The following is a 53,312-nucleotide window of genomic DNA, read 5'->3' as shown; positions in this document are numbered from 1 at the left end:
CTGATCGCCGAGTACGAGACACAGCTCGTCGACGAGTGGCAGGTCGATCCACGCGATCTTGTCTATGTTTCCGAATCGAACCCGCTGGATTGTTATCGGACCTTGAGTACCCTTACTAAACGCTACTCCAATGCAGTCGATCAGATATTCGAGCCATCGATCATCCTTTCCCCGGTGGGCAGTCGTGTGATGGCCGCGGGAGCCCTTATGGCTGCGATCGAGCACAATCTTCCCGTCCAGTATATCGAAACGGTGCGCTATGACTTCGATCCGGCAAGTCCAACCGTCGCGGCCACACCTGACATGCGTGTCCACCTGCTTTTGTCAGGGCCTGCTTACCGCGAGCTCGGCATTGTGCCCGCCGTGATGGGGATCGGGAAAAGCTCCGCTGACGCAGCGAGCGACACGCCGGGATGAGCCGGTTCGGTGAAAAGCTTGATACGCTGCTGCGGACCACCGAGTTGGTCGCCACCGCGGATGTACTTCTGCTCGCCGAGGCCCTTCGACAAGGGCAGCATCGCCCGGCGGTCGCGATCGGGTCTGGCGGCTCGGCGATCACTGCACAGTATTTTGCGCGATGTAGGGAAACGCTGTTCGAGGCAGCGACCCAAGTCGTGACACCAGCGGAGTTTGTGCTGGCAAACGATAGCCTGGAGCAGAGCGACGTTTGGTTATTCAGCGCCGGCGCCAACAACGCGGATAGCATTGCCAGCGCGGTTGCCGCGCGCGCGCGCGGCGCGGCGCAGATTCATCTTCTGACGCGAAACCCCTCTGGAACCGCGGCCCAACTGCTCGCAGCCGATCCGCGCAACACCGTAGTTGGTTTTCCGGTTGCCGATGCCAAGGATGGATTTCTCGCCACCCATTCACTTTTTGGCTCAGTACTCGCGCTCCTATTCGCCAGCGATTTGGTGTCGGTTGATCCGTTGGGCGAGGCACTCGGCGCAGCGGTAATCGGGCGGGTGCGCGAGTTGCTGCGCCCCTCCAACAGGCAAGCCGTCCAGGCGCAGTTCGCTGATTTACGTAGCGACGACTTGCTACTTCTGGTTGCCGATCCTCAGCTGCGAGCAATTGCTGAGCTGATTGAAACCTCCGTCTGGGAGGCCGCGCTGTGTCCAATCCAGCGTACCGACCTGCGTAACTTCGCTCACGGTCGCCACACTTGGATACATCACCGGGGTGAACGGACCATCATCCTTGGTCTTGTGAGCGAGGATGGAGCCGACATCTGGGAGCGCGCAGACACGTTCTTGCCGCCAGCACTGCGGCGTCATGTCTTTACCTTCGGCAATGCCGGTCGCATGCGTATGGCGGCAGGGATAATCCAAGGCTTGATAATCGTGGAGGCGATCGGTGTTGCGACCGGTATCGATCCAGGAAAGCCCGGCATTGGCGATTTCGGGCGAAAGCTCTACGAAGATGACGGGCTGCTTGCTCTCGCCCGCCAGTTCGGGCCAGCAGTCCGTCACAAACGGGCGGCCGCACTTGAGCACGACGATGTATCGGAAGAACGCTTCTGTATTCGGGCGGCCAGCGCCGAACGACGTGAAACCCTTGCGGCTGCCCAAATCGGCGCAATAGTTTTTGACTACGACGGCACGCTCATTTCCGATGATGAACGCTTTGGACATCCGCGTGCCGCGATAATCAGTGAGCTGGTACGACTCAATGCGCTTGGCGTAAAAATCGCTTTCGCTACAGGCCGTGGTGGGTCCGGCGGCAAGGCGCTGCGTGCCGTGCTTCCGGCGGAGATGCACGATCACGTGCTGATCGGCTACTATAACGGTGCTTATGTCAGGCAGCTCAGCGTTGACATCGAGGTTGATCGCCCCCCCTCGGATCCCGATTTGGCGCAAACCTTATCTTGGCTCGAATCGCGTCCCGATTTATTTTTGGGAGCGTTTGGGGGGCGGTTCAGCGACGTGCAGATTTCAGTCAAGCTCGACAACCTTGCTGATCGCCTAGCTTTTCCAGTGGCTCTGACTGACTGTCCGCCAATTGCGTCGGGAACCATTCGGTTCAGGCGCTCAGGGCACAGTATTGATTTCTTCGCCGCTAGCACCAGTAAACTCAGTGTAGTCGATCGCTTAAGGCAGACGTTGCCGGACGGCGCAGCGATTTTCTGCATCGGTGACAGCGGCGCTCGTGATGGTAACGATAATGAGTTGCTGTCACACGCTCATGGGATAAGCGTTGGAACGGTCTGCGACCGCCGAGACGGCTGCTGGACGCTATTCGGTAAGGAGCTTACGGGCCCGGAGGCGCTTATGCGCTTACTTCAGGCCGTGAAACGGGAGGACGACGGGCGCGTTCGAATGGACGTCTTGTCGCTGGGGCTCGACAGTTTTGCCGAAATGAGTACAAAAAGAGAACATAATGACCCTGCGGCGTGATATGATTGATGTTGTCGGTACCGGCTTTACGGTGCTTGATCGCTTGTATGCCGATGGCGATTTTACCGCCGAGGCACTAGGCGGATCGTGCGGCAACGTGCTCGTGTCGCTTGCGATGTTGCACCGTCAAGTCGCACCCGTGCTCGCGCTGGGTCTCGACGAGATCGGTGAGCAATTGCTGGCAGAGTTTGAGACAGCTGGCGCCGACACACGTTACATCCATCGACATGCTGGACGTCGCTCTCCGGTGTTGCGCCAAGAGCTCGACACCCGCTCAGGCCAGCACAGCTTTAGCTTCACCTGTCGCGATACGTTTGAGGAATATCCTCGCTATCAACCCATCGGACATGAGGAGCTGCAATCGGCAACGGCGGCGCTGGAAAATTGTGCGCTTTTCTACACTGATCGCTTGTCGCCGGCGATCCTGGGCGCCATGGCCCAAGCTAATAGCGGTGGGGCGATCATCTATTTTGAGCCATCAGAAATCGACCATTCACTTTTCGCCGATGCGCTCGCAATCACTAGTGTGCTTAAATACTCGTCGGATCGTTTAGGTCCTGAGCTTGACGATATGGTTGCGGCGAGTGGCGCCATAGCGATCGTTACCTATGGTGCGGATGGCCTCGAGCTCCGTCATGGGTATGAGCGGATCTGGAGCGCGGCCTACCCCGTTGAGCAAGTAATGGACACCTGCGGATCGGGAGACATGGTCAGCGTCGGTCTGATAGACTGGCTGTTGGCGCGCGCTTCGCCGCGCCTCTCAAGGCTGGGTATCCATGACTTGATGGGCGGTGTCGCTGCTGGCCAGCGGCTTGCTGCAGAGAACTGTGCATTTGCCGGCGCACGCGGCGTGTTTCAACAGCGCGACGTTGCCTATGTCCGCTCTATCTTGGCTCGTGCGCGTTGCGACTTTCCGGCCTAGGCTGCTGCCGCCACCAGTGCTTCGCTGCGCAGTTCTGCGCGTAACTCCATCAGCAGTAGGCCAAGCATATTTTTTCCGACACCGTTTACTTCGCCCCACAACCGATTGACCTCATTGTCGACGGTGGCGCTTTCTACTAAGCGAGCGTTGCCAGTTGAGAGCAGCAGATTGTGTAGGTCGGAGTGTTGCTCGAACTTAGCCCTCAGCACCCCGCGCATGCGGTCGAATTTACTGGTCGACCAGCCTGGCGCGACGTCCCAATAGTATAAACCATGGGCGGCCATCGCTAGCAAGGCCGGCGATGGTGCGGTCATCAACCAGTCGCGGACAGCTTTTTTTCGAGGCTTGCCCGCTTGATAGGCATGTTCGCTCGTCGCAAAGCGCTCGCCCTCGAACACGATTTCGCGCCGATAGAGATTGCTGAACGCGCCATACGGTTTCTCGCTGGCTCGGTAGAAGCGGATTTCGTTCGCCATAATATACCATCTTGCAAATTTGCATATTTAGCTACATGCAAATTTGCATGAGGGCAACTGAAAATGAGATCTCGATCCTGCGAGATAAGATTGTCGCGGCGCGCATTGCTTGCTCGCTAACAGACACGCAGATCGGTGCCGTCGTCGGCGTTCATGCCAGTCAAGTCGGCCGCATCACGCGCGGCGAGTTCCGACGGATTAGCGAAAGCGTTGTGCAAATCTGCAAGGTTCTAGGGATTGAGACGGAATCAGCCGCGTTAGAGCCCAACGCGGAAACGGCAGCTTGGACTAAGCTGCAGGCGAGCTTGCGCGGACTGTGGGATAGGACGCCCGAGGGCGCCGACAAGATCGTGCGCGTACTCGACACAATCGGTGCCCTTCGCGATCGCTGACGTCTGGTTACCCTTCGCCGCCGAAGCGAGTTAAGTCGCACGGTGCCCCTGCTGAGCTAGGCCAATAGAAAGCACTTGCTGAGAGTGCTCTTGCATCTGAACCCGAACCGATGGAATCTGCCCCGGCTCGCCTAAATCGGCGAGCCGGGGCGTGGAAACCCTGCAGTGAAAGCTCGGTCGTCTTTTCGGCCGGGTGGCATGCGCGCATGTCCAGCCGGCAACGGTAAAGGCGTATGCGCCTGTTCACTGCAGGTTTCCAACATCCGGCTATCGAGCCGTCGCCCCACTGGACAGGACGCGACGGAGGCTTGGATGGCTCTCTTCGAATTTGGCGCTGCGAAGCGGCGCAAGGCGTGTCTCAAGCGGATCGAGACTGCGCTCAAGCTCGCTCAACGCGAGCTCCATAACATTCGCTATCATCAGGGCCTGATCATGCGATTGATCGGTGGGTATGATGGCGACGGAGAAGACCAAGAATGGTTGACCAACGCCTTCAGCCGCGCGGGGAGCTATCTCGCTATCGCCAGCGAGAACGTCGTGGTTGGCTTAGACAAGTCGCCCTGGCCACCATTCCGACGGCTGGTTCCACCGCTTGATCCTCGTGACCGCGCGATCGGCAATTTCATCCAAGAGTTCCGCCGCTTTCACTATGGACCAGCGCCACGAGCTCAGGAGACAGACGATGCGAGTGACGAATCGCCGACGCGGGCTGGCGGTGTGCTTGTCTTGAATGGGGAGCGCGAATTGCTAGGCACCATGCCTGCGCGACCGGTCGGCGCCTACCTCGATGACTACGAGGGCTACACCTTCATACCGACGGCCGGACCACTCGATGCCGACCAGCGAGAATGGCTGACCCACGCGATCTGGGGTGCCGGCGTAAATCTCCCGACAGACCATCTTCCAGATGACGCAACGCTACTGAGCCACGCGAAGTTCGCTGCCACCAAGCTCGATAGGTCGGCGGGCGGCGCTGGTCGCGTGCCAGCATCGTTGTCGCGTAGCGTGCACGTTAACGAGCGGACGCGGCAGCTCGATGCCGCTGAATCGTGAAATGACGACGATCATCGGGCACGAAATCTATGCCTGCCCGGTGTGCGGCGGTCACGTCGAGCTGCAGATATACGGCTCCGCCAACTCATGGACGTACCCAGCTACGCAACCGCTGCACCTGTCTGATCCGCAGTCGATCCGGTGCGCGGACGGCCACGCCTTCAGGCCTGAAAGCGCCCGGCTGCTGTGTCGGCAGCGATATGGCGACGTTAAAGCATACGGGCTGCTGGCAACGTTGTTCAGATGGCTTCGTCGTCAACTGCGCTGAACTGTCCGCATAATGATGCACCATGCAACGGGCGAATAGGTAAGACCGCCTTACGTGGCTCCTGATCGGCGATCAGGCCGTTGCTAGAGCAAGTGGCGAGGGGTTTCCGACGAGCTGAGCCCACCTCTGCCCTCCGCGCGCGACGTACGCGTGCGTGAGCCATCGGTCATAATATGCGGGCGGCCCGCAGTCACCGATTGAGCTCGTGACGGACAACCGCCGCTGCACGTTTGATCAGATCGGGGTCAAGTTCGATCGCCGCGACGAGAATGCGTGTCGATCGGCTGGGCTGGGTCCGACCGGCCTCAAGGTCTCTCAGTGCGGCGACAGTGAAGCCGAACGCGGCGGCGAAGTGCGGGCGATAGGGGAAGCCCAGCCTGTCTCTGAGCCACCAAAGGCGGTCAGCAAACCTCATCGTTGGTTTCGGAATATCAGTGCTCACTGCTGGCGCCGATCGAGCCTGAGCTAAGCGTGCACGGCGCGTAGCGGCCAATGCCGAGCGGATGCCTGCGGTGGAGCTGGTCGCTGACGCTTTGCGGCAGCGGTTCGACTAGGCGTCGAGCGATCGATTGAGAAGCGAGCGATGGTGACCTCGCGCAGTGTGTGATCACCGAATCTCTCCTCTATCTATGTTCATGTTTAGTTGGTGAGGATGGAGTTCGAGACAGAGGGGAGCAGCCCCACCCAAAATTGGTGAGGTGCTCCCCCTGTCTCTTGGTTCTCGTCATGCTCAGCCGGAGCCGGACGGAGCCCAAAGACCCGCTGGCGGCTCGACGTAGCCCCAGCGATCGCCTGCTTCTTAACGGCCGATTTCGTCGCCGACCGGAGGTCTAAGGGCATCAGGCTTTAGGGTGCCCCTCGGGTGTATGACCTCGCCCCACAGTACCCGGATCTCATCAGCGCTGCCGTCATAGAACCGACCACTGATGAGCAGGTGGTATCTTCAATTAGATGTTTGGCACGGGCTCCGATGTCGATCGGACGCGCCGCGCGTTGAGCCACGCCTCGAGATCTTGGCGTGAGTAGCGCACGAGCTTACCAAGCTTAAGGAACGGCGGGCCCATTCCGGCCACGCGCCATTTCTCGAGCGTGCTCTCAGCGATACCGCACATGCGGGATGCTGAAGCCGTATCTAATGCTTCATCGATGCGAGCCATCGGTAAACCTCCGCTCGCCTGCCCCAATTGGACAGTGCGCGGTCACCTTGCCGAAGATCGATGCGGATGAAGTGGGGGGTAAAAACTAAACTTTGCGGAGGCCCGGAACCTCAGCGAGACCCGCGATCATTTCGTCTGCGGCCGTTTTTGCCTCTTTGATCGAGTAATCCCGGCTCGATTTGAGTAGGGCTAGCTCTGCGTCTATGCGCAGGCCCATGTCGGCTAGCCGCCCCAACCTGCCCGACTCAAGTCTCCAATCCCGGACAGTGTCAGGAGAGAAGCTGCCCTTCTTCCCGCCTGGAAGACTGTATTTTGTCAGGAGTCGCGCAACCTCCTTGTTGGCCGAACCTGGATCTACGCCGTTCATAATCAAGAAGCGGCAAGCTAAGACCGCTCCGTATTGAACCACCCACTGCGCGCTACCCCCTTTAGGCTTGCGGCCGACTTTGATCGGCCGAAGGATGCCGTCGTGAGCACCTTGGGCGAGGCGGTCGATCCCCATTACAATGGCGACAAGGGGATCAATCAGCGGAGCGAGTTCGGGCGAGTGGCGGAACGTCGTCGTGACGGCTCGAACAGCCATTTGCATTGCAAGCAACATATGAGCCTGGTTGCCTTCCGCCAATGCGTACTCAGCGGCGGCTGTCCGCAGGTCGGAGCTGAGGGCGGCCTGCTGATCCGCCGTTAGCGGCGAGGCGGACGGCTCCTCGTCGTCGCGCTGCGCAGAGGGCGGCGTTACTTCGTCTTCGCTATGTGCCATGCCTAACGCTTGCTCGATCGCTGCTTGCGCAATCGCACCACATTGTGGCCAGCGCCTGTCACGGCGAGGATCTCAAAGACGAGCCGCGACCATTTCTCCAGCGCATTCCGCTTTTCTGGCAGATAGTTGTGGCGCTGGTAGATGCCGATGATGCCGCTGCGCGAGCCGGATACATGGTTTAGCACCGCCTCTGTTACCTCAAGCCGTACGCCCAGGCGCTGCAGCCCCGTTGCCATTGTCCGGCGTAGGTCGTGAAGGCGCCAAGGCTTGAGCTTCACCGCATCAGGATCGCCGCCGGCCTTCTTTGCCGCCTCAACGAGCTTAGCGTGCACGCTGGCATCGAAGCGCTTCTTCAGTTTGCTGAACCCACTGAAAGCCGACTTACCGGTCGTCGTGAACACGAAATCAGCGCGCTTCTGCTCTCTCGCCTTTTCAGAATGCGCCCGCGAGATCGAGCGCAGTACGACCATTGCGCCATCGCTCAATGGCACGATGTTCGTTGCGCCATTTTTGGTACGTGCGCCTGGGACTGTCCAAGTACCAGCATTCAGATCAACCTCGTCCCACGTCATGTTCGCCACCTCGCGCAGCCGCTGGCCGGTCAGAGCAAGCAGGCGAACAAGTGAGCCGTATGGGTAGGGGTGATCTTCGCTCGCGTCCCAAATCGCGCGCAGTTCATCATCCGAAAGCACTCGATCGCGGCTGGGCTGGACATGCGGCGGCTTCAGGTTGCGGATAGGGCTATCCGAGATGTCATGGCGTGACGCCGCCCAGCCGAAGAGTGTCGACATGGTCCGGTAAACCTTGAGAGCAGCGGAATTGCTTCGCTCCTGCACCTTGTCGATCAGCGCCAACGCATCCGCCGGCGTGATCTGCGAGATCAGCTTGTCCTTGAAGAAGGGCTTCAGATCACGCTCGATGATCCCCTGGGTCTCGCGAGCGACATTAGGCTTCTGACGAACGCGGGCATATTTCGAAAGATAGCTGTCAGCATAGCTTGCAAAGTTGAGCCGCTCGTTGGCCACTTTTGCGTCGGCGGCATTGCGCTTTGCGGCGCGCTCCTGTTCCACCCGCACGCGCTGTGCCTCGAAAGGGTCGATGCCTTTTCGGACGTCTTCCAGGATGTCGTGTGCGCGCTCTCGAGCTCGTTCTGCCGTCCAAGGAGAGCCGTGACCGCCGATCGTAACCCGACGTGTCTGACCACCGCGACCGCCAATGCGGTATTGGACAATATAGCTTTTTGCGCCACCGGCTGTCGCCATAACGCCGAAACCTTTGAGGCGATCGTCCCACAGATAGGACCGCGTCGCGCCAGTCTGTGGCAGCGGCATCTCGTCTACAGCGCGCTTGGTGATTCTGACGGCGGGCATATGCATCCTGGATAAGCACCGGACAATCACGGCAGTAGCAGGATAAGCACACATGCGGCAACATGCGGAAAGATATGTACCTGATATTTAGCAAATTATATGCGCCGCCCCAGTGCGGTGCTTAGGTTTCCTAAACCGAAGGTCGGGCGTTCGAGTCGCCCCGGGGCCACCATTCTTCGGCAGCGATGCGCTATGGCGTCGCCGCTGTCACCTTCCACACCGTGTTCGACCCGTCGTCGGCGATGAACAGCGCCTTGCGCGTCGCATCATAGGTCACGCCCACCGGGCGCCCGCGCGCCTTGCCGTCGGCGATGAAGCCGGTGACGAAATCGCGGGGCTTGCCCACCGGCCGGCCGCCGGCGAACTGCACGAAGGTCACCTTGTAGCCGGCGAGGTCCTTGCGGTTCCAGCTGCCGTGCTCGCCGATGAAGGCGCCGCTCGCATAGGCGGGGCCGAAGCCGCCGCCGGTGACGAAGCTGAGGCCGAGCGGCGCGACGTGCGAGCCGAGCGCATAGTCGGGGGTCACTGCCTTGGCGACCAGCTCCGGCTTCTGCGGGCGGACGCGCGGATCGACGGTCTTGCCCCAATAGCTGTAGGGCCAGCCGTAGAAGGCGCCTTCGCGCACCTGGGTCAGATAGTCGGGGACGAGGTGGGCGCCGAGCTCGTCGCGCTCGTTGACCACCGACCACAGCTCGCTCGAGGTCGGCTCGATGGCGAGCGCGGTCGGGTTGCGGATGCCGGTGACGAAGGTGCGGCGCGCGCCAGTGGCGGCGTCGATCTCCCAGATCACCGCGCGCTCCTCCTCGATCTCCATGCCGCGTTCGCCGACGTTCGAGTTGGAGCCGATGCCGACATAGAGCTTGGTCCCGTCGGCGCTGGCGGTCAGCGCCTTGGTCCAGTGGTGGTTCACCGCCGAGGGGAGCTTGGTCACTTCCTCGCCGGCACCGGCGATGCGGGTCGCGCCGTCGGTGTAGGCGAAACGCAGCAGCGCATCCTGGTTGGCGACGTAGATCGCGCCGTTCACGAAGGCGAGGCCGTAGGGCGCGTTCAGATTCTCGATGAAGGGCGTGTTCAGCTCATAGGTGCCGTCGCCGTCGGCGTCGCGCAGCAGGGTGAGGCGGTCGCCGCCCTTCACGCCGGTCTTGCCCTTGCTCTTGATGTAGCCGGCGATGACGTCCTTCGGGCGCAGCTTCGGCGCGCCGCCGCCGAGGCCTTCGGCGACCAGCACGTCGCCGTTCGGTAGCACGAGGATCTGGCGCGGCACCTTCAGCCCGGTCGCGATGGCGCTGATCGTGAAGCCCGCCGGCACGGTCGGCTTCGCCTCGCCCCACGGCGTCGGCTTGGCGATCTTCATCGGCGGGAGCAGCGTCTCGCTGCGCTCGGGGATCGGCGGCTGCGCGCCGGTCTGATCGAGATTGCGGCCATCACCGCCGCAGGCGGCAAGCGCGAGCGCCAGCGCGAGCGGCGCGGCGGCGGAGCGAAGGGCGCCGGTCATCGCGCGATCTCCCGGTTCGAATGGGCCACCCAGGCGGCGGCGAGAATCAGCAGGGTCGATATCACCGAGAGGATCAGGCCCATCGTCCCGACCGAGCTCCAGCCGTCCTTGCTGTGCTGGAAGGCGTTGATCAGTCCGGCGATCCACGCCGCGGCGACCAGCACCAGATAGGCGATGGCGCGCGGGCGACGGCCGCGCAGCGCGTCGATCGCCGCCCACAGCAGCACCGGCCCACCGAAGAGCACCGCGAAGCTGATCAGCCACGACGCGAAATTCGTCCACTGCAGCTGCGCGCTGTTCAGATAGACGATGTCGAACAGCAGCGCCGCCGGGAAGAAGGCGAGCGGGAACGCCAGCAGGATGGCGTGCAATGAATGCAGGGGGCGGGGGTTCGGCATGGGCCTCATTCCGTAACGCCGCCGTATTGGGCGGCTGTGAAAGGTGAACGGCGCGCGCGCCAAATGTTTCCGGTGCGTCGCTCTCAGGTAAGCGCGGGCAGCCGGTCGAGGTACTTGTCCAGCGTCAGCGGATAGTCGCGCACCCGGATGCCGGTGGCGTTATAGAGGGCGTTCGCCACCGCCGCGCCGGGGCCGCAGATGCCGAGTTCGCCGACGCCCTTCGCCTTCATCGGCGACACCACCGGATCGAGCGTGTCGAGGAACAGGCAGTCCTGGTGCGGGATGTCGGCGTGGACGGGCACTTCGTAGCTGGCGAGGTCGTGGTTGACGAAGAAGCCGAAGCGGGTGTCGACGGCCAGCTCCTCCATCAGCGCCGCGCCCGCCGACATCACCATCGCGCCGATCACCTGGCTGCGCGCCGACAGCGGGTTGAGGATGCGGCCCGCGTCGCACACCGCCAGCATGCGGCGGATACGCGTCTCGCCGGTGTAGGCGTCGACCGCCACTTCGGCGAAATGCGCCGCATAGGTGCCGACGTTATAGTCTTTCTGAAATTTGCCGAATTCGATGGCGTCCTCCGCTGATAGGGCGCCGGCTTCCGCCAGCGAGATGCGCCGATTGCCGACCTGGATGTGCCCGTCGGCGAAGGTCGCGGTGTCGCCGTCGAAGCCGAGCTTCGCGCCGATCTGGCGGCGCAGCGCGACGCAGGCGGCATAGACGCCGGCGGTCGAACTGGCGGCGCCCCATTGGCCGCCCGATCCGGCGGCGGCGGGATGGTCTGAATCGCCGAGCGTCACCTTCACGCGGTTCAGCGGCACGCCCATCGTCTCGGCGGCGGTCTGCGCGATGATCGTGTAGCTGCCGGTGCCGATGTCGGTCATGTCGGTTTCGACGATGAGGCCGCCCTGGCCGTCGAGGCGGACTCGCGCGGCTGACTTCATCGTCGGTGCGCCACGGAAGCCGGCGGCGACGCCGTGGCCGATCAGCCAGCGGCCCTCGCGCACCTGCCCCGGCTTCGGGTTGCGCGCCGCCCAGCCGAACTTCGCAGCACCCTCGCGCAGGCAGCGGACGAGATGGCGGTCGGAGAATTTCTGCTTCGGGTTGCCGGGGACCTTCCCCGTGGGCTCGTTGCGGATGCGAAGCTCGATCGGGTCGAGGCCGCACTTCTCCGCCAGCTCGTCGAGCGCGACCTCGAGCGCCAGATGCCCCGATGCCTCGCCCGGCGCGCGCATGGCGTTGCCCTCGGGCAGGTCCATCACGGCGGTGTGGTTGGCGATCAGCCGGTTGGCGCCGGCGTAGAGCACCGGCGTCTGCATGGTGGCGTTCTCGGCATCCTCGCCGGCCTGATTGCCGGTCCAGTTCTCATGCCCGATCGCGGTGATGCGGCCGTTCTTGTCGGCGCCGAGGCGGATGCGCTGGATGGTGGCAGGACGGTGCGTGGTGTTGTTCGCCATCAGCGGCCGCTGCAGCGCGACCTTCACCGGGCGGCCCACCTGTTTGGCGCCGAGCGCCGCCAGCACCGCGTCGGCGCGGATGAACAATTTCCCGCCGAAGCCGCCGCCGACATAGGGGGAATCGAGGCGGACGTTCTTCGGGTCGAGGCCGAGGATCTGCGCGATGGCGCCCTTGCCCCAGGCGATCATCTGGTTCGAGGTCCAGATCGTCAGTCTGTCGCCGTTCCACGCCGCGATGCTGGCGTGCGGCTCCATCATCGCGTGGCTCTCGTCGGGGGTGGTGTATTTCTCGTCGACCTTCACCGCGGCGGCGGCGAAAGCGCCCTCGAAATCGCCGATCACCTTGCGGCCGGGCTCGCCATCGCGTCCCGGCACCAGCGGCGCCGACGGCGCGAGCTTTTCGAGGTCGAAGCGACCGGGCACCCGATCATAGCGGGTGCGGATCAGCGCGGCGGCGGCGCGCGCCTGCTCGAACGTCTCGGCAACCACGCAGGCCACGGCCTGATGATAATGGGTGATCGCGGCGCCGCCGAACAGCGGCACGGTGTTGTAGTCGCTCTTCGGCAACTGCTTCATGTCGGTGGTGGCGATGACCGCCAGCACGCCCGGCGCCGCGCGCGCCTCGGCGACGTCCATCGATACGATGCGGCCCTTGGCGATGGCCGAGCCGAGCACATAGCCATAGGCCTGGTTCGGTGCGACATCGTGCCGTTCATAGGCGTAGGGGGCCTTGCCCGTCGTCTTCAGGGGGCCATCGATGCGCGGCGTCGACTTGCCGACGATCTTGGCGTTGTCGAACAGATTGGGGCCGGCGGGGGCGTCGAACTTCATGGCTCAGCGCCCCTTCGCATCGGCCAGCACGCCGGCGAGCGTTCGCTCGGCGAGCAGCAGCTTGAACCTGTTGTCCTCGGTCGGGCGCGCGTCGGCAAAGATGCGCGCCGCGGCAGCCTTGGCACCTTGCGGCAGGCTGCTCTCGGCCGCCTCGACGCGCCACGGCTTCGGCGCCACGCCGCCGAACGCCACGCGCGCGCTGCCGTCCTTCTGGATAACGGCAGCGACCGAGACGAGGGCGAAGGCGTAGGAGGCGCGGTCGCGGACCTTGCGATAGACCTGCGTGCCGCCGGCAGGCTTCGGCAGGGTGACGTGCGTCACCAGCTCGCCGCGCTCCAGCACGTTGTCGCGCTCGGGCGCGGCTTCCGGCAGGCGGTGGAAGTCGGCGATGGGGATGCGTCGCTGGCTGCCGTCCGCCTTCACCGTCTCGACCGTCGCGTCGAGGACGCGCAAGCCCACCGCCATGTCGCCGGGGTAGGTCGCGATGCATTTGTCGCTGGGGCCGATCACCGCCAGTTGCCGTGAATAGCCGCCGATCGCGGCGCAGCCGCTGCCCGGCGCGCGTTTATTGCAGGGCTGGTTGGTGTCGTAGAAATAGGGGCAGCGGGTGCGCTGCATGAGGTTGCCGGCGGTGGTCGCCTTGTTGCGCAGCTGGCCGCTCGCCCCGGCGACGATGGCGCGGGTCAGCACGCCATAGTCGCGGCGAATGCGCTTGTCCGACGCCAGCGCGGTGTTGGTGACCAGCGCACCGATGCGCAGCCCGCCGTCGTCGCCGCGCTCGATCCTGTCGAGCTTCAGCTCCTGCACGTCGACGAGGTGCGTCGGCGTCTCGATCTCCAGCTTCATCAGGTCGAGCAGATTGGTGCCGCCCGCGAGGAATTTGGCTTGCGGGTTGCGGCCGACGATGGCGGCGGCGTCGGCGGGCGATTTGGCGCGCTCGTAGGTGAAGGCCTTCATGCGCGCTTCCCCGCAACCTCGGCCATCGCCTCGACGATGTTCGAATAGGCGCCGCAGCGGCAGATGTTGCCGCTCATCCGCTCGCGCATCTCAGGCGCGCTCATCGCCGGGGCCTTGCCGATGTCGTCCTGTACATGGCTCGGCACGCCGCGGCGGATTTCGTCGAGTACCGCCACCGCCGAACAGATCTGCCCGGGCGTGCAGTAGCCGCACTGGTAGCCGTCATGCGCGATGAAGGCGGCCTGCATCGGGTGCAGCTTCTCGGGGGTGCCGAGGCCTTCGATGGTGGTGACCTCGTCACCCTCATGCTGGACGGCGAGGCTGAGGCACGAGTTGATCCGCTCGCCGTTCACCATGACGGTGCAGGCGCCGCACTGGCCGTGGTCGCAGCCCTTCTTGGTGCCGGTGAGCTTCAGCTCCTCGCGCAGCAGGTCGAGGAGCGTGGTGCGCGTATCCAGCTCCACCCGCTGCGCCGCGCCATTGACCTTCAGCGACACCGCCATCTTCGGCGGCGCGGTCGGTGTGGCGAGCGGCGCCGCGTCGGCCGGATCGGCGAGAGAGGTTGCCGCCACGCCGGCGGCACCGCCGACAATCACATCGCGACGCGAAAGACTGAAATTCGAACTGTCGTGCATGCGGACGCTCCTCCACCCGACACAACGCGCCAGCGACGATCGTTGCTCCACCGTTATCAGCGCGACGAAGCGGCTCAGGCCGCCCCGTCGCGCAGGTCGTAAACAAGCTTAGATCGGCGGCGTTTCAGGTACGCCGCGGTCGGGCTGATCGTGGTCAGGCCCGACGGGCGGCACCTCGGGCGTCTCCTGCGCGGGGATTTCGTCGGGCGAGGGCCGCGCCGGGGTTTCGGGCGGCGATTGCGGGTCGATGCGATCGGGCGAGGGGTCGGGCTGGCTGGCCATGGGGCTTCTCCTAGTTGGAAGGGGGAACAGTTAGCGCGCGGCACGGGTTCCGAGATGACGAGCAGCGGAGGGACGATTGGCGACCGGCACGACATGGATGCCCTATTGCGGCGCGGCGCCCGGGCCGGCCGAGATGCTGTCGCGCTGGAATTTTGATCCGCTGCTGCTGGCGGCGCTGGCGGTATCGGTGCTCGCGTGGCGCTGGCGCTTCGGTCTTTCCAAGCCGGCCATCGCCGGTTTCGCGCTGATGGCGCTGCTGTTCGTCAGTCCGTTCTGCGCGCTCAGCTCGGCGTTGTTCGCCAGTCGGGTGGTGCATCATCTGCTGCTGACCGTCGCTGTCGCGCCCTTGCTCGCGGTCGCGTTGCCACGCTCGGCATCGCACCTCGCGCTGTGGACCGCCGGCCATGCGCTGATCTTCTGGGCGTGGCACGCGCCCGCCCTCTACGGCTGGGCGCTGTCGAACGATAGCGGCTACTGGCTGATGCAGTTGACCATCCTCGGCAGCGCGGTCGGCTTCTGGCGGGCGGCGCTTGCCGCGCCCGCGCCGGTCGGGGCGGCGGCGCTGTTCGCGACGATGGTGCAGATGGGGCTGCTCGGCGCGCTGCTCACCTTCGTGCCGCGCCCGCTCTATGACGCGCATCTGCTCGGGCCGCTGCTGTGGGGGCTGACCCCGCTCGAGGACCAGCAGGCGGCGGGGCTTATCATGTGGGTGGTCGGCGGCGCCGCCTATCTGATCGCCGCGCTGACCCTCGCCGGCCGCTGGCTCGGCGACGACCGGCGGGCGGCGGTATGATGGAGGGCGCATGATCGAGCGGCTGCGCGCCTGGGCGCGCGAGCATTCGGAGCGTGATCGCTACACGCCGGTCGGCATCGCCTTCCACTGGATCATGGCGGCGCTGGTGATCTTCCAGCTCGGCTGGGGCTGGTACATGGCGGTGGTACCATCGGGCGGCGACAAGCTGCACGCGTTCGAGGTGCACAGCGCGATCGGTTTGCCGATCCTCGTTCTCGGTACCGGCCGGCTGATCTGGCGAATGATCATCCCGGCGCCCGACAACAGCGAAGGCGTGCCGCGCTGGCAGATGCGGATGGCCCGGGCGACGCATTACGCCTTCTATATCTGCTTCTTCGGCCTGCCGCTGAGCGGCTGGGCGATGTGGTCGGCGGTGGTGACGCCGGGGCCGCTCTATCTGGCGGGGATCATCCCCTGGCCGCAGCTGCCGCTGCACACGCTGTCGACCGATATGCAGTGGCGCGTGCTCGGCGCGGCGGAGACGGTGCATCAGATTCTGGTGTGGACGCTCGCGATCCTCGTTCCCGCGCATGTCGGCGCGGCGCTGAAGCATCACTTCTGGGACAGGCACGACATCCTGCGCGGCATCATTCCCGAGGTGCCGGACGAGTCCCCGGAAGGGCCGAAGCGTGCGCCGCGACCGATCTGATCTCGGCCTCCGACAGTTTCGCCGCGATTCGTTGCATCAGATTGTCGGGGTCGTTGCGCCGCTCGCCCTGCTGCCACAGTCGCATCTGCTCGGCGAGGTAGAGTTCGGGCTGGCCGCCGAGCGCCGGATTGCCGGGACCGGCGCCTTCGCCCGAGCGGCCGTGACAGGTGGCGCAAGGCGCAAGGCCGCGCGCCGGATCGCCTTCGGTATAGAGCGCCGAGGCGGGCACCGGCGCCGGCACGGCCTCGAAGCGCATCGCGGCATAATAGGCCGACACCTGCTGGCGGCCTTCCGGTGTCAGCCGCTTGGCGATCTCCTGCATCGGCGCATGCCGCCTGCGCCCGAGCGTATAGTCGTCGAGCTGCCGGTTGAGGTAGCCGACATCGAGCGCTGCCAGCCGCGGCGCGCCGGCGCCGTCGCCGCGTCCGTCGAGGCCGTGGCAGGTGAAGCAGGCGTTGGCCGCGCCGGCATCGCCGCCCGACAGCGCGATCAGCTCGCCGGTCTTCGTGAACGGATCGCTCGCGGGCGCGCCGCCGCAGCCGGCGAGCAGCGTCAGCCACAGCAGAGCAGGAAAAGCGGAGCGCCCGGTCACGCGAGTGGAACAGTCGCCGCTTGCGGACGGTTCCGAAACGACGTGGGATCAAATACCTATCTTCTGCTGCCGCTGCTGTTGCTCGGCGCGTGCAAGCCGGCGCCCGACGAGCGGCATGTGCTGCCCGGCGCCGACGCGGCGGAAGGGCTGCGGCTGGCGAAGGCGGTCGGCTGCGGCGCCTGCCATGTGCTGCCCGGCCTCGACTGGCCACAGGGGCGCGCCGGTCCCGCGCTCGGCGGCTTCGCAAAGCAGGCGCTGATCGCGGGTAAGCTGCCCAACCGCCCGGAGGTTCTCGTTCCCTATATTCGCGACGCCCCGGCGCTGACGCCCGGAACCACCATGCCGGCGATGCCGCTCAGCGAGGAGGAGGCACGCCATGTCGCAGCCTATCTTTACAGCCTCGATGATTGACGGTTTCCGCGGCTGGCCGCCGCCCGTCCTGGACCCCGCCGGGCCGCATGCGGCGTCGGTGGCGGTGCTGTCGTGGGCGCTGATCGCGATGGCGGTGACGGTGTTCGCGATCGTCATGCTCGCGCTCTACATCGCGCTGTTTGGCAAGGAATCGACGAGGAAACGCCTCGGCGAGAACAAGGCGATCGTCGCGCTCGGTTTCATCTTCCCGGTGGTGGTGCTGACCGCGCTGCTGGTCTGGGGGCTGACGCTCACCTCGAAGCTGTCGAAGCCTGCTGACGGTGAACCTTTCCGTGTCGAGATCAGCGGTGAGATGTGGTGGTGGCGCGTCGCCTACAAGGATGCCGGCGGCCAGGTCTGGCTGCACGACGCCAACGAGCTTCACATCCCCGTCGGCCGCCCCGTCGAGATCGAGTTGCGCTCGGCGGACGTCATCCACAGCTTCTGGGTGCCGCGCCTGTCGGGCAAGCTCGACATGATCCCCGGCCGCCTCAATCGGCTGCGCCTGCAGGCTGACAGGGCGGGCGTCTATGGTGGGCAATGCGCCGAATATTGCGGCGGGCCTCACGCGCTGATGGGCTTCACCGTCGTCGCGCATGACCCCGCCGATTTCGCGCGCTGGGAAGCGATGCGGCGGATGCCGCCGGCGCGCGGTGCGGCGGGCACCGAACTGTTCGAGCGTGCCGGCTGCGCCGCCTGCCATCGCATCGCCGGCACCCCCGCCAACGGCCTCGCCGGGCCCGATCTCACCCATGTCGCGACGCGGCGGACGCTCGGCGCCGGCATCCTGCCCAACAATCGCGGCACGATGATCGGCTGGATCGCGGATTCGCAGGCGCTGAAGCCCGGCAACCGCATGCCGCCCTACAAGGTGCTGAGCGGCGCCGAGCTGCAACTTCTCGCCGATCACATGGGCTCGCCCAAGTGACCTCGGAGACCGGCTTCGACCCCAAGCTCTACGACCGTTTCCCGACGAAGGGTCCGCGGCCGACGGGCGAGAAGGAGGAGCTGGAGCGCATCTGGTGCGCGCCCAAGGGCTGGCAGTACCTCACCGTCGTCAACAACAACTATGTCGGCCTCTACTACGTCGCCGCGGCGTTCCTGTTCTTCCTGCTCGCCGGCAGCCTCGCGCTGTTCATGCGGGTGCAGTTGGCGTTGCCGCTGAACGGCGTGCTGCCACCGGAGACCTACAACCAGTTCTTCACCATGCACGGCACGGTGATGATGTTCCTGTTCGCGGTGCCGATGGTCGAGGCACTGGGGGTGCTGCTGCTGCCGCAGATGCTGGCGGCGCGCGACCTGCCGTTCCCGCGCCTCTCCGCCTATGCGTTCTGGGCCTATCTGATCGGTGGACTCTGTTTCTTCGCCTCGCTGTTCGTCGGCCTCGCGCCCGATGGCGGCTGGTTCATGTATCCGCCGCTGACCAGCACGGCTTTCTCGCCCGGCATCAATGCCGACTTCTGGCTCTTGGGCATCGGCTTCATCGAGATTTCCGCCATCGCCGGCGCCATCGAGATCATCGTCGGCGTGCTGCGCACCCGCGCGCCGAACATGACGCTCGACAAGATGCCGATCTTCGCCTGGGCGATGCTGGTGTTCGCGGTGATGATCATCATCGGCTTTCCCGCGGTGATCCTCGCCACCTTGCTGCTCGAGCTCGAACGCGCGCTCAACTGGCCCTTCTTCGACCCGACGCGCGGCGGCGATCCGGTGCTGTGGCAGCATCTGTTCTGGTTCTTCGGCCACCCGGAAGTCTACATCATCTTCCTGCCCGCTGCCGGCCTCGTCTCGATGATGGTGGCGACGCTCGCGAAAACGCGGCTGGTCGGCTACCGGCTGATCGTGCTGGCGCTGCTCGCGACGGGCTTCCTCAGCTTCGGCGTCTGGGCGCACCATATGTTCACCGTCGGCATACCCACCATTTCCGCCGGCTTCTTCTCGGCGGCGAGCATGGCGGTGAGCGTGCCGGCGGGCATCCAGGTGTTCTCCTGGATCGCAACGCTCGCCGCCGGGCGGCCGCAGCTCAACGCCCCGACTTTGTTCTTCGTCGGCGGCATCATCATCTTCGTGATCGGCGGGCTGACCGGGGTGATGCTGGCGCTGGTGCCGTTCGACTGGCAGGCGCACGACACCTATTTCATCGTCGCGCACCTCCATTATGTGCTGATCGGCGGCATGGTGTTCCCGCTGTTCGCGGTCTTCTACTACTGGACGCCGTCGATGAGCCGGAACGCGCTGTCGGAGCGCGTCGGGCGATGGGTGTTCGGGCTGATGTTCGTCGGCATGCATCTGGCGTTCCTGCCGATGCACCTGACCGGGCTGATGGGCATGCCGCGGCGGGTCTATACTTTCCTGCCGGGCCGCGATCTTGAGATCACCAATCTGATGTCGACGGTGGGCGCCTTCGTCTTCGCCGCCGGCGTGCTGCTGTTCGTCGTCGACGTCGCCCGCCGCTTCCGCTTCGCCAATGAGGACAATGCCGGCAACATCTACGGCGCCGGCACGCTCGAATGGCTGCCGACCGGCCTCTATTCGACACGCAGCATCCCGGTCGTGACAAGCCGCGAGCCGCTGTGGGACGACCCCAAGCTCGCCGAGGATGTCGAGGAAGGCCGCTACTTCCTCCCCGGCTCCGTCACCGGCCGCCGCGAGACCATCGTCACCAGCCCCTTACGTGCCGAGCCGCAGTATCTGCAGATCATGCCCGGCCCGTCGATGTGGCACGTCTGGGCGGCGGTCGGCACCGCGGGCTTCTTCCTGCTGCTGACCGTGCAGGCCTACACCGCGAGCATTGTCAGCGGCGTCCTCGGCCTCGCCGCGATGCTGCGCTGGCTGTGGGAAACCGACCGGCCCATCGAGGTCGACGACGCCGATATCGGCGCCGGCATCCGCGTACCGACCTATGCGACCGGCGCGCACACCCACGGCTGGTGGGCGATGGTCATCCTGCTGATCGTCATCGGCATGATCTTCGTGATGGCGCTGTTCAGCTATCTCTACCTCTACGGCATCAACCCCTCCTTCTGGATCGCGCCGCCGGACGCTTCATGGCTGGCGCCCGTGGCGGGCGGCGCCGCGATCGGCAGTGCGCTGGCGTGGGTTGCGCGCCACCACCTCGCGCATCCGAAGGCAGCCTTGTGGCCGGCGCCGACCTTGCTGGTGCTCGCCGCCGCCGTGCAGGCCGTCGCCTTCTGGGCCGACTGGCACAGCTGGCGCGGCGCAGGGCTGCGCCCCGAAATCAGCGGGCAGGGCGCGACCGTCTACGCGCTGATCGCCTTGCAGGGCATCCTCGTTTCGATCGGCGCGATGATGGCGCTCTACGTCGCCGCCCGGAACAGCCGCGGCCTCGTCACCCGTCCGGCCAACAACAGCTTCGACCTGACCGCGCTGTTCATCGCCTACACCGGCGCGCAAGGGTTCATCGGCGCGCTGGTCACCCGCCTGTTTCCGGGCGTCGGCTGATGCGCACCTGGCTGCTGGCGCTCGGCGGACTGCTCGTCTGGGCGGCGCATTTCTTCGCCCTCTACGCGTTCGGCAGCGTGTTCGAGACGACGATGCCGGCCCGCGCCGGCACCGGCATTGCGACCCTCGCCGCCATCGCTGCCAATCTCTGGCTGCTGCGCCTTGCCCGGCGACCCGTCGCGAACGATGGCCTCGCCCGCTGGATCGGCGGGCTGGCGATCGGCGGTGTCGCCGTGTCGCTCGTCGCCGTCATCTGGCAGGGGCTGGTCGCGGTTCTGGCGTAAACCCTATGCTGCGGCGCGCTCGGCGCGGCCGGCGCCGCGGCGTTTGGCGGCGTAGAGGGCGGTGTCGGCGCGTTCGAGCAGATATTCGAGGTCGCGCGAGGTGTCGGCGGTGGTGACCGTGCCGATGCAGGCCGAGATACGGATGTCGCGTCCGCCGAGCGGGAACGGCCTGTGGAGCGCCTGCAGCAGGCGCTGGACGGTCATCTCGGTTTCGTCGGCGTGGCGTAAGCCCCGCTGCAGGATGACGAACTCGTCGCCGCCCAGCCGCGCCGCGATGTCGCCGGGCAGCAGCGCCTCGCGGATCCGCTCGCTCACCGCCACCAGCAGCGCGTCGCCGACCGGATGGCCGAAGCGGTCGTTGACCGGCTTGAAGCCGTCGAGATCGAGATAGTGGACGGCGATCAGCTCACCCTTCGCCGGGCCGGCGAAATCGCCCTCGAACGCCTCGCGCAGCGCCAGGCGGTTGGGCAGCTCGGTCAGCTCGTCGCGCCGGGCGAGCGATTCGAAGGTGATGCGCTTGCCGATCTCCGCGATGGTCAGGCGATGGCGCTCGAGAACGCTGCGACAGCCGGCGGCGAGCAGCGCGCCGGTGATCGCCGCCATGCCGATATAGAGCGGCGCACCGCTCAGCGCCGCCACGATGATCGCCGGGGCCATCGCGATGATCATGCTCGGGATGGCGATGCCGGGGCGCAGGCCGATGCCGGCGGCGACGCCCGCGCAATAGCCGACGAGCAGGCAGGCGGTCAGCATGTGGATGTCCGCGCCCGGGCCGGCGAACAGCACGCCGCCATAGGCGCCGAGGCACAGGGCAAAGGACAGGTACGCCGCCATGAAGCGGTGTTCGAGCGTGCGGGCGCGCGGTGCGGTCAGCGCCGGTGAGAAAGTCTCGCCCCGGAACGCCGCGATCGTCGCCAGCCGCGCCACGCTCGCGACGATGCCGGCGATACCGACGCCGGTCGCCAGCGTGCTGCCGCCCTGCGACGCCACCAGCGCAACGCACAGCAGGAACACCAGCGACATCACCGCCGACGGCGTCAGCGTCGTGAACAGGCCACGGACCAGTTCGACGTAGATGGTCTGCTTCAGATGATCGGCGGGCTGCTGCAACGAATCTACACCTCTGCGCGCTACCTTGGCGCGCTTTGACCTGCGGTCAACGCCGTAGAATCCGCGATGGGTCCGGCGTATGCGGAGCCGATGATAGCTGACTTCAACTGGCGGGCGATGACGGCCGCGGACATTTCCGGCGTCGTGCCGGTCGCCGCCGCCGCCTTTCCCGATCATTTCGAGGATCGCGCCTGTTTCGAGGAGCGACTGGCGCTGTTTTCGCAAGGGGGCTTCGTGCTCGCCGATGGCGACGTGGTGAAGGGCTATCTGATCGCCTATCCGTGGCCGCACGGCAAAATCCCGCCGCTCAACAGCCGCCTCGGCGGCGTGCCCGACACGACCGAGACGCTGTACCTGCACGATCTCGCGCTGCATCCCGACGTACGTGGACAGGGGCATGCGCGGCCGATCGTCGAGCGGCTGGTGGAGAGCGCGCGTGCGTGGGGCGCGGAACGCATCGCGCTGGTGTCGGTCAATGGTACGCGCGCCTTCTGGCAGGGCTTCGGCTTCGAACCGGTCACCGACGATCCGGCGATCACGCAGAAGCTCGCCAGCTATGGCGACGGCGCGCTCTATATGGTTAAGGGCATCGCCAATGAACAAGCAGGAGTAGTGCGATGAGCAAGGCATCGACGGAAGCCACCTTCGAACGGCAGGTCGACGAACTGAGCGCCGATCTCGTCGAGGTGGTGCGCACCCACATCGCGCGCGGCACGCCGGTCGATGCGGTGCTGGAGGCGGTCGCCGCGGTGCTCGGCACCACCATCGCCAGCACGGTCACCAGCGTCGACGAGCTGGAACGCAGCCTCGAGATCGCGTCGCTGCGCGTCCAGCAAAGCAGCGACGACGCCTTCGTCCACAGCGCCAATAACGCGGTGAACTAGCGCGCCGCCGCCGCGCCCGTCTCAGCCCTTCGCCAGATAGTCGGCAAGCGCGTCGAGCATCGATTGCCAGCCGGCTTCGTGACCGTCGCGGTCGTCGGCGTCGAGGTAGATGCCCGCCTCGATCAGGGTGAGATGGCAGCCGCTCTCGGTCGCCTCGAAGGTCACGCAGACGCTGCCGGCGAAATCCAGCTGCCCTTCGTGCGACAGCGTCGTCGTATAGGCGAGGCGGCGGTCGGGCTCGATCGCGACATAGCGGTTGATGTTGACGTACGGGGCCTCGCCCTCGGGGCCGAAGCGCCATTCGTCGGCATGGCCGATCTCAAGCCGGAAGGCCGTGCAGGCCATCGTCCAGCCGGGCGGCGGTGCGCTCCAGATAAGCATCGCCTGCGGCGACGCCCAGGCCGCGAAGACCTGTGCGGGGGTGGCGGCATAGGGTTTGGCGATCTCGACGATTCCGGCGGTCGCGGGCATGGGGCAGGTCCTTCTACAATCTGTTGACGATGTAGAAACTGCTGCCTTCGCCCGGTCTTCGTAAGAGCGGTTCTGGACAGAAACGAGGCATTCGTGCCACTCCGCCTGCATGTCCGATGCGCCCGTCACCGTTGCCATCCTCGCGTTGCCCGATTCCGCGCCGCTCGCCATCCATGGGTTGTTCGAGGTGCTCGGCGCGGCGGGGCATCTGTGGACGGCGCTGACCGGCCAGCCATCGGGCGGGCGGCGCTTCCGGCCGCTGATCGTGGCGCGCAGCGGAGAGGCGTTTCGCAGTGGCGTCGGTCTGCCGATTTTGCCCGACCATGCGCTGGCCGACGCACCGCCCGCCGACGTCATCATCGTCGCCGATGTCGAACTGCCGCTGACCGGTGATCCCGCGACGCGCTGGGCGCCGGAGATCGAGTGGCTGAAGCGCCGTGTCGACGGCGCCGCGCTTATCGCCTCGACCTGCAGCGGCTCGCTGGTGCTGGCGGAGGCCGGGCTGCTCGACGGGCGAGACGCCGCCTCGCACTGGAGCGCGGCGGCGCTGTTCCGCGACCGCTACCCGCAGGTCCGCTACCGCGCCGACCGCATCCTCTGCGACAGCGGACTCGACGGGCGGCTCATCACCACCGGCGGGGCGTCGTCATGGCAGGACCTGGCGCTCTACCTGATCGGCCGCTTTTGCGGCGCGGAGGAGGCGGTGCGGGTGGGGCGCATCTTCCTGATCGGTGACCGCAGCGACGGGCAACTGCCCTTCGCCGCGATGACGCAGCCGCGGGCGCACCAGGACGCGACGATCCATGCCTGCCAGGCGTGGGCGGCGCTTCACTATGAGGTCGAGAATCCTGTCGCGGCGATGGTCGCCCAGTCGGGACTGCCCGAACGTACCTTCAAGCGCCGCTTCAAGCTGGCGACCGGCTACACCCCGCTCGACTATGTGCAGACCCTGCGGGTCGAGGAGGCGAAGCAGCTGCTCGAAAGCGGCGACGCGCCCGTCGACACGATCGCCGCCGAGGTGGGCTATGCCGATCCCGCCTTCTTCCGCCAGCTTTTCCGGCGCCGGGTGGGCATTTCGCCGGCCCGCTACCGGCAGAGGATGCGCCGCACCTAAGCCGTCCAGCCGCCCATGTCGGGTTCCTGCCCGACCAGCGCGAGGCCGTGGGCGATCGAGGTCAGCTCCTCGCCGCCGGCGACGCGCGCTTCGCCGAAGCGGTCGATGAAGATCTGTCGGACGGCGGGGACCAGCGAGGAGCCGCCGGTGAGGAACACGCGGTCGATGTCGGCGGGTGCGGTGTTCGCCGCGGCCAGCGCGCGGTCGGCGGCGGCACCGATTTCGGCGAGGTCGGGGGTGATCCAGTCTTCGAAGGCGGTGCGATCGACGGCTTCGTCGAGTTCGATGCCGCCGCCGCTGAACTGGAAGCGGGCCGTGTCGCTGCCCGACAGCTCACGCTTCAGCCGCCCGACCGCGTCGTACAGCGGGAAGCCCAGTTCAAGCTCGATCAGCCGGATCATCCGCTCGATGCCCGTCGGGTCCACCGCGCTCTTCGCCAGCTTGCGCAGCTCCTCGAGCGTGCGGCGGTTGCGCATCAGCGCGAGGCGGCTCCAGTCGGCGAAGTCTGCGAAATAGCCGCGCGGGATCTCCAGATGCTTGTCGAAAGAGCGGTAGAAGCCGCCCTTGCCGAGCAGCGGCAGCACCAGCCGGTCGACGATGCGATAGTCGAAGCGATCACCCGCGATGCCGACGCCGGCATGGCCGAGCGGCGTGCAGCGCGCACCCGTTCCCGGCGCATTCACGCGCACGACGGAGAAGTCGCTGGTGCCGCCGCCGAAGTCGGCGATCAGGATGGTGGCCGAATCCTCGACCTGTCGCGCGAAGCTGAACGCGGCGGCCAGCGGCTCATAGACATAGGCGATCTCGCGCGCGCCGAGCGTGGCGAAACCGCGGCCATAACGTTCGAGCGCCAGCGCCTCGTCGGGCCGCGACCCGGCGAACTGTACCGGGCGACCGATGACGATACGCTCGGGCATTTTCAGGCCGCCATGCGCGATCAGCTTGTCGAGGAAGTGGCTCAGCAACTCCTCGAAGCGCAGGCGCTTCTCGAAGACCGTCGCATGCTCGAAGGTCTTGCTCGCCGCCACCGACTTGAACGACTGGATGAAGCGGCTGTCCTGCGGGAAGGCGAGATATTCGTCGATCGCCCACGGCCCCGCCTCGTGCAGGATCTGCGCGCGCTTGCCGTCGTCGTCGGCCCAGAAGCACAGTGCCGAGCGGAAGGTGCGCGTGCCGTCGCCATGCGGAAAGCTCAGCACGTCGGCGGCGCCGGGGCCGCTGCCCAGCGCAACCACCGTGTTGGTGGTGCCGAAGTCGAGGCCCATCGCGGTACTGGTCATGTCGTCGGCCTCTGGCAGGAATCGCGGGGCCGGCGCGTGTAGACGAGGTTCGGCGAGAAGGCCAGTGGCTGATCAGCCGAAGCGGTAGGGATCGAAGTCGGCCGCCGCCGGGTCATCGTCGCCCGCCATCGCCTTCGCCAGCATCTCGGCGGCGAGGCCGGCGAAGGCGATGCCGTTGCCACCATAGCCGGCGGCGACCCAGACGTTGGGGTTGAGCGCCGACCGGCCGATCGCGGGCAGGCCGTCGGGCGAGGAACCGAAGGTCGCCGCCCATTTGCGGTCGATCTCGACCGTCGTGCTGAGCAGGGCTTCCAGCCTGGTAGCGATGGCGGCGGCGCTGTCGGGCAGGCAGCGGTCGCGGGCGCGTTTGTCGGTGGCGTCGATGTCGGCGCCGCCGGCGATCAGCCGGCCGTCGGCGCTCATGCGCGCGTAGAGATAGGGCGACGCCGCCTCCCAGACCATCAGGTTGCCGCGCCACGGCGGCGGCGTGCCCGGCCGGGTAGCGATGGCGAAGGTGGAGAGCAGCGAAAAGTCGGGCGGCAGGAACAGCCGCGCCGCCTCATAGCCGGTGGCGAGGATGACGCGGCGGGCGGTCATCGACCGACCGTCGGCGAGCTGCATGCTGACGGCTTCGTTGCTGGTGTCGAGGCTGACCACGTCGCAGGGCCACGTCAGCGTCGTGCCGCGCGCCAGCGCTCGGTCGAGCAGGCCGAGCGTCAGTTTGACCGGATCGAGTTCGTAACCGCCCTCCGACAGGATCGCGGCGCGCGGCGGCAGGCCGTGATCGGCGGCGACCTGCGCGGGCGGCAGAAAGTGCGAGGGCAGGCCGTGGCGCTGGTGCAGCACCGCCTCCGCTTCGAGCGCCTTGGCATCGAGCAGATCGCCTTCGAGGTAGAGCACCGACCGATCGATCCGCGCGCAGTCGATGCCGAGGTCGTCGATCCGCGCCGCGAACCCGCGCACCGCGTCGTGTACCCGCACCCAGCGACGCGCGGCCGCCTCCTCACCGATCCGCTCGGCGAGGTGCTGCAGCGGCACGTCCATCGCCCACATGATCTCGGCGGTCGACGCCGCCGTGCTGCCGTTCGCCGGCGGGCGGCGGTCGAGCAGCGCGATGCGGTTCCCCTCGGCACTCAGCCGCTCGGCGAGCGCGCAGCCCATGATGCCGGCGCCGATGATCGCGATATCGACAATGCCGGACGGCAGCGGGCCGCCATCGGGCGACAGCCAGTCCGCCTCGTTCCACGGCACCGTGCCGCTGCGCAGGTCGCGGGCTTCGGTCAGCATCTGTTCGGTTGATCCCTCCAGCCGGTCATTGGTCGCATTTCTCGGAACGTCGGTTGGAGGCGGAGGTTCTTGAGATATCGCAATTTGATCAAAGGAGTTCGTCATGGACGACGAGATGAAGAACCGCGCCAAGGGCGTCTACGACGAGACGATGGGCAAGGCGAAGCGCGCCGTCGGCGACGCGACGAACCGCCCCGACATCCGCGCCGAGGGCGACGCGCAGGAAGCGCTCGGCGACGCCGAGAAGGAAGCCGCCCGCCGCGAGGAAGCCCGCAAGGACGGCCTCCGCTAAGGCGATTGCCCGTATTGGCATGAGGGGTGGGAGCTTCGGCTCCCGCCCCTTTTTCATGCCTACCTCGCTGGTAATCGCGGCGGATCACGTCGCGGCGGTAGAAAGCGGCGAAACCGGGAGGAGTGTTTCGCATGCTGAAGTTCATCGGGGCGGCGCTGCTGCTCCTGCTCGCCGTCGACGTGCGCGCCGCCGATCATCAGGCCGCCGCCAATGCACTCGACGCGGCGATCGTCGCCAAGGACCGCGCGGCGCTCCGGCGGCTGATCGCCGAGGATTTCCTCTGGGTGCGCGGCCGTGGCGCAACCGGCGACAAGGCCGCGTTCATCGCCGCGCTGACCGCGCCCACCCTCAAGATCGAGCCGTTCCGCCCGTTCGACACCCGCTGGCTGCTGAGCGGCGACAGCGCGATGCTGACCGGCGCCAACGCAATGCGCGGCACCGAGGACGGCAAGCCCTTCACCGACCGCCACCGCTTCGCCGACTATTGGGTGCGGCGCGACGGGCGGTGGCAGCTCGTTTACATCCAGGTGACGCCGGTGGCGGAGTAGGGCCGCTACTCCTTGAAACAGGCCATGGCGGCGTCCTTGTCGTTACCGGCGGTCTCGACGCAGGCCTGGATTTCCGCAAGTTCGGCCTGCGCCGCGATCTGCGCCTGCTGCGATGCCGCCAGCCCTTTTTGCTGATCCGACAGGTCGATCCGCAGCCTGAAGATCTCCGCCGGAACCGAGATGATCGCCTTCAGGATCCGCACGGGCAGCCGGACAACCTCGAGCACCTCGCTCGGCCGGTTGGCGTTCCACGAGGTCAGCATGCCGTTGTCGAAGACGACATCGTCGACCGTCTTTACGAATGCCGAGGAGCGCATCGGGATGTAGGAGATCGGGCCGATCTGCGGCAGCATCGTCACCGTGGCGTCGATGGGAACGGTTTGATCGGTGCCTGTGCAGGCGATACCCGCCTTGCACTGGCGCAGCACGATCGTCTGGGGGAGCGCCGTTCGATAGAAAAGCGCCCCGTTGGTGCCCTGGTGCCGAAGCGCGTCGCCGAGCTTGTAAGTCTGTCCGCCGCCGCTCGGCCGGTTCGTGATGCGCTGGCGATCGACGATGGCGGTGTCGTCGTCGGTGAACTTGTACGTCTCCCCCGACATGTCGGGCACTTCCAGGTGAAACGGAAAACCGGCTTTGAAGAATTCCCCGTTCAGCCGGCCGACCTCGGCGGATTCGGCGGGATCGAGGCGGTAGGCGAATTTGGTCGGAAGCTTCCCGCATTCCTCCTGATTGGCAGCCTTCAGGTCGGTGTCGACGAAGCCCAGGGGATCGCCGGCGCTGCCGAAGCCGGCGATGGCGGAGGCGATCTCGACGAGGATGTCGCCGGTGCGATCGGCGGCGACGACGTTGGCGGTGGCCAGCAGGCCCGAACTGTTGACGGCCAGCTTGGTATCGTCGTCGCGAAGCGGGCTGTGCGTTGCATCGGCGACGAGGCGAAGCCGGGTATCGGCGACGGGCGCGAGAAGTTCGAGCGCGGCGGAATGCGAGAAGGCGCAACTCGTCCCCGGCGATCCTTCGAGGATGCGCAGGCCGGCTTCGCCGTTGGCGATCTCGGTCTCGATGCCGGCCTTCTTCTTCTTGGCGAGCTCCAGATCGCCATTCGCAATCGACAGCTCTTTATCGATCTCGGCCTTCGCTTCGGCGTTGCCTTGTACAGCCGGCGTTTTCAGTCGGTCATTTGCAGTCTTGATAGCCGTCTCGGTCGCCTTGATGTGCGCGCCGACGGTCTCGAGTTCGGTCTTCTTGGCGGCGACCGCCTTCTGCAGATCCTCCTTCTTGAGCAGTTTCCGCTCGGCGGTGACTTTCACCTCACGCTTCGGCAGATAATAGGTGACGCCCGAGGCGAGCTCGTTGCCGTCGCGCGGCGTTGCGCGGATCGTGGCGCAGCCGCCGAGCAGCAGGGTGGCCGCGATCACGCAGCCGATGGGTGAACGTTGCATATGCTTCCCCCGGAATTCGCTGAAGTTCGATCAGGCAAGAACGACGGCGGCTGCCGGCGCCGCGCCGCTCGCATGGAACGGCTTCACCAGCCGGATGGGCGTGCCGTTGATCGCCTTCAACTGGCCGGACCACACCCCCGTGTAGAGCGCTTTCAGGTCACGGCGATCCGCGTCGTTCAGGCGGCTGTCCGCCCCATAGTTCATGATGCTGAACTGGCTGTGCGTCCCGAACACGACCGCGGGAACGGCGGTCTCCGACACCAGCGCGAAGAAATGGCGCAGGCCGAAGATATGTCCGAGTTCGTGGATGAGCGTCTCCACCTGCTCCACGCGGCTTTCCTTGAACATCTTCGGAAAGATGACGAGCTCGTGGCGACCGGCGTCGGGAAAGAAAGCGCGCGCCAGGGTGCAGCCCTGCGGACTGCAACTGTCGCTGTCGCGCACGACGATCTCGAAGTCCCAGGCGTCGTCGCTCTGCATCAGCTTGATCGGTGCCGCATCGCCCCAGGCCAGCATCGCCTCGCCGAGCAGCTTCTCGACCTCCGCCTTCACGGCCGCGGGGTGAACGAACCGCACCAGTGACGCTTCCTGAAAACGCCAGCGCAGCGTGGTGTTCGGCGCCCAGAGCGGAATGAAGCCGCCGGGCGCGTGCAGGACGATTTCGAGCAGCGACGCACCCTTCGGCGTCGAATGCCCCTTCGGCTCCGTCGTGCAGACGACGTCGTCGCGAATGACATGGACTTCATCGTCCGCGACGTCGCCGCCGTTTATGAGTTCGAACGGGTCGGCGACCGGCGCGGCTTTTTCTTGGCGTAGCAAAGTGATTGCAAGTGTCATGCTGTCCCCCATGCGCATTTGGGGTGACATGCGGCAGCGCACCGTCGCAGCGTCATCCAAATGCCTTAAAAGATTAAAGCACACGCGGACGAACAGACGCTCGCGACAGGCGTCTTCTCAAGTTGATGTCATCGCCGTTCCGAAAGCAAGCTTGAACATATCCATTCTGGCGCACTTGGAATGGCGAAGAAGCTTTCTTTGAAGAGGCGCGCGCGACGACCTCACCCCGGCACCGCCTCCAGCGCATATTGCGCGGCGAATTCGGCCGAGGGCGGGATCGGCTTGATGATGTCGATCATCACGCCGTTGGGGTCGGCGGTGATGAAGTGGCGCTGGCCGAAATCCTCGTCGCGGATGTCGAGCAGGATGGGAAGGCCGGCGCTTTTCAGCCGCGCATATTCGGCGTCGCAATCCTCGACCTCGAAGTTGAGCAGCAGCCCGGCAGCGCTGCCGCGCCCCGCCGCCGGGATCGTCGGGTGCCGGCCATCGAGGATGGCGAGGTTGACGGCCGGGTCGGCGCGCGACTGGAGGTGGACGTACCAGTCCGCCTCGAACAGCGGCTGGAAGTCGAAATGGCGGACGTAGAAAGCGGCGGTCTCGGCGACGGCGGCGGTCATGACGACGGGGTAGAAGCTGGTGCAGCGCATGGGGGGCTCCTGGTTGGTGAGCGCCTTTTCCCGCTGCCTGCCGTCGGGCTCAATTACCGGGCAGGTAAAGCCTAGATAGCAACGGCGCTCGCGCGTAGGCTCCCGGCGGGGGAGCAAGCGGCACGCGTGGACAAGGTTCCGATCCTTCTGGCGGCGGCGCTCGGCTGTTCGGGCGAGGTCGCGGCGCGCGCGGCGGCGATCGCGGTGCCGCGCAGTCTCGCGCGTGGGCACGCCTATGCGCGTCAGGGCGAGGTTTGCGGCTGCTGCTGGATCATCGTCGAGGGCGCCGCGAGCTTGCGCGCCTATGGCGAGGACGGGCAGCTGGTGCAGCTGGCGAGCTACGGCCCCGGCGAGCTGATCGGCGCCTTCCCGCAGCCGCGCGCGCTGCCGGCGACCTTGACCGCCGAAAGCCGCAGCGAGGTCATCGAGATGAATACGCGGCGGCTGGCGCAACTCGCTGCCGACCTGCCCGGCCTCGGCCTCGGCCTCGCCGCGCTGCTGAGCGCGCAGCAGGATGCGCTGCTCGACCGGATGGCCAACCGGATGATCCTGTCGGCGGTGGGCCGGGTCTATGCCGAGCTGCTGGCGCTGGCTGATGATAGCGGGCTGATCGCGCCGGCGCCGGTGCTGTCGGCGGTGGCGCTCAAGGTCAACACGACTAGAGAGACGGCTTCACGCGCGGTCGCGGCGGCGGAGCGGCGGGGGCTGATCCTGCGCGGGCCCGAGGGGCTGCGGATCGCGTCGCGGGCGCGGCTTGAGGCGCTATTGGTCTGAGGCGCCACAATTCGTCCTCGCCGGTTGGGCTCCGCACCCCACCGATCAGGTCGGCCTCAAGGTTCGGATCGTGGAGCAGGGCCGCCGCCGCCGCCCGGCTGGTGGCGACGATCGCGCCCGGCGCGCCGTTCAGCGCGGCGAGCGCCAGCGTGTCGTCTGCCGACAGGCTGAGGTCGATCCCGGCCGCCGCGCCCTTCGCCTTGGCGACGCGCAGCGCCTCGCCGAAGCTGGCATAGCTGCGCACGGGCTTGTCGCGCACCGCGACGAGCGCGGTGAGCGTGTCGCGCGCGGCGTCGGCGAGCGGATGAACCTCCGCCGATCGGGCCAGCGGCACTGCCTCGATCGCATGCCCCGCCGCCCGCCACAGCGCCTCGGCCGCGCCGTGCGTGGTGGGGGCGCGCGCGTCGGTGATGCGCAGCGCCACCGGGCGGGTGGCGAGCGCGCGCGCCTGCCGGATCGCCATGCCCATCGCGACCTGCTTGGCGAGATCGATGGCGGCGTCGGACAGGGTGGCGATCGGGCTGGTGATCGTCACCGATGCGGCGGCGTCGAGCAGTTTCCCGAACCGCGCCGCCCAGTCGCCGCCGGCGGGCGCCACCGATTGCGCGACGAAGCATTCGGCGTCGCAGGGGAGCACGACATGAAGCTCCGCGTCGGTTGCCAGCAGCGCCTCGGCGATGAGGATATCGGAGCCGGCGGCGAGCGCGCCGATGCCGAGGCTGGGGCGCAGCTTCGTAACCGCCTCGGCGATGGTGCGCGAGGCAGCGGCATCGTCGGCGGCAAGGCCGATCAGCCCGTCGAAATGCAGCACCGGGGCGGGGCGGAACTGGTCGAGCCAGCCGGCGTCCGCGCCGCTCGCGTCGAGCAGCAGCGCGAACTGGCGCAGGGTGGTCGCATGCTCCTCCCACGCGCGGGGGAGGAGCGCGGCCGCTTGCGCCATCGTCGCCTGCGCGGCCGCCGGGTCGCCAGTCAGCAACTCGGCCTCGGCGCGGGTGGCCGCCAGCCAGTAGGGCGTGTCGGGGTCATGCTGGCCGCTGTCGAGCAGCGCCAGCACTTGCTCCGCATAGCCGCGCGCCGCCTTGGGATCACCGCCCAGCTGCGCGAGCGAGGCCGCGTTGATCAGCGCATAGGTTGACGGCGTGCGTTCGGCTGCCGCCGCATAATCGGCCGAGGCTTCGCGGAACAGGCGGATGCGCTCGCTTCCCGCGGCGCGCACCGCCTGGTCCTTCTTCAGCCGCCCGGTCAGGATCAGCGTATCGAAGTCGCGCTTCCCCTCCAGCCCGGCGGTGCGGAACGCCGACCAGGCCTGCGCGTCCGCCCCCAGCCGGGACAGGCGAAGAATCTGCGCACGAACACTCACGATCGAAGGTCTGCTCCGGTGATCGGGCGCAGTCTAGAGGCGAATGCGGACGAACGATACGTCGGGTGGATGCACGCCGCCGTGGGTGAGGATCGCGCCATGGTCGTCGTCCTGCTCGGTCGGCATCACCCAGGGGGCGGCGCCGAGGACGGGATCGATGACGTTGAGGCGGAAAGCGACGCAGAGCCACGGCACCGGATGATGGAGTGCGCCCGGCGCGTCTTTCTGCGCCTTCTCCGCCGCGTCGCGGATGCGCTGCGCGAGTTTCGAACTGCGCGCGGCCCCCACGTCGCAGACGAAGGAGGCCCAGCCGTCATTCTCGCCGCTGTGCGAGGCGGCGGCGGTGATGAAGGGCGCGGCGTCGTCCGCCGAATGGTGCGGCAGCACCACGATCGGCGCGGCGGGGTCGAACTTCAGCCGCCGCTCGCCGCGCAGCGTGGCGTTGAGGCGGAAGGCATAGGCGAAGCTGCCGGTGCGGCGCGTCTCGACGATGTCCAGCGCGCGTTCGGGCCCCGGCCCCGGCTCGAACGAAATGCCGTCGCCGTCGTCGGGCAGGCGGGTCGCCTGCGCCGCGGCGTCGATCACCTCGCGGTACGACCGGCTGCCGGCGGCCACCTTGACCGCCTTGCCGTAGACGGCCCGCTGCTCCTCATTGGCGATGATTTCGAAGAACGAGATATCGCTGACTTTCTCCGACATCGGCATGTCCCCCTTTTTAGCGTGACTGAAGACGTTTTTCGTAGCGCGCCCAGACGGCATTGTCGGGGTCGCGGGCGATGAGGCGCTGGTTGACCGCGCGCGCTTCGGCGCGGAAGCGCGCGGCGGCGGCGCTGTCGCCCTGTTCGCGCAGCAGGTCGGCGTGGCGGACGTAGAGCTCCATCTGCTGCTCGCGCCACAGCATATTGTCCGGGTCGCGCGCGACGAGCCGCTGCATCAGCGCCAGATACTGCTGCTGAGCGGGGCGGGCGGCCTCGATTCGCCCCGCGGCGATCTCGGCTTCGGCCAGCCACATATAGTGGAAGACGAGGTCGTAGGACGCCGCCGCGTCGCCGGGGTGCAGCGCCAGCAGCCGCTCGGTGAAGTCGATGGCGGCGCGGCAGCCGTCGCGGGTGGCGGCGTCGCTGATCCCCTGCTTCAGCCGGGTGGCGCAGCTGTTGCCATGCGCGAAGGCGGAGAGGCGCAGCCAGTCGCCGCGCGCGGCGCCCCAGTGGGCGGTGGCGGTCAGCGCCGCGCGCACCCGCGCCAGCCGCTCCAGCGCCTCGTCGAGCCGGCCGTCGTTGATGGCGAGGAGGGCGAGGCGGTTCTCGCTCTGCGCGTGGGCAAAGAGGCGCGCCGGCGCGGCGGGCGCCTTCGCCAGCAGCGCCTCGGTGGTGTGGTAGAGCGCCAGATAGCGGCTGCGCGCGACCGGGAGGTTGCCGCCGTTCTCGGCATCCTCGCCCATCACGCCGAGCACGCGGGCGCGGCGCTGCAGGCTGTCGTCGGGGAGGGTGCCGACCTCCTGCCCGGCATAATAGACCATGGCCCGCCGGTTGACGTCGTTCATCACCTGCAGCCGCCCGACCGCCTTCAGCTCGGTGCGCAGGTCGGTCAGCATATATTCGATCAGCGCCTCGGCCTGGCCGCGCTGGCGTTCCGCTTCGGCGCGGGCGGTGAGGGCGACGATCGTCATCGCGGCGAGGATTAGCATTACCGCGACGCTGCCCGCCGTGACCGCCATCACGCGCTGCTGCCGCCGCTGCCCCTCGCGCTGGATCAGCTCGTCGAGCGGGATGGCGAGAATGCCGGCGACCACTTTCAGGAAGGCGAGGTTCCAGCCGTCGCCGGCCCGCCGGAAATCGGCGGCGAGCGGCTCGGCACCGCCGCGGCGCAGCGGTTCGGGGAAGGCGTCGTCCGGGCTGCCCTCGACCAGCGCGCACAGCACCGGCCGGTCGGGGTGGAGCGCGCGGAACAGCTCGATCTCGCGCGCCACCCAGTGCGAGGTGGCGCCGCTGGGCGAGCAGATGACGATCAGCGCCTGCGAACGCGCCAGCGCATCCTTCACCGCCGCGCTCAGATCCTCGCTGGCCGACAGATCCTCGCGGTCGCGGAAGACGGGGCCGACCTGACCGCCGACGCCCAGCGTGCTGACCCGGTCGCGCAGGCGGCGCGGGACCCGGTAGCTTTCGAGCTTTTTCTGCAGGCGGCGGGCGACGGCGGCGTCGGCATGGCTGTAGCTGACGAACGCCCGGAACGGGGCGCGCGCCACTGCCGCTTCCGAAGCCTCCCCCCGCGCCACCACGTCACCCCCTGACGTTCAGCTTGACGGTGCGGAGCGTACCGCAGGCGGGGGGCGGAATCCAGAAAAGGCGAAAAATCGACGGGCGTGACGCCCGTCACGGACGCTCGTTCCGCCCCCGCCTACCCAGAGAGCGCAAGCAGAAGCCGGCGGCTGCCGACGATCGGCACCACGACCTTCTGCAACCAACTGCCGCCCCGCCGTCCTGACCGGCGGAGCGGCGCCAACTGTGGGAGCAGCGCCGATGTCGATTGCGTCTCATCATGACCAGCGGGCGTCATCGGGCGACGACATCGGTCCTCCTGCCCAGCAGCGGCTGATCCAGTTGCTGCTCGTCGCGGCGTCGCTGGTGGTCGCCGGCGTGTGGTTCGCCTTCCTGTTCGGGGGCGGCAACGGGGGCAACAGCGGCTTTGGGTCGCCGCTGTGGAGCGATCTGCTCACGCTGCTGAAGGCGATCGGCGCGCTGGCGGCCATCGGCGCGGGGCTCTGGCTCGCCCGCGATCTCCGACGCTAACCCACTCCCCACTGGCGGGTAACCCGGCGCGCCATCCCCCTCCCGGTCGCGCCGGGCCCCGCCGCTCTTTGTCAGGTGGCGTCGCGTTCCCCCTGAGTCGCCGCGTGGCGGAGGTTGGGCAGGCGGTCGACGCCGAAATACATGTCGTCGCGGTTGAGGAAAAAGGTCGGCACGCCGAAGCTGCCGCGCGCCACCGCCTCGGCGGTGTTGGTGCGGAGCTGGTCCTTGACGGCGGGGTCGTCGAGACGGGCGAGGAGGGCGGGGTCGGCGCCGGTTGCCGCCACGCAGTTGGCGATCACCGCGCGGTCGCCGATGTCGCGGTCGTCACGCCAATAGGCCTCGAACAGCGCGCGGGCGGTCGCCACCAGCGACGCGCTGTCGGGCATCAGCAGGCAGGCGCGCATCGCGGCGGCGCTGTTCACCGGGAAGATCGACGGGCGCGGGTTGATGGCGATGCCGGTGATGCGGCTCCAGTCGCGCAGGTCCTTCGCCATGTAGGCGAGCTTCGCCGGCACGTTCTCGCGGATGTGATAGACGCTCGAATTGACCGCATTGAAGATGCCGCCGACGAGGACCGGGCGCCAGATCAGCTCAAGCCCGAGTTCGGCGCCGAGCGGCTGCACCTGCTCGAACCCGAGGTAGGACCAGGGGCTCGAGCAATCGAAGAAGACTTCAAGCTGCATGGGCGGGAGCATGCGCTGTGGGAAAGCGGGCGTCGATCTCTCACTTTTCGTCACCCCCGCGAAGGCGGGGGCCCAGTCCATACAAAAGGCGCCAGCGAAGCTGGCAGATTCCTTGAGGGCTGGATCCCCGCCTTCGCGGGGATGACGATGAAGGGAAGGGGCGGTGCTGGCGAACTAGTTCGTCCAGTACACATACTCCTGCCCATCCTCCCACTTCGTCGTCAGCGGCACGTCCACCCGCACCGGCCCCTCGAACAGCCCCGGCCAGATCGGTTTGGCCATGCCCTGGTTCTGCCGCGCCAGCATGCGGCGCAGCTCGGCCACCTTCCCCGGTTCGGCGGCGGACACGTCCCGTTGCTCGGTCGGGTCGGCGGCGAGGTTGTAGAGGCGCGACTGTTTCGGCCGCTCGGTCACCTGCAGCTTCCAGTCGCCCGCCCTTACCGCCCGATAGGCCCCCGACCGCCAGAACAGCGCGGGGCGCTTCGCCGGGCCGGCGAGGACGTCCTCGCTGTCGATGATGCGGTCGGCCGGCAGCTTCGCCCGCGCAGCACCGGCGATGGTGGCGAACAGGTCGAGGTGGCCGGTCATGTCGGGGCGTTGCGATCCGGCGGGAATCTTCGCCGGCCAGCGCATGAACAAGGGCGTGCGGATGCCGCCTTCGAAGAAGGTCGCCTTCCAGCCGCGGTAGGGCGCGTTCAGCCCGGCGATGCCATTGTACCAGGCGCCGCCATTGTCGCTGGTGAAGATCACCAGGGTGTTTTCGTCGAGGGCTTCCGCTTTCAGCTTCGCCATCACCCGGCCGATGCCGCGATCGAGCTGCGCGATCATCGCACCATAGACGCGGGTCTTCGGGTCCGCGATCTGCGGCAGCGCGTCATAGTCGGCCCTGGTCGCCTGCAGCGGCGTGTGCGGCGCGTTGAAGGCGAGGTATATGAAGAACGGCCGGTTGCGGTTGGCGTGGATCGCCTTCACTGCCTCGTCCGCGAAATAGTCGGTCATGTGCCCGCTGGGGCGGAAACGTGCGCCGCCATTGTAGGTAACGGCGTGGCGCAGATTGGCCCAGATGAAGCGGTCGATCGCGTCCCACGGCAGCTTGGCGTTGACGACGTTCGGGTCCTTCGCGTCCATGAACATCGCGCCGCCGCCGAGGATGGCGAGGCTTTCGTCGAAGCCCTGGGCATGCGGCTGCAGCGCCTCTGACTCGCCGAGATGCCATTTGCCGATGTGCAAGGTTCGATAGCCGGCGCCCTTCAGCGCCTCGGCGATCGTCACTTCGCCCGCCGGCACCCCCATGTCGGGGTAGGCAGGGATGTCGTCGGTGATCAGTTCGCGGTGGAAGATCGCCGGCGGGGCGGCGGGGTCGTCGCCGCCGTGCGCGAGGTTCTCGGCGAAGGCGACGGGGACGGCGGTGAACTCGAAGCCGAAGCGCGTCGGGTAGCGCCCGGTCATCATCGCCGCGCGCGACGGCGAGCAGGTGGCGTTGGCGGCATAGGCGGTGGTGAAGTTCAACCCTGCCGTGGCCAGCGCGTCGATGTTCGGCGTCTTCACGAGGCCGCCGGCGACACCGCCGCCGTTCAGGCTGATGTCGTTGATGCCGAGGTCGTCGGCGACGATCAGGATGATGTTCGGCGGGCGATCACCGCTCGCCGCCGCCGCCGGCCCCGGCACCCAGGCGATCGGCCGGTTGTCCTGCACCGGCGATCGCCAGTCCTGGATCAGCCCCGGCAGCCGATATTTCTGGGTCTGGAAAAGGGCATAGCCCGCACCGGCCAGCACAACGAGCGCACCCAGCGCCATCCATCGCTTCTTCATCGCCCCACCGATCTGTTCCGACCGCATCGACAAAGTTATGGCAGTAACTGTGTCAAAATATCCACCCCGTGGCAAGTCGCAGCCTTGACCCGCGCGGCAAAGCGGGTCAGCGATGCAGCATGAACCAGGTGGCGGATATCGAGAAGGTCGACGGGCGGCACGCGCGCAGCCATTCGAGCCGCCGCCGCATCGTCGAGGCGATGCGTCAGCTGATCGAGCAGGGCGATCTGGTGCCGAGCGCGGCGCGCGTCGCCGAGCTGGCGGGCGTCGGCCAGCGCACCGTGTTCCGCCACTTCGACGACATGGACACGCTGTACCGCGAGATTTCGGCGGGCGTCGAGGAACAGGTGATGCCGATCGTCGCCGCGCCCTATGCGGCGAGCGACTGGCGGGCGAACGTGCGCGACATGGTCGGGCGGCGGGCCAAGGTGCTGGAGGCGATGCTGCCCTTCCGCCTCGCCGCCGATGTGAAGCGCTACGGCTCGCCGTTCCTCACCGCGCAGCAGGAGCAGGTGCTGGCGATGGAGCGGGCGCTGCTGCTGCGGCTGCTGCCCGTGCCGGTGCAGACGGAGCGCGACAGCGTCGAGGCGCTGTGCGTGACCCTGTCCTTCCAGACCTGGCGAGCGCTGCGCCGCGACCAGAATCTCTCGGCGGAGGATGCGGCGCGGGTGGTGTCGCACATGGCCGAGGCGCTGCTCGCGAAGATGCCCGGCTGATGCGCGGCGGCGTGCTGCTGCTCGCCGTGCTGCTGGCGGCGTGTGGCGGGGCGGAGGAACCGGCCGCGCCCGACTGCCCGGCACTGCCCAAGGCCGCCTACGCCTGGATTTCCGGCGCCACCTTCACCATGGGCGGCGACGCGCAACTGCCCGAGGAGGGGCCGCCGCGCGAGGTGACGCTGCCCGGTTTCTGGCTGGCGACGCACGAAGTCACCAACGACGAGTTCGCCGCCTTCGTGCAGGCCACCGGCTACAAGACCTTGGCCGAGCGTGACCCGCCGCCACTGCCCGGCGCGCCGCCCGAGATGCTCAAACCCGGCTCGGCAGTGTTCACCGTGCCCGATGCCGCCAACCCGGCGTGGTGGCGCTGGGTGGTCGGCGCCGAGTGGCGGCATCCGAGCGGCCCGCAGAGCGAGGTCGCCGGCCGCGAACCGGTGGTGCAGATCGGCTATGAGGATGCGCTCGCCTACGCGAAGTGGGCGGGCAAGGCGTTGCCGAGCGAAGAACAGTGGGAACTGGCGGCGGCCACCGGCGGCGCCAACCGCCACGAGCCCGTCGACGCATCAGGCAAGCCGCTCGCCAATTTCTATCAGGGCGTGTTCCCGGCGCGCGATCTCGGCATAGACGGCTTCGTCGGTCGCGCGCCCGTCGGCTGCTTTCCGGCTGACAGGCACGGCGTCCACGATCTGATCGGCAATGTCTGGGAATGGACGACCGCCGCCATCGACAGCGAGCGCAACGTCATCAAGGGCGGCAGCTTTCTGTGCGCCGCCAATTATTGCGCGCGCTACCGCCCCGCCGCGCGCCAGTTTCAGGAGCGCGGCCTCGGCACCGACCATATCGGCTTCCGGCTAGTTGATCCCGCGCGCCCGGCGCCGGCGGCGGCGCATCCACCAGAAGGGCAGCGCGAATAGCAGGATCACGCCGACCGCCCAGGCCGCCATGATGCCGATCTGCTTTGCGCCCTGCTGCCGCATCGAGAATTTGTTGATCTGCTTGTCGGCGGTGTAGCCCGCCGGCATCTCGAGCACGCCGTTGGCGCGGGCATAGGCGCGATAGTCGGCCATCAGCGCGGCGAACCGCTCGGGCATTTCCGCCGACAGGTCGTGCGTCTCGCCGGGGTCGCGGACGATATCGAACAGCCGCCACTTGCCGTCGCCGGTCGGCGGCAGGTTGCGCACCAGCTTGTGGTCGCCACGGAAGAGGGCGGCATTGCCCGAGAGCTCATAGCCGAGCGGCGCATCGTCGCCGCGCACGCTTGTCGCCTCGCCGCGCAGTAGCGGCGCGAGGCTGCGGCCGGTGACGGGCTCGACGGCGCGGCCCTCCCACTGGCCGCCATGCATTGGCGTACCGGTCAGCTCGGCGATCGTCGGGACGAGGTCGGTGACATGGGTCAGCGCCGACGCGATGCGCCCGCCCTGAACCTGCCCCGGCCAGGCGACGATCAGCGGCACGCGAAGCCCGCCCTCGGTGGCGCTGAACTTGTAGCCGGACAGCGGCGAGGCAGCGGCGCTGGCCCAGCTCGGCCCGATCGCGCTGAAGCTGTTGCGGCGGCCGATGTTGGCGGTCGAGGTGTCGTAGCGCAGCCCGAGCAGCGCGCGGTTCAGCTGGCGGTTGTAGGGGTCGGTCGGCTCGGCGCCGTTGTCCGACGTGAAGATGAAGATGGTGTTCTCATAGTCGCCGGTCTTCTTCAGATGCGCGACCAGCCGGCCGACCTCGCGGTCCATCGCGGTCGCCATCGCCGCGTAGACCTGCATCACGCGCATCGCCGCCAGCTTCTCCTCGGCGTCGAGCGTCGCCCAGTCGCGCGTCGTCGGCATGGTGACGAGCCTGGTGTTCGCCGGCATCACGCCCAGCGCGGCGGCGCGGCGGGCGCGGGCCTCGCGCAGCTTCGTCCAGCCCTCATGGTACTGGCCGGCATAGCGGGCGATGTCGGCGTCGGGCGCCTGCACCGGGATGTGATTAGCGAGGAAGTTGATCGAGGCGAGGAAGGGTTTGCCGCTCGCCCGGTCGCGCTCGATATAGTCGATCGCCTTTTCGACGACGAAGCGCGAGGAATAATAATCCTTGGGCAGGTCCGCCGGCTTGCCGTTCTCGGTCCAATCGGCGGTCGAATACATCGCCTCGATCGGTCGCTTCTCGAAATTGTCGGCGCCCGATGCCTCCAGTGCGAAGGCGCGGTCATAGCCGCGCGAATGCGGCAGGCGGGCCTGATCGCCGCCGAGGTGCCATTTGCCGGTGAGATAGGTGCGATAGCCGGCGGCGCGCAGCATCTGGCCGATCGTCACCACCCGGTGGTTCATCACCGTGTCGTAGCCGGGCTTGCCCTTATGCTCGTCGGGGATGGTCTCGGGCATGTTGGCCAGACCGGTGCGGTGGTTCATCACCCCGGTCTGCAACATCGACCGCGTCGGCGAGCAGGAGCCGGCGACGTGGAAGTTGGAGAAGCGCACGCCCTCCTTCGCCAGCGCATCGAGGTTGGGGGTGGCATATTCGGCGCCGAACGCGCCGACGTCGGTGAAGCCCCAGTCATCGGCGAGCAGGATGACGATGTTGGGTTTGCGCGCTGGCGCAGCAGGCTGCGCGGCGGCCACGCCCGCAAAAAGCAGGGCGGCCGCGCCCAGCGCGACCCGCCCCAACCGCCCTGTGGCGATACGCAATTTCCTCCTCCGCGCGGTCATTCCTGCCCTTGGCGCCCGAATCTATCGGCAGAGGTTATGCCAATAGGAGGGGGAGGGCGCAACCGGGGCAGGGTTTGTACGGGGGCGACCAACTCCCCTCCCCGAGGGGGAGGGGTAAGGGGTGGGCTCGCGTGTCGCGGGTAAATGTCGGGGTCACGGATCGCCGCCAGGCCCACCCCCAACCCCTCCCCGGCGGGGGAGGGGAGTAGTTGGCGAGCGGACAGCCCTCACTCGATCAAAGAAGGCGCGAGGGCGACCAACTCCCCTCCCCGAGGGGGAGGGGTAAGGGGTGGGCTCGCGTGACGGGGGTGGATGTTGGCGTCACGGACCGCCGCCAAGCCCACCCCCAACCCCTCCCCGGCGGGGGAGGGGAGGAATGTGTGCGGGTGGCGCGCCGAGAACTCTCTCTCATCGTCATCCCCGCGAAGGCGGGGATCCATTACCGCCGACGCCTCGGAGAATGGATCCTGGCCTTCGCCGGGATGACGATCAAGGGGAGGGGCAGGGGGCGGTCGTAAGGAGCAATCGGAGCAGGTTTGTACGGGCGCGGAAACCCTCCCCTCCCCGGGGGGTAAGGGGTGGGCTCGCGTGGCGGGGGTAAATGTCGGGGTCACGGATCGCCGCCAGGCCCACCCCTTACCCCTCCCCGGCGGGGGAGGGGAGGAATGCCAAATAGCGACCCGAGAACTCTCACCCATCGTCGCCCCCGCGAAGGCGGGGGTCCAGCCCTTGAAGAAAATGCCAGCTCCGCTGGCGCTATTTGTGTGGACTGGGTCCCCGCCTTCGCGGGGATGACGAGAGGAAGGGTTAGGGCGGCGCGCGGGGAGGGGGATCGGGCGCCGCCCAAGCTTGTTGGTTAGGCCGCCATCGCCAGCGGCGCGGCGTCGTTCTGGTTGACCAGCGCGACCGGCTCGGCGGCGGCAGCGGCGGCCCGCTTGCGGTTCGGGAACAGCATGCGGCTGGCGAACACCGCCACCGCGATCGTGGCGTAGGCGCCCACCGCGACCAGCGGGCTGAAGAAGATCAGGCCGGCCAGCACGACGCGCAGATACTGGGCGTTGAAGCCGAAGTCCTCGCCAAGGCCCTCGCAGGCGCCGAAGATCGTGTCTTTACGGGCGAAGAGCGAGGGGCGGTTGGCAACAGCGGCGGTCATGGTCGGCTCCTGGTCTGGTCTGGAGCTCTACGCTCCAAGTTCATGCCATCCCTTCCGCACAAGCCGTGCCAATTCAGCGCAGCCCCATATTTCAAGGGCTTGGCTAAAGGTCGGTTAGATCATGCGAAAATGGTTGGCAATTCCCACGCCAACAGTTGGGAAACCGCACCAACTGTTACAAGGCGGTCAGGGCTTCGGGTCGGCGCGCCTCAAGCGGTCGGCGCTCGCCCGATAGGCGCGGGACATGTCCTTGTGCGACCGCGCCGAGGCGACGCAATTCGCTCCCTCCGCCCGTTCACGTTCCTCGAGCGCCCGGCGCTCGAGATACTCGATCTCGTGTTGCGACATGACGGCATCCGATCATCGGTGCTTGATGACTCGGATCATACGCCTTTTTGATGACGCTTACGCTAACTTTGTCAGCCGCGCTGCCGGGCCGCGACATGCTCGGCGACCACGGTATCCAGCACCGCCAGCGGCATCCACCCCGCGCCCACCACCGCGTCGTTGAAGGCGCGCAGGTCGAACCTGGCGCCGAGCGTCCGCTTCGCCCCGTCGCGCAGCCGGTTGATCTCGCTGTGGCCGATCTTGTAGCCGCAGGCCTGCCCCGCCCAGGAGCAATAGCGGTCGATCTCGCTCTCGACCTCCTCGGTGGGCGAGCCCGTCGCCTCGCCGAACCACGCCACCGCCTTGGCCCGGTCCCAGCGCTTGGCGTGCAGGCCGGTGTCGACCACCAGCCGCGCGGCGCGGAACGCCATCGATTGCAGGTAGCCGAGCCGCGCCACGGGATCGCCCTCATACATGCCGAGCTCGTCGCCGAGCTGCTCGGCATAGAGGCCCCAGCCCTCGTTGAAGCCATTGAAGTGGAGGAGGGTGCGGACCAGCGGCAGGTCGAAGCTGTATTCGCCCTGCCAGACATGGCCGGGGATCGCCTCGTGATAAGCGAGCGTCGGCAGCGCGAACTTCGACCAGCGCGAATTCGAATGCAGGTTGATCCAGAACTTCCCCGTGACGCTGCCGTCCTTCGACCCCGCGCCGCCATAGGCGCCGGCCGCGCCCAGCTCCTCGGCCTCTGGGATGCGGCGAATTTCGACCACGCCGCCGCCCTGCCGCCCGAAGGCGCGGTGCATCTGCGGCCGGATCTTGTCGATGCTGGCTTGGGCGAGCGCGAGGATCTGCGCGCGGCCCTCATCGCCTTCCGGGAAGGTGAAGCGCGGGTCGCGGCCGAGCGCCGCCATCCGCTGCCCGACGCTACCCTTGGTGTAGCCGAGCGGGCGGAGCAGCGCGTCCATCTGCGCCTCGTAGCGCTTCAGCTCGTCGAGGCCCTGTGCATGCACCTCGTCGGGGGTACGTTTGGTGGTGGTCGCCGCCTCCAGCGCCCAGCGGTAATAGGCCTCGCCGTCGGGCAGCTTCCACACGCCGGCGTCGGTGCCGGCGACTTTGCGCTGCGCCTCCAGCGCCGCGATCTGCCGCCCGACCGCCGGCATGATGTCGGCCGCGGCGATCTTCGCGGCAGCAGCACCCCGGTCAGGGTATGCCTTCGCGAGCTTGGTCACGAACGCCTTCTGCGCCGGGTCGCCGCCCTGCAGCCCGCGCAACTGCGTCAGCGCCTTGTCGAGCAGGAATGCCGGCGGAATGACGCCCTTCGCCGTCGCATCCTGCAACCACGCCGTCTCGGCATCGAGCGCCCCGGCGAAGGCGCCGAGCCGCGCCAGATACGCGTCGGCGTCCTGCGCATTTTCCAGCTTGTGGCTGCCGTCGAGCAGGCGCGGCACGTCGATGAACGCGCCGACATTCTGGATCACCACATAGGGCGAGTTGAGCCACGAGCCGACCGACACCCGGCCATAGGGGAAGCTCAGCCCTTCATGCCCCGACCGATAGGCATGGCGCAGCACCTCGACATGCCGCCGCGTCTCCCGCGAAAGGTCGGCGCCCGCAAACCCGTCGAGCTGCTTCAGCCGCGCCGCCAAGGTCTCGGCCGTGCGCTTCGCTCCCGCTTGCGAATAATCCGACAGCTTCCCCCGCAGCGCGGCGCGGGGCCCCACATCCAACCCCCGCGACGACGCCAGCCCCGGCACCTCCGCCAGCCGCTCCTCGGCGATCTCGTCGAGCAACCGCATCGCCGCCGCATCGGCATTGCCCTGCGCGCGGACGGGAAGCGCGGCGAGCGCGACGGCGGCGCTGCCCGAGGCGAGCATCTGGCGGCGTGTAAACATGAAGGCTCCCCGGGGTCGATGGTCGCGGGGAAGCTAGCAGCCGGCGGGGGAAAGCCAAGGCGGCTTCGGGTGAACCCTGGTTCGCACCCGCCACCTCCTTCAATCGTCACCTGCGCGTAGGCGGGGGTCCATACTCCGAAGCGTCGGCGGTAATGGATCCCCGCCTGCGCGGGGATGACGATAGGAGGGGGTGCCGAGACACCGCTCTCAGCCTCCACCCAAGAGTCGGCCGATTTTACAATCCGTTACAATCCACCACCCCCGCCACGCCGGAATCGGCGGATTTCCGCCATTCCGGACCTGTTGGCCTGCCCCTTGCGTAGGCTCGCGCATACACAAGGGGTCCATCCATGAAGTTCAAAGTTGCGGCGGCCGTGCTGGCCGCGTCGATGCTGTCGGTCGTCGCCAACGCCTCGCCGATCCCGGTCGGTTCGGCCAACCAGCACATCTATAATTTCGACGTGACGGGCGCCGTCGCGGGGCAGAACAACATCCAGTACCGGCTCGCGTTCAACAACCAGCCGACGCAGGACGTGACCTTCTCGCTGTACGGCGGCCTGAACGGCACCGAGACGATGTTCGACTTCGCCTTCCCGTCGCAGTTTTACTATGAGGGCTACACGCCGGACATGCTGGGCAAGTGGATCGTCGAGCTGTCGCCGGCGAACCTGATCTACGCCCCGATGATGGACGGTATCTTCTCGATCGGCCTGTGGCAGGCGGCGGCATCGTCGAACGATCTGTTCAGCATCAGCGCGCGCGGCGTGAACTTCAATGCCGGTAGCTTCGGCACCTATCAGGACGGCGAGCTGATGGCGCAGGTGCCGGAACCCGCCGTGCCGGCGCTGCTCGGCCTCGGCGTGCTGGCGCTCGGTCTCGGCCGCCGCCGCCGCAAGGCGGCCTGAAGCAAGCGCCGCCGCAAGGCGGCCTGAAGCAAGCGCCGCCGCAAGGCGGCCTGAAGCAAGCGCCGCCGCAAGGCGGCCTGAAGCAAGCGCCGCCGCAAGGCGGCCTGAAGCAAGCGCCGCCGCAAGGCGGCCTGAAGCAAGCGCCGCCGCAAGGCGGCCTGAAGCAAGCGCCGCCGCAAGGCGGCCTGAAGCAAGCGCCGCCGCAAGGCGGCCTGAAGCAAGCGCCGCCGCAAGGCGGCCTGAAGCAAGCGCCGCCGCAAGGCGGCCTGAAGCAAGCGCCGCCGCAAGGCGGCCTGAAGCAAGCGCCGCCGCAAGGCGGCCTGAAGCAAGCGCCGCCGCAAGGCGGCCTGAAGCAAGCGCCGCCGCAAGGCGGCCTGAAGCAAGCGCCGCCGCAAGGCGGCCTGAAGCAAGCGCCGCCGCAAGGCGGCCTGAAGCAAGCGCCGCCGCAAGGCGGCCTGAAGCAAGCGCCGCCGCAAGGCGGCCTGAGGCCCACGCACACGACACCCGTCATACCGGCGAAAGCCGGTATCCAGTCGAACGGTCGGTCTGGATACCGGCTTTCGCCGGTATGACGGGAATGGAAGGCGCCGGCCCGCATAGCTGCCTTTCGCATTTTGCATGTGCAGCATGGCGAGCAGCCCGCTATAGCCGCCGCCCGCGCCAGCCATAATTCCGCAAGCATCGTCCGCTACACGGAAATCCTGCCGCGCCGCAGCATGAGAGGATTTCCGTGGTTCCGCAGCGTATCGGGTCGGTTTCGGGTCGCAACATCAAGGGCGATCTCCATATGGTGTCACTGTACCGCGACCCCGCCGGCATCAAGCTGTGCGGGTCGAAGGGCAGCCTGATCGTCGCCGACATGGACGCGGTACTGCCGATGGTCGCCGACCATTATGCGCTGAGCGATACCGCGCTGCTGCTGAAGGCCGCCTGAGCTTTCCATTTAATAAATTGTCGTTTGACGAAAAATAATTTGCGGATAAATGTGGCGGCCTGGAGGGAGAATCCATGGCCACCGTTCTGCAGTTCGAGCTGCCGCCCGAGCCCACGCTGACGCCGCGCCCCGAATCCGCCGCCGCGCGGCGGGTGCGACTGGGCAGCCGCGGGCTGGCGCATCTGTTCACCGCGCTGTTCACCGCTTTCGCGCTGATCATGGTCGCGGGCCTCGCCGCGATGCTCTTCTACAAGGGCGAGCTGCTGCGGATGGGGCCGAGCGGTTCCTATATCGGCGGCGGCCCGGCCGACACGGTGGCCTTCGGCTCGCTGCCGCTCGACCAGCGGCTGGTCTACATGCTGGTCGGGCTGGTCCGCTATGTGCCGGTGTTGATGTTGTTCTGGCATCTGCGCGCGCTGTTCGGCGGCTACGCGAAGGGACAGGTGTTCACCCGCGATGCCGGCGTCACGCTCGGGCGGGTCGGGGTGTGGCTCTGCGCCTATGCGCTGACGCCGTTCCTCTGCCACCTGTTCCTCGACGCCACCGGCTATGAGCTCGACGAACAATGGCTGCACCTCGCCAGCGTGCAGGCTTTCGTGCTCGGGTTGCTGGTGTTCGTGATCGGGCAGGTCATGCAGGTCGGCCACGAGATCCACGAAGAGCGGGAGGGGTTCGTCTGATGCCAATCGTCGTGCGCCTCGACGTGATGCTGGCGAAGCGGAAGGTGCGGTCGAACGCGCTCGCCGCCGCCATCGGCATCACCCAGACCAATTTGTCGTTGCTGAAATCGGGGAAGGTCACCGGCGTCCGCTTCGAAACGCTGGCGGCGATCTGCGACTATCTCGACTGCCAGCCCGGCGACATCCTCGAATATGCGCCCGCCGAGGGTAGCCGCGAGGACTTGAAACGCGCCGGCTGACCCGCCGGCCCGAACAGGACATCTCATGCCAGATTTCGCAGCGCCCCTCGGGGCGAACGACGCCGGCTGCCCGGCGCCGATCGATCAGTCGCGCCGCGCCTATGCCGAGGGCTGGGCGATCAACGCCGCGCACTATGAGCGGCAGGGCCTCTATGCGCAGCTCGCCGAGCGGCTCGGGCCGCAGCCGCGCCTGCTCGATCTCGGCTGCGGGCTGGGGCACGGCCTCGCGGCGCTGCGGGCGGACGCGTGGATCGGCGTCGACGAGAACCCCTATGCGCTGGCCGCCGCCGCCGATCGGCTGGGCGTGTCGGCGTCGCTCATCCAGTCGGACCTGCTGCGTCCCGATCCCGCGCTCAATGCGCTCGGGTCCTTCGACGCCGTCACCCTCTGGTTTCCGGGGACGCATCCGGCGCGCGTGCAGGACCCGGTGGTCCGCGCGCACGGCCTTACCGAAGATGCCCGCTATGTTGTCGCGATGCAGCTGATCGCGCTGCGCCTTGCCGCCGTGCGGCTGCGGGAAGGCGGGGTCGTGCAGATCGTCGACCGCGCTGCCGAGGATGATCCGGCGGTGGTCGCCGCCGCCTATCGCGAGAACCTTCGGGCGATGGCCGCCGGCTTGCCGCTGGCGCTGACCGAGGTCGCGGTGATCCCCTACACCGAGCCCGCCGCCGGCATCGCCGTCGGTTCCGCCCGGCTCGACCGCCGTTCGCGCCCGACCTGGGCGGTGTCGCTGCTGCTTCAAAAAGGGAAACCCCGCCGTGTCGCCACGGCGGGGTGAAAAGTGGGAGCTGACCGCCGGGTTTAGCGGAGCAGGCTCATCACGCCCTGGGCGCTCTGGTTGGCCTGGGCGAGCATCGCCGTCGAGGCCTGGCTGAGCACCTGCGCCTTCGCCAGCTTCGTCGTCTCCGACGAGAAGTCGGCGTCCTCGATCCGCGAGCGGGCGTCGGACAGGTTGGTGACATTGTTGGTCAGGTTGTTGACCACCGATTCAAGACGGCTCTGGCCGGCGCCGAGCGTGGCGCGGGTCGTGTTCACCGCCGTCAGGATGGCGTCGACGTTGGTGATCGTCGTGCCGGCAAGGGCGGCCGTGTTCACGTCGAAACCGGTGTTGGTGAGGTTGGTGGCGCTGATACCCTTGACGGTCAGCGTAACCTTGTCCGCCGTGGCCGCGCCGGTCTGCACATCGACGGTGACGTCGGTGCCGCCAACCTTCGAGAACAAAGTGACGCCGTTGAACTTGGTGTTGGTCAGCACGTCGTCGATCTGCAGGCGGAGCTCGTCGACCTCGGCGTCGAGGTTGGCGCGGTCGGTGGTGCTGTAGGTGCCCGACGACGACTGGACGGCCAGCTCGCGGACCCGCTGCAGCATGTTCGACACTTCGCCGAGCGCGCCTTCGGCGGTCTGCGCCAGCGAGATGCCGTCGTTCGAGTTGCGGATCGCCTGGCTCATGCCACGGATCTGCGAGGTCATCGACGAGGCGATGGCGAGGCCGGCGGCGTCGTCCTTCGCCGAGTTGATGCGCTTGCCGGTCGACAGGCGCTCCATCGCCGTGCCGAGTTCCTTGTTCGCGACGCGGCTGCCGTTCTGGGCCCGCAGCGCAGCGGTGTTGGTGTTGATGACGGTCATGATCTGATCCTTCGGGGTGCGATGTGAAACTCGTTACGGGCTCAACAACGACCGGTTCGGAAAGACCTTTAGCGCCGCGGTAACGAAACCTGGCCGCACCGCTTTCGTTGAGGTTGGCACACGCATAGGAGCGAGCCTCATGGAGACGATGGAATTGTACCGCGGCCGGCTGATCGACCACATCCAGTTGGTGGTCGCCGACATCGAGGCGAGCCGGACATTCTACAAGGCGGTGTTCGAGGTGATCGGCGTGCCGCTCGGCGGCGAGGGCGACGACCATATCTGGGCGGACGAACTCTATATCTCGACGCCCGACAGCGAGGCGGCGGCGGGCAAGCTCACCGGCCGCCATCACCTCGCCTTCCAGGCCGCCGACCGCGCGATGGTCGACGCCTTCCACAAGGCCGGCCTCGCCGCCGGCGGCAAGGACAATGGCGCGCCGGGCGAGCGCACCAAATATCACCCCGGCTATTATGGCGCCTTCCTGCTTGATCCTGACGGCAATAACATCGAAGCCGTCTATCATGGCGAAGCCAAGCGCAGCGCACCGGCGGTGCACGTCACCTTCTAGTCGCTTCCGTCGCGGAGCCTCGGCATGAGATCGCGCGAGGTCGCGCTTTACCTGCTGCTCTGCGCCATCTGGGGGACGACCTGGATCGCCGCCAAGGTCGGCGTCGCGGCGGTGCCGCCGTTGCTGTTCGGCGCGACGCGCTTCGTGGTGGCGGGACTGGTGCTCGGCGGCTTCCTCGCGGCGCGACGGCAGTTCGCGCTTCCCGCACGCGCCGACCTGCCGCGCCTGCTCGTCGTGTCGATCCTGCTGATGACCGCCTGCTACGGCCTGCTGTTCTGGGGCCTGCAATATGTGTCGTCGGGGCTCGCCGGGGTGCTGGAGATGTCGCTGACGCCGGTGGCGCTGCTCGCCTTCGCGCTGCTGCTCGGCGACGAGACGTTCGACCTGGTGCGCGCCGGCTCGATCGCGCTTGGCGTCGTCGGCATCCTCATCCTGTTCGCGCCCGCGGCGACCTTCTCGGGCGGCATGGGCATCGCCGGCATGGCGGCGGTGTCGGGCGCCGCGATCGTCTACGGCTGGGGCGCGGTGCTCTCGCGGCCGCTGATGGCGCGCTACACCTCCACCTGGCTCGCCGCCTTCACCATGCTGGTCGGCGGCGGACTCCTCCTGCTGATCTCGCTGCTGTGGGAGCCGCGCGCGGTGGCGATGCTGACGACGCCGTGGCCGCTGCCGGCCATCGCCGGCTGGCTGTTCCTGGTGATCGGCGGCTCGCTCGCCGGCTACACCATCTACATGCACCTGCTGCGCGTCTGGGGCTCGTCGCGCTCGGGCACCTTCGCCTTCCCGTCGTCGGTAATCGCCGTGCTCGTCGGCCATCTCGCGTTCGGCGAGGAAGTGACCACCACCGCGCTGGTCGGCATGGCGATCCTGCTCGCCGCCGCCTGGCTGGCGATCCGCCCCGACCGCGCGGCCTGACGCCGCGCTTGGCAGTCGCCCGCCGGAGCGCCTAGGGTCCGCCGCGAAATCGATCGGGAGTTGCGGATGCGAAAGGGGCTGGGTCGCGGCAAATGGCTGGTGTTCGGCTCGGCGGTCGCGCTTGCGCTGATTGCCGTCGCCGCGCTGATCTACGCCGCACTGCAACGCTCGCCGACGCTTACCGACGGCGTCCCCGCCATCCGCAAGCCGGTCGGCCTGTCTGCCGATCCCGAGCCCGGCCCGACGGCGGTCGACTATGCCCGCCTCGACGCGCGCATCCGCCTGTTGATGCTGCAGCCGGACATGGTCGGCTTCGCCATCGGCACCGTGGAAAAGGGCAAGGTGCGGTTCGTGCGCGGCTATGGCGAGGTGCTCGCCGGGTCGGGCGAGGCGGTGACGCCCGACACGGTGTTCCGCTGGGGGTCGGTATCGAAAGGCGTGGCCTCATCGCTGGTGGTGAAGCTGGCCGAAGAAGGCCGGCTGTCGCTCGACGCGCCGATCGCCTCGATGGGCACGACGCTGACGCTCCCCGGCAAGTCGGCGAAGCTCAGCATCGCCGACGTGCTGTCGCACCGCGTCGGCATCGTGAAGAACGCCTGGGACGACCGGCTGGAACGCGGCGAGGACCCGAAGCAGATCCGCCGCGAACTCGGCACCCTGCCCGCCTATTGCCCGCCGTCGACCTGCTACCAGTATCAGAACATCAGCTTCGATGCCGCGACCGAGGTGATCGAGGGGCTGACCGCGCAGCGCTACGCGACCGTCGCGCATGACCGGCTGTTCGCCCCGCTCGGCATGACCAGCGCCAGCGTCGACCGCCACGGCCTTGAGACCGCCAAAAGCTGGGCGCGGCCGCACCGGATGGCGCGCGAGATCACCTCGGTGAACGACATTTATTATGGCGTGCCGGCGGCCGGCGGGGTCAATTCCTCGATCCGCGATCTCGTCAAATGGATGCGCGCGCAGATGGGCGCGGCGCCCGCCGTCCTCTCGCCCGCGGCGCTCGAAACCCTGCACCGCCCGCGCATCTACACCCCGCCGCACGGCCGGCGCAGCGACATGGACAAGGCGCTGAAGGATGCGCACTACGGCCTCGGCTGGCGCAGCTTCACCTATCAGGGCCACCACCTCGTCGGCCACCGCGGCTTCGTCGACGGCTATGGCTCGCTGATGTTGTTCGACCCGAAGGACCAGAGCGGCATCGTCATGCTGTGGAACAGCAACTGGGGCCGCGGCTCGCGCCTGCAACTCGAGTTCTTCGACCACCTCTACGGCCTGCCGCCGACCGACTGGCTGGAGGTGCCGGGTTCGAAGCTGCCGCCGGCGCCGCCGCCCGCTGGAAACAGCAGGTAGTCGACAGCCCGCGCGCGCCTTGCTCTACTCCCCTGAAACCGAAGGGGAGCGCGAGCGATGACGACACCGGCGATGCTGTGGACGGGGCGCGTGCTGAGCGGCCTCTATGCGCTGTTCATGCTCGGCGCGTCGGTGACGCCCAAGCTGACGCGCATGCCGGTCGCCGAGCAGACGATGGCGCAGCTCGGATGGCCCGCCGGCTATGCCTTCGCGATCGGGCTCGTGGAGCTGACCTGCGTGATCCTCTACCTGATCCCGCGCACCGCCATCTTCGGCGCGGTGCTGACGATGGCACTGCTCGGCGGCGCGATGGCGACGCAGATCCGCGCCGACATGCCGCTGTTCAGCCACATCCTGTTCAGCGTCTATCTCGGCCTGTTCATGTGGGGCGGCCTGTGGCTGCGCGAGCCGAGGTTGCGCGCGGTGTTTCCGATCCTTCGATAGCGCGCAAACGAAAGGGCCGGCGCCTCGCGGTGCCGGCCCTTCGGTCGTCTTGGTGCGGAAGCTTTACTTCCGGCGGCGGCGCAGGCCGAGCCCGAGGGCGCCGAGGCCGAACAGCGCGAGCATCGCCGGCTCCGAGACCGGCGCCGGGTCCTCGCCCGAAATCGACAGATTGTCGATGGCGCCGCCGAAGCGGCCCGGTGCCGACTGCGCGATGATGCGCAGCCGCACGTCGCCGGTGCCGTTACCGACATAGCTGAACCCACCCGCGGTGAACGGGTTGTTCGCCGCGCCGGTCCAGTTGGCCGGATCGTACACATAGGAAGCAACGACGGCGTTGACGCCGTTCAGCATTTCGAACAGCAGCACGTCGCCGTTCTGGTTGCCCTGCGCGCCATTGTTGTAGCTCGCGGCGGCGCCTTCGAAATCGACGCTGTAGTTGACGCCCAGGCTGTTGGCCGCAATGGCGCTGTTCATCAGGATGGCGTTGCCCGGCGAGGCGTTGTGCGAGCCGAACA

Annotated in this window: 60 protein-coding genes (2 of these 60 cut by a window edge); 30 read left to right on the top strand and 30 right to left on the bottom strand. The window is 67.3% G+C overall.

Going from position 1 to position 53,312, the window contains the following annotated elements; all coding sequences use genetic code 11:
• The 3 genes in view from ACFOMD_RS01435 to ACFOMD_RS01425 are tightly spaced (each overlapping or abutting the next) and all read left to right on the top strand, a layout consistent with a single transcriptional unit that may run on beyond the window.
• Positions 1 to 417: the final stretch of a hypothetical protein gene (locus tag ACFOMD_RS01435; RefSeq protein WP_380855695.1), read on the top strand. The gene continues 732 nt to the left of window position 1, outside the view; only the last 417 of its 1,149 coding nucleotides appear in the window; the start codon falls outside the window, past its left edge; it ends in the stop codon at positions 415 to 417.
• Complete coding sequence (locus tag ACFOMD_RS01430; RefSeq protein ID WP_380855692.1) at positions 414 to 2,393, top strand: HAD hydrolase family protein; 1,980 nt, start codon at positions 414 to 416, stop codon at positions 2,391 to 2,393. The genes ACFOMD_RS01435 and ACFOMD_RS01430 overlap by 4 nt, the downstream gene beginning before the upstream one ends.
• Positions 2,377 to 3,315, top strand: coding sequence for a PfkB family carbohydrate kinase (locus ACFOMD_RS01425; protein WP_380855689.1), 939 nt, complete (start codon positions 2,377 to 2,379; stop codon positions 3,313 to 3,315). Before ACFOMD_RS01430 ends, ACFOMD_RS01425 begins: the two co-directional genes overlap by 17 nt.
• On the opposite strand, the gene ACFOMD_RS01420 is transcribed toward ACFOMD_RS01425, so the two are convergent.
• Complete coding sequence (locus tag ACFOMD_RS01420) at positions 3,312 to 3,791, bottom strand: NADAR family protein (RefSeq protein WP_380855686.1); 480 nt, start codon at positions 3,789 to 3,791, stop codon at positions 3,312 to 3,314. The genes ACFOMD_RS01425 and ACFOMD_RS01420 overlap by 4 nt on opposite strands.
• Before the next feature lie 47 nt (positions 3,792 to 3,838).
• Here ACFOMD_RS01420 and ACFOMD_RS01415 point away from each other — a divergent pair, with 47 nt between their 5' ends.
• From ACFOMD_RS01415 to ACFOMD_RS01405, 3 genes are all read left to right on the top strand, one after another.
• Positions 3,839 to 4,183 (top strand): hypothetical protein, encoded by a 345-nt coding sequence (locus ACFOMD_RS01415; protein ID WP_380855683.1) that lies wholly within the window; start codon positions 3,839 to 3,841, stop codon positions 4,181 to 4,183.
• Positions 4,184 to 4,495: 312 nt separating this feature from the next.
• Positions 4,496 to 5,236 carry a hypothetical protein gene (locus ACFOMD_RS01410; protein WP_380855680.1) on the top strand — a complete coding sequence of 247 codons (741 nt, stop codon included), beginning with the start codon at positions 4,496 to 4,498 and terminating at the stop codon, positions 5,234 to 5,236.
• A gap of 1 nt (position 5,237) precedes the next feature.
• The gene (locus ACFOMD_RS01405) at positions 5,238 to 5,504 is read left to right on the top strand and encodes a hypothetical protein (RefSeq protein ID WP_380855677.1); all 267 of its coding nucleotides are present in this window, start codon (positions 5,238 to 5,240) and stop codon (positions 5,502 to 5,504) included.
• Between the two features lie 190 nt (positions 5,505 to 5,694).
• On the opposite strand, the gene ACFOMD_RS01400 is transcribed toward ACFOMD_RS01405, so the two are convergent.
• The 10 genes from ACFOMD_RS01400 to ACFOMD_RS01355 all read right to left on the bottom strand — a co-directional run bounded on the left by ACFOMD_RS01400 (position 5,695) and on the right by ACFOMD_RS01355 (position 14,843).
• Positions 5,695 to 5,919, bottom strand: coding sequence for a helix-turn-helix domain-containing protein (locus tag ACFOMD_RS01400; protein WP_380855674.1), 225 nt, complete (start codon positions 5,917 to 5,919; stop codon positions 5,695 to 5,697).
• Positions 5,920 to 6,451: 532 nt separating this feature from the next.
• The gene (locus tag ACFOMD_RS01395) at positions 6,452 to 6,661 is read right to left on the bottom strand and encodes a helix-turn-helix transcriptional regulator (protein ID WP_380855671.1); all 210 of its coding nucleotides are present in this window, start codon (positions 6,659 to 6,661) and stop codon (positions 6,452 to 6,454) included.
• Between the two features lie 85 nt (positions 6,662 to 6,746).
• Positions 6,747 to 7,421, bottom strand: coding sequence for a hypothetical protein (locus ACFOMD_RS01390; RefSeq protein ID WP_380855668.1), 675 nt, complete (start codon positions 7,419 to 7,421; stop codon positions 6,747 to 6,749).
• Positions 7,422 to 7,423: 2 nt separating this feature from the next.
• Positions 7,424 to 8,791: a tyrosine-type recombinase/integrase gene (locus ACFOMD_RS01385; protein ID WP_380855665.1), complete on the bottom strand. Its 1,368-nt coding sequence runs from the start codon at positions 8,789 to 8,791 to the stop codon at positions 7,424 to 7,426.
• A gap of 190 nt (positions 8,792 to 8,981) precedes the next feature.
• Positions 8,982 to 10,286 carry a PQQ-dependent sugar dehydrogenase gene (locus ACFOMD_RS01380; RefSeq protein ID WP_380855662.1) on the bottom strand — a complete coding sequence of 435 codons (1,305 nt, stop codon included), beginning with the start codon at positions 10,284 to 10,286 and terminating at the stop codon, positions 8,982 to 8,984.
• Positions 10,283 to 10,684, bottom strand: coding sequence for a DUF2231 domain-containing protein (locus ACFOMD_RS01375; RefSeq protein WP_380855659.1), 402 nt, complete (start codon positions 10,682 to 10,684; stop codon positions 10,283 to 10,285). Before ACFOMD_RS01375 ends, ACFOMD_RS01380 begins: the two co-directional genes overlap by 4 nt.
• A gap of 83 nt (positions 10,685 to 10,767) precedes the next feature.
• Positions 10,768 to 12,969 carry an aldehyde oxidoreductase molybdenum-binding subunit PaoC gene (gene paoC, locus ACFOMD_RS01370; protein ID WP_380855656.1) on the bottom strand — a complete coding sequence of 734 codons (2,202 nt, stop codon included), beginning with the start codon at positions 12,967 to 12,969 and terminating at the stop codon, positions 10,768 to 10,770.
• A 3-nt stretch (positions 12,970 to 12,972) separates the two neighbouring features.
• Entirely contained in the window at positions 12,973 to 13,926 is a 954-nt protein-coding gene (locus tag ACFOMD_RS01365) for an FAD binding domain-containing protein (RefSeq protein ID WP_380855653.1), read from the bottom strand.
• Entirely contained in the window at positions 13,923 to 14,561 is a 639-nt protein-coding gene (paoA, locus tag ACFOMD_RS01360) for an aldehyde dehydrogenase iron-sulfur subunit PaoA (RefSeq protein WP_380855650.1), read from the bottom strand. Before paoA ends, ACFOMD_RS01365 begins: the two co-directional genes overlap by 4 nt.
• A 108-nt stretch (positions 14,562 to 14,669) precedes the next feature.
• Complete coding sequence (locus ACFOMD_RS01355) at positions 14,670 to 14,843, bottom strand: hypothetical protein (protein WP_380855647.1); 174 nt, start codon at positions 14,841 to 14,843, stop codon at positions 14,670 to 14,672.
• Between the two features lie 76 nt (positions 14,844 to 14,919).
• Between ACFOMD_RS01355 and ACFOMD_RS01350 the strand changes: the two genes are divergently transcribed.
• Both ACFOMD_RS01350 and ACFOMD_RS01345 read left to right on the top strand, forming a co-directional pair.
• On the top strand, positions 14,920 to 15,636 hold the full coding sequence (locus tag ACFOMD_RS01350; RefSeq protein ID WP_380855644.1) for a cytochrome c oxidase assembly protein: 717 nt from the start codon (positions 14,920 to 14,922) through the stop codon (positions 15,634 to 15,636).
• A 10-nt stretch (positions 15,637 to 15,646) separates the two neighbouring features.
• Positions 15,647 to 16,285 carry a cytochrome b gene (locus ACFOMD_RS01345; protein WP_380855641.1) on the top strand — a complete coding sequence of 213 codons (639 nt, stop codon included), beginning with the start codon at positions 15,647 to 15,649 and terminating at the stop codon, positions 16,283 to 16,285.
• On the opposite strand, the gene ACFOMD_RS01340 is transcribed toward ACFOMD_RS01345, so the two are convergent.
• Positions 16,224 to 16,877, bottom strand: a complete 654-nt coding sequence (locus ACFOMD_RS01340; RefSeq protein WP_380855638.1) for a c-type cytochrome — start codon at positions 16,875 to 16,877, stop codon at positions 16,224 to 16,226. The two genes, ACFOMD_RS01345 and ACFOMD_RS01340, sit on opposite strands and share 62 nt — an antisense overlap.
• A 42-nt stretch (positions 16,878 to 16,919) precedes the next feature.
• Between ACFOMD_RS01340 and ACFOMD_RS01335 the strand changes: the two genes are divergently transcribed.
• The 4 genes from ACFOMD_RS01335 to ACFOMD_RS01320 are packed head-to-tail and all read left to right on the top strand — an operon-like array spanning position 16,920 to position 21,034.
• Entirely contained in the window at positions 16,920 to 17,288 is a 369-nt protein-coding gene (locus tag ACFOMD_RS01335) for a c-type cytochrome (protein WP_380855635.1), read from the top strand.
• Positions 17,281 to 18,216: a cytochrome c oxidase subunit II gene (coxB, locus tag ACFOMD_RS01330; protein WP_380855632.1), complete on the top strand. Its 936-nt coding sequence runs from the start codon at positions 17,281 to 17,283 to the stop codon at positions 18,214 to 18,216. Before ACFOMD_RS01335 ends, coxB begins: the two co-directional genes overlap by 8 nt.
• Entirely contained in the window at positions 18,213 to 20,750 is a 2,538-nt protein-coding gene (locus ACFOMD_RS01325) for a cbb3-type cytochrome c oxidase subunit I (protein ID WP_380855629.1), read from the top strand. The genes coxB and ACFOMD_RS01325 overlap by 4 nt, the downstream gene beginning before the upstream one ends.
• Positions 20,750 to 21,034, top strand: coding sequence for a hypothetical protein (locus ACFOMD_RS01320; protein WP_380855626.1), 285 nt, complete (start codon positions 20,750 to 20,752; stop codon positions 21,032 to 21,034). The genes ACFOMD_RS01325 and ACFOMD_RS01320 overlap by 1 nt, the downstream gene beginning before the upstream one ends.
• Positions 21,035 to 21,037: 3 nt before the next feature.
• On the opposite strand, the gene ACFOMD_RS01315 is transcribed toward ACFOMD_RS01320, so the two are convergent.
• Positions 21,038 to 22,144 carry a diguanylate cyclase domain-containing protein gene (locus ACFOMD_RS01315; RefSeq protein WP_380855623.1) on the bottom strand — a complete coding sequence of 369 codons (1,107 nt, stop codon included), beginning with the start codon at positions 22,142 to 22,144 and terminating at the stop codon, positions 21,038 to 21,040.
• Positions 22,145 to 22,261: 117 nt separating this feature from the next.
• On the opposite strand from ACFOMD_RS01315, the gene ACFOMD_RS01310 reads away from it, so the two are divergent.
• Positions 22,262 to 22,765 carry a GNAT family N-acetyltransferase gene (locus ACFOMD_RS01310; RefSeq protein WP_380855619.1) on the top strand — a complete coding sequence of 168 codons (504 nt, stop codon included), beginning with the start codon at positions 22,262 to 22,264 and terminating at the stop codon, positions 22,763 to 22,765.
• Entirely contained in the window at positions 22,762 to 23,028 is a 267-nt protein-coding gene (locus ACFOMD_RS01305) for a hypothetical protein (protein ID WP_380855616.1), read from the top strand. Before ACFOMD_RS01310 ends, ACFOMD_RS01305 begins: the two co-directional genes overlap by 4 nt.
• Before the next feature lie 21 nt (positions 23,029 to 23,049).
• Here the strand turns inward: ACFOMD_RS01305 and ACFOMD_RS01300 are convergent, their stop codons facing one another.
• Entirely contained in the window at positions 23,050 to 23,499 is a 450-nt protein-coding gene (locus ACFOMD_RS01300) for an SRPBCC domain-containing protein (protein WP_380855613.1), read from the bottom strand.
• A 109-nt stretch (positions 23,500 to 23,608) separates the two neighbouring features.
• Here ACFOMD_RS01300 and ACFOMD_RS01295 point away from each other — a divergent pair, with 109 nt between their 5' ends.
• The gene (locus tag ACFOMD_RS01295) at positions 23,609 to 24,613 is read left to right on the top strand and encodes a GlxA family transcriptional regulator (protein ID WP_380855610.1); all 1,005 of its coding nucleotides are present in this window, start codon (positions 23,609 to 23,611) and stop codon (positions 24,611 to 24,613) included.
• On the opposite strand, the gene ACFOMD_RS01290 is transcribed toward ACFOMD_RS01295, so the two are convergent.
• Both ACFOMD_RS01290 and ACFOMD_RS01285 read right to left on the bottom strand, forming a co-directional pair.
• Entirely contained in the window at positions 24,610 to 25,893 is a 1,284-nt protein-coding gene (locus tag ACFOMD_RS01290) for an Hsp70 family protein (RefSeq protein ID WP_380855606.1), read from the bottom strand. The genes ACFOMD_RS01295 and ACFOMD_RS01290 overlap by 4 nt on opposite strands.
• Positions 25,894 to 25,965: 72 nt before the next feature.
• A complete protein-coding gene (locus ACFOMD_RS01285) occupies positions 25,966 to 27,180 on the bottom strand; it encodes an NAD(P)/FAD-dependent oxidoreductase (protein ID WP_380855603.1) in 1,215 nt (404 codons plus the stop codon).
• 103 nt (positions 27,181 to 27,283) lie between these two features.
• Here ACFOMD_RS01285 and ACFOMD_RS01280 point away from each other — a divergent pair, with 103 nt between their 5' ends.
• Both ACFOMD_RS01280 and ACFOMD_RS01275 read left to right on the top strand, forming a co-directional pair.
• Positions 27,284 to 27,472, top strand: coding sequence for a CsbD family protein (locus ACFOMD_RS01280; RefSeq protein ID WP_380855600.1), 189 nt, complete (start codon positions 27,284 to 27,286; stop codon positions 27,470 to 27,472).
• 131 nt (positions 27,473 to 27,603) lie between these two features.
• Complete coding sequence (locus tag ACFOMD_RS01275; RefSeq protein WP_380855597.1) at positions 27,604 to 28,020, top strand: nuclear transport factor 2 family protein; 417 nt, start codon at positions 27,604 to 27,606, stop codon at positions 28,018 to 28,020.
• A 5-nt stretch (positions 28,021 to 28,025) separates the two neighbouring features.
• Here the strand turns inward: ACFOMD_RS01275 and ACFOMD_RS01270 are convergent, their stop codons facing one another.
• The 3 genes from ACFOMD_RS01270 to ACFOMD_RS01260 all read right to left on the bottom strand — a co-directional run bounded on the left by ACFOMD_RS01270 (position 28,026) and on the right by ACFOMD_RS01260 (position 30,943).
• The gene (locus tag ACFOMD_RS01270) at positions 28,026 to 29,327 is read right to left on the bottom strand and encodes a hypothetical protein (protein ID WP_380855594.1); all 1,302 of its coding nucleotides are present in this window, start codon (positions 29,325 to 29,327) and stop codon (positions 28,026 to 28,028) included.
• A gap of 162 nt (positions 29,328 to 29,489) precedes the next feature.
• Entirely contained in the window at positions 29,490 to 30,296 is an 807-nt protein-coding gene (locus tag ACFOMD_RS01265) for a hypothetical protein (RefSeq protein WP_380855591.1), read from the bottom strand.
• A gap of 221 nt (positions 30,297 to 30,517) precedes the next feature.
• On the bottom strand, positions 30,518 to 30,943 hold the full coding sequence (locus ACFOMD_RS01260) for a VOC family protein (protein ID WP_380855587.1): 426 nt from the start codon (positions 30,941 to 30,943) through the stop codon (positions 30,518 to 30,520).
• 126 nt (positions 30,944 to 31,069) lie between these two features.
• Between ACFOMD_RS01260 and ACFOMD_RS01255 the strand changes: the two genes are divergently transcribed.
• Positions 31,070 to 31,717, top strand: coding sequence for a Crp/Fnr family transcriptional regulator (locus ACFOMD_RS01255; protein ID WP_380855584.1), 648 nt, complete (start codon positions 31,070 to 31,072; stop codon positions 31,715 to 31,717).
• Here the strand turns inward: ACFOMD_RS01255 and ACFOMD_RS01250 are convergent.
• The 3 genes from ACFOMD_RS01250 to ACFOMD_RS01240 are packed head-to-tail and all read right to left on the bottom strand — an operon-like array spanning position 31,602 to position 35,322.
• Positions 31,602 to 33,077 carry a tetratricopeptide repeat-containing protein gene (locus tag ACFOMD_RS01250; RefSeq protein WP_380855581.1) on the bottom strand — a complete coding sequence of 492 codons (1,476 nt, stop codon included), beginning with the start codon at positions 33,075 to 33,077 and terminating at the stop codon, positions 31,602 to 31,604. The two genes, ACFOMD_RS01255 and ACFOMD_RS01250, sit on opposite strands and share 116 nt — an antisense overlap.
• A 33-nt stretch (positions 33,078 to 33,110) precedes the next feature.
• A complete protein-coding gene (locus tag ACFOMD_RS01245) occupies positions 33,111 to 33,782 on the bottom strand; it encodes a hypothetical protein (RefSeq protein WP_380855578.1) in 672 nt (223 codons plus the stop codon).
• Positions 33,783 to 33,792: 10 nt separating this feature from the next.
• Positions 33,793 to 35,322, bottom strand: coding sequence for a TIR domain-containing protein (locus ACFOMD_RS01240; protein WP_380855575.1), 1,530 nt, complete (start codon positions 35,320 to 35,322; stop codon positions 33,793 to 33,795).
• A 274-nt stretch (positions 35,323 to 35,596) separates the two neighbouring features.
• On the opposite strand from ACFOMD_RS01240, the gene ACFOMD_RS01235 reads away from it, so the two are divergent.
• Positions 35,597 to 35,866: a hypothetical protein gene (locus tag ACFOMD_RS01235; protein WP_380855572.1), complete on the top strand. Its 270-nt coding sequence runs from the start codon at positions 35,597 to 35,599 to the stop codon at positions 35,864 to 35,866.
• 71 nt (positions 35,867 to 35,937) lie between these two features.
• On the opposite strand, the gene ACFOMD_RS01230 is transcribed toward ACFOMD_RS01235, so the two are convergent.
• Complete coding sequence (locus tag ACFOMD_RS01230; RefSeq protein WP_380855569.1) at positions 35,938 to 36,549, bottom strand: 2-hydroxychromene-2-carboxylate isomerase; 612 nt, start codon at positions 36,547 to 36,549, stop codon at positions 35,938 to 35,940.
• A 174-nt stretch (positions 36,550 to 36,723) separates the two neighbouring features.
• The gene (locus ACFOMD_RS01225) at positions 36,724 to 38,388 is read right to left on the bottom strand and encodes a sulfatase-like hydrolase/transferase (protein WP_380855566.1); all 1,665 of its coding nucleotides are present in this window, start codon (positions 38,386 to 38,388) and stop codon (positions 36,724 to 36,726) included.
• Positions 38,389 to 38,480: 92 nt separating this feature from the next.
• Here ACFOMD_RS01225 and ACFOMD_RS01220 point away from each other — a divergent pair, with 92 nt between their 5' ends.
• Both ACFOMD_RS01220 and ACFOMD_RS01215 read left to right on the top strand, forming a co-directional pair.
• A complete protein-coding gene (locus tag ACFOMD_RS01220) occupies positions 38,481 to 39,077 on the top strand; it encodes a TetR/AcrR family transcriptional regulator (RefSeq protein WP_380855563.1) in 597 nt (198 codons plus the stop codon).
• A complete protein-coding gene (locus tag ACFOMD_RS01215) occupies positions 39,077 to 39,991 on the top strand; it encodes an SUMF1/EgtB/PvdO family nonheme iron enzyme (protein WP_380855560.1) in 915 nt (304 codons plus the stop codon). Before ACFOMD_RS01220 ends, ACFOMD_RS01215 begins: the two co-directional genes overlap by 1 nt.
• Here the strand turns inward: ACFOMD_RS01215 and ACFOMD_RS01210 are convergent.
• From ACFOMD_RS01210 to ACFOMD_RS01195, 4 genes are all read right to left on the bottom strand, one after another.
• A complete protein-coding gene (locus tag ACFOMD_RS01210) occupies positions 39,929 to 41,737 on the bottom strand; it encodes an arylsulfatase (RefSeq protein ID WP_380855557.1) in 1,809 nt (602 codons plus the stop codon). The two genes, ACFOMD_RS01215 and ACFOMD_RS01210, sit on opposite strands and share 63 nt — an antisense overlap.
• Positions 41,738 to 42,614: 877 nt before the next feature.
• Positions 42,615 to 42,911 (bottom strand): PspC domain-containing protein, encoded by a 297-nt coding sequence (locus ACFOMD_RS01205; protein ID WP_380855554.1) that lies wholly within the window; start codon positions 42,909 to 42,911, stop codon positions 42,615 to 42,617.
• Positions 42,912 to 43,097: 186 nt separating this feature from the next.
• On the bottom strand, positions 43,098 to 43,259 hold the full coding sequence (locus tag ACFOMD_RS01200; RefSeq protein ID WP_380855551.1) for a hypothetical protein: 162 nt from the start codon (positions 43,257 to 43,259) through the stop codon (positions 43,098 to 43,100).
• A 71-nt stretch (positions 43,260 to 43,330) separates the two neighbouring features.
• The gene (locus ACFOMD_RS01195) at positions 43,331 to 45,130 is read right to left on the bottom strand and encodes a DUF885 domain-containing protein (protein ID WP_380855548.1); all 1,800 of its coding nucleotides are present in this window, start codon (positions 45,128 to 45,130) and stop codon (positions 43,331 to 43,333) included.
• 350 nt (positions 45,131 to 45,480) lie between these two features.
• Between ACFOMD_RS01195 and ACFOMD_RS01190 the strand changes: the two genes are divergently transcribed.
• The 5 genes from ACFOMD_RS01190 to ACFOMD_RS01170 all read left to right on the top strand — a co-directional run bounded on the left by ACFOMD_RS01190 (position 45,481) and on the right by ACFOMD_RS01170 (position 48,666).
• Positions 45,481 to 46,035 carry a PEP-CTERM sorting domain-containing protein gene (locus ACFOMD_RS01190; RefSeq protein ID WP_380855545.1) on the top strand — a complete coding sequence of 185 codons (555 nt, stop codon included), beginning with the start codon at positions 45,481 to 45,483 and terminating at the stop codon, positions 46,033 to 46,035.
• A 730-nt stretch (positions 46,036 to 46,765) separates the two neighbouring features.
• A complete protein-coding gene (locus ACFOMD_RS01185; protein ID WP_380855542.1) occupies positions 46,766 to 46,969 on the top strand; it encodes a hypothetical protein in 204 nt (67 codons plus the stop codon).
• A 74-nt stretch (positions 46,970 to 47,043) separates the two neighbouring features.
• Positions 47,044 to 47,649 (top strand): DUF2975 domain-containing protein, encoded by a 606-nt coding sequence (locus ACFOMD_RS01180; RefSeq protein WP_380855539.1) that lies wholly within the window; start codon positions 47,044 to 47,046, stop codon positions 47,647 to 47,649.
• Entirely contained in the window at positions 47,649 to 47,888 is a 240-nt protein-coding gene (locus tag ACFOMD_RS01175; RefSeq protein ID WP_380855536.1) for a helix-turn-helix domain-containing protein, read from the top strand. The genes ACFOMD_RS01180 and ACFOMD_RS01175 overlap by 1 nt, the downstream gene beginning before the upstream one ends.
• 25 nt (positions 47,889 to 47,913) lie before the next feature.
• Positions 47,914 to 48,666, top strand: a complete 753-nt coding sequence (locus ACFOMD_RS01170; protein ID WP_380855533.1) for a class I SAM-dependent methyltransferase — start codon at positions 47,914 to 47,916, stop codon at positions 48,664 to 48,666.
• A gap of 23 nt (positions 48,667 to 48,689) precedes the next feature.
• Here the strand turns inward: ACFOMD_RS01170 and ACFOMD_RS01165 are convergent, their stop codons facing one another.
• A complete protein-coding gene (locus ACFOMD_RS01165; protein ID WP_380855530.1) occupies positions 48,690 to 49,514 on the bottom strand; it encodes a flagellin N-terminal helical domain-containing protein in 825 nt (274 codons plus the stop codon).
• Positions 49,515 to 49,653: 139 nt separating this feature from the next.
• Here ACFOMD_RS01165 and ACFOMD_RS01160 point away from each other — a divergent pair, with 139 nt between their 5' ends.
• The 4 genes from ACFOMD_RS01160 to ACFOMD_RS01145 all read left to right on the top strand — a co-directional run bounded on the left by ACFOMD_RS01160 (position 49,654) and on the right by ACFOMD_RS01145 (position 52,797).
• Entirely contained in the window at positions 49,654 to 50,085 is a 432-nt protein-coding gene (locus ACFOMD_RS01160) for a VOC family protein (protein ID WP_380855527.1), read from the top strand.
• Between the two features lie 24 nt (positions 50,086 to 50,109).
• The gene (locus tag ACFOMD_RS01155) at positions 50,110 to 51,000 is read left to right on the top strand and encodes a DMT family transporter (protein ID WP_380855524.1); all 891 of its coding nucleotides are present in this window, start codon (positions 50,110 to 50,112) and stop codon (positions 50,998 to 51,000) included.
• 66 nt (positions 51,001 to 51,066) lie between these two features.
• A complete protein-coding gene (locus ACFOMD_RS01150; protein WP_380855521.1) occupies positions 51,067 to 52,353 on the top strand; it encodes a serine hydrolase domain-containing protein in 1,287 nt (428 codons plus the stop codon).
• 57 nt (positions 52,354 to 52,410) lie between these two features.
• Positions 52,411 to 52,797: a DoxX family protein gene (locus ACFOMD_RS01145; RefSeq protein WP_380855518.1), complete on the top strand. Its 387-nt coding sequence runs from the start codon at positions 52,411 to 52,413 to the stop codon at positions 52,795 to 52,797.
• Positions 52,798 to 52,860: 63 nt separating this feature from the next.
• On the opposite strand, the gene ACFOMD_RS01140 is transcribed toward ACFOMD_RS01145, so the two are convergent.
• Positions 52,861 to 53,312 carry the 3' portion of a PEP-CTERM sorting domain-containing protein gene (locus tag ACFOMD_RS01140; RefSeq protein WP_380855515.1) on the bottom strand. 244 nt of this gene lie beyond the right edge of the window, so 452 of the gene's 696 nt are visible here — the last part of the coding sequence; the start codon falls outside the window, past its right edge; its stop codon occupies positions 52,861 to 52,863.

Origin of the sequence: Sphingoaurantiacus capsulatus (assembly GCF_042648405.1) — a bacterium.
In the GTDB taxonomy this organism is placed as follows: domain Bacteria; phylum Pseudomonadota; class Alphaproteobacteria; order Sphingomonadales; family Sphingomonadaceae; genus Sphingoaurantiacus; species Sphingoaurantiacus capsulatus.
Note: the sequence above shows the minus strand (reverse complement) of the source record. Positions and strands in the feature narration are given on the sequence as shown.

Coding starts and splice junctions, on each gene's coding strand:
- ACFOMD_RS01430 (WP_380855692.1), top strand. CDS start 414: ATGAGCCGGTTCGGTGAAAAGCTTGATACGCTGCTGCGGACCACCGAG.
- ACFOMD_RS01425 (WP_380855689.1), top strand. CDS start 2,377: ATGACCCTGCGGCGTGATATGATTGATGTTGTCGGTACCGGCTTTACG.
- ACFOMD_RS01420 (WP_380855686.1), bottom strand. CDS start 3,791: ATGGCGAACGAAATCCGCTTCTACCGAGCCAGCGAGAAACCGTATGGC.
- ACFOMD_RS01415 (WP_380855683.1), top strand. CDS start 3,839: ATGAGGGCAACTGAAAATGAGATCTCGATCCTGCGAGATAAGATTGTC.
- ACFOMD_RS01410 (WP_380855680.1), top strand. CDS start 4,496: ATGGCTCTCTTCGAATTTGGCGCTGCGAAGCGGCGCAAGGCGTGTCTC.
- ACFOMD_RS01405 (WP_380855677.1), top strand. CDS start 5,238: ATGACGACGATCATCGGGCACGAAATCTATGCCTGCCCGGTGTGCGGC.
- ACFOMD_RS01400 (WP_380855674.1), bottom strand. CDS start 5,919: ATGAGGTTTGCTGACCGCCTTTGGTGGCTCAGAGACAGGCTGGGCTTC.
- ACFOMD_RS01395 (WP_380855671.1), bottom strand. CDS start 6,661: ATGGCTCGCATCGATGAAGCATTAGATACGGCTTCAGCATCCCGCATG.
- ACFOMD_RS01390 (WP_380855668.1), bottom strand. CDS start 7,421: ATGGCACATAGCGAAGACGAAGTAACGCCGCCCTCTGCGCAGCGCGAC.
- ACFOMD_RS01385 (WP_380855665.1), bottom strand. CDS start 8,791: ATGCCCGCCGTCAGAATCACCAAGCGCGCTGTAGACGAGATGCCGCTG.
- ACFOMD_RS01380 (WP_380855662.1), bottom strand. CDS start 10,286: ATGACCGGCGCCCTTCGCTCCGCCGCCGCGCCGCTCGCGCTGGCGCTC.
- ACFOMD_RS01375 (WP_380855659.1), bottom strand. CDS start 10,684: ATGCCGAACCCCCGCCCCCTGCATTCATTGCACGCCATCCTGCTGGCG.
- paoC (WP_380855656.1), bottom strand. CDS start 12,969: ATGAAGTTCGACGCCCCCGCCGGCCCCAATCTGTTCGACAACGCCAAG.
- ACFOMD_RS01365 (WP_380855653.1), bottom strand. CDS start 13,926: ATGAAGGCCTTCACCTACGAGCGCGCCAAATCGCCCGCCGACGCCGCC.
- paoA (WP_380855650.1), bottom strand. CDS start 14,561: ATGCACGACAGTTCGAATTTCAGTCTTTCGCGTCGCGATGTGATTGTC.
- ACFOMD_RS01355 (WP_380855647.1), bottom strand. CDS start 14,843: ATGGCCAGCCAGCCCGACCCCTCGCCCGATCGCATCGACCCGCAATCG.
- ACFOMD_RS01345 (WP_380855641.1), top strand. CDS start 15,647: ATGATCGAGCGGCTGCGCGCCTGGGCGCGCGAGCATTCGGAGCGTGAT.
- coxB (WP_380855632.1), top strand. CDS start 17,281: ATGATTGACGGTTTCCGCGGCTGGCCGCCGCCCGTCCTGGACCCCGCC.
- ACFOMD_RS01320 (WP_380855626.1), top strand. CDS start 20,750: ATGCGCACCTGGCTGCTGGCGCTCGGCGGACTGCTCGTCTGGGCGGCG.
- ACFOMD_RS01310 (WP_380855619.1), top strand. CDS start 22,262: ATGACGGCCGCGGACATTTCCGGCGTCGTGCCGGTCGCCGCCGCCGCC.
- ACFOMD_RS01305 (WP_380855616.1), top strand. CDS start 22,762: ATGAGCAAGGCATCGACGGAAGCCACCTTCGAACGGCAGGTCGACGAA.
- ACFOMD_RS01300 (WP_380855613.1), bottom strand. CDS start 23,499: ATGCCCGCGACCGCCGGAATCGTCGAGATCGCCAAACCCTATGCCGCC.
- ACFOMD_RS01295 (WP_380855610.1), top strand. CDS start 23,609: ATGTCCGATGCGCCCGTCACCGTTGCCATCCTCGCGTTGCCCGATTCC.
- ACFOMD_RS01290 (WP_380855606.1), bottom strand. CDS start 25,893: ATGACCAGTACCGCGATGGGCCTCGACTTCGGCACCACCAACACGGTG.
- ACFOMD_RS01285 (WP_380855603.1), bottom strand. CDS start 27,180: ATGCTGACCGAAGCCCGCGACCTGCGCAGCGGCACGGTGCCGTGGAAC.
- ACFOMD_RS01280 (WP_380855600.1), top strand. CDS start 27,284: ATGGACGACGAGATGAAGAACCGCGCCAAGGGCGTCTACGACGAGACG.
- ACFOMD_RS01275 (WP_380855597.1), top strand. CDS start 27,604: ATGCTGAAGTTCATCGGGGCGGCGCTGCTGCTCCTGCTCGCCGTCGAC.
- ACFOMD_RS01265 (WP_380855591.1), bottom strand. CDS start 30,296: ATGACACTTGCAATCACTTTGCTACGCCAAGAAAAAGCCGCGCCGGTC.
- ACFOMD_RS01260 (WP_380855587.1), bottom strand. CDS start 30,943: ATGCGCTGCACCAGCTTCTACCCCGTCGTCATGACCGCCGCCGTCGCC.
- ACFOMD_RS01245 (WP_380855578.1), bottom strand. CDS start 33,782: ATGCCGATGTCGGAGAAAGTCAGCGATATCTCGTTCTTCGAAATCATC.
- ACFOMD_RS01235 (WP_380855572.1), top strand. CDS start 35,597: ATGTCGATTGCGTCTCATCATGACCAGCGGGCGTCATCGGGCGACGAC.
- ACFOMD_RS01230 (WP_380855569.1), bottom strand. CDS start 36,549: ATGCAGCTTGAAGTCTTCTTCGATTGCTCGAGCCCCTGGTCCTACCTC.
- ACFOMD_RS01225 (WP_380855566.1), bottom strand. CDS start 38,388: ATGCGGTCGGAACAGATCGGTGGGGCGATGAAGAAGCGATGGATGGCG.
- ACFOMD_RS01220 (WP_380855563.1), top strand. CDS start 38,481: ATGAACCAGGTGGCGGATATCGAGAAGGTCGACGGGCGGCACGCGCGC.
- ACFOMD_RS01215 (WP_380855560.1), top strand. CDS start 39,077: ATGCGCGGCGGCGTGCTGCTGCTCGCCGTGCTGCTGGCGGCGTGTGGC.
- ACFOMD_RS01205 (WP_380855554.1), bottom strand. CDS start 42,911: ATGACCGCCGCTGTTGCCAACCGCCCCTCGCTCTTCGCCCGTAAAGAC.
- ACFOMD_RS01200 (WP_380855551.1), bottom strand. CDS start 43,259: ATGTCGCAACACGAGATCGAGTATCTCGAGCGCCGGGCGCTCGAGGAA.
- ACFOMD_RS01195 (WP_380855548.1), bottom strand. CDS start 45,130: ATGTTTACACGCCGCCAGATGCTCGCCTCGGGCAGCGCCGCCGTCGCG.
- ACFOMD_RS01190 (WP_380855545.1), top strand. CDS start 45,481: ATGAAGTTCAAAGTTGCGGCGGCCGTGCTGGCCGCGTCGATGCTGTCG.
- ACFOMD_RS01180 (WP_380855539.1), top strand. CDS start 47,044: ATGGCCACCGTTCTGCAGTTCGAGCTGCCGCCCGAGCCCACGCTGACG.
- ACFOMD_RS01175 (WP_380855536.1), top strand. CDS start 47,649: ATGCCAATCGTCGTGCGCCTCGACGTGATGCTGGCGAAGCGGAAGGTG.
- ACFOMD_RS01170 (WP_380855533.1), top strand. CDS start 47,914: ATGCCAGATTTCGCAGCGCCCCTCGGGGCGAACGACGCCGGCTGCCCG.
- ACFOMD_RS01165 (WP_380855530.1), bottom strand. CDS start 49,514: ATGACCGTCATCAACACCAACACCGCTGCGCTGCGGGCCCAGAACGGC.
- ACFOMD_RS01160 (WP_380855527.1), top strand. CDS start 49,654: ATGGAGACGATGGAATTGTACCGCGGCCGGCTGATCGACCACATCCAG.
- ACFOMD_RS01155 (WP_380855524.1), top strand. CDS start 50,110: ATGAGATCGCGCGAGGTCGCGCTTTACCTGCTGCTCTGCGCCATCTGG.
- ACFOMD_RS01150 (WP_380855521.1), top strand. CDS start 51,067: ATGCGAAAGGGGCTGGGTCGCGGCAAATGGCTGGTGTTCGGCTCGGCG.
- ACFOMD_RS01145 (WP_380855518.1), top strand. CDS start 52,411: ATGACGACACCGGCGATGCTGTGGACGGGGCGCGTGCTGAGCGGCCTC.